The sequence below is a fragment of the Bacillus sp. RB3 genome (genome assembly GCF_030164735.1).
Classification (GTDB): domain Bacteria; phylum Bacillota; class Bacilli; order Bacillales; family Bacillaceae_G; genus Bacillus_A; species Bacillus_A cereus.
This window is the reverse complement of sequence record NZ_JASNGE010000003.1, coordinates 114259-171929: the sequence shown is the minus strand read 5'-3', so window position 1 is coordinate 171929 and position 57671 is coordinate 114259. Positions and strand designations below refer to the sequence as shown.

Here is a 57671-nt window from a genome sequence, read left to right as displayed (position 1 = left end):
CATTAAACATTTGAATTAATGCGTGAGGCATCGTCCCCATACCACTTTTGCCCCACCATTCATTCATCGCATGCGTCGCTTGTGCGCTCATACCTCCGATGTATGCTGCATAACCGTCACCAGCTTGTTGTGTATAATGATCGTCACGATCTCCCATGAAAATAACTGGTTTTTCTTTATCTACGCTACGCGCAGCTTGGACAACGTTATATACGTTTGTCGCAACCGATGTACGACGAGCTAAAATCCCATCAATGACACCTTCTAAAAATCCGAAATTTTCATAAGGACCATGAATTGTTAACACTGTTTCAAATGGACTAATTTTATCGCCATCTTTTAAAGAATTAATCTCAAGTTCCTCAGGATTTTTAGCGAATGTTTGTAGCAATGCAATTACTTCATCCGTTCCGCAAAGAACTGCATTTTCCTTTTGGAAAAATTGCATCGTTACAACACTTTTCGGGCGAAATTCTTCGATGATTTCTCTAGTCTTTAAAAAGTAAACGGCAGAGAACCACCCTTCTCCAACACGTTCGTCAAATTTAAATGTTTTATTTGTTAGTCTATTTATTTCACCTTTTAATTTTAATTCAATTTCTTTCATGTCGCTTTACTCCCTACTTTACTATCCAACATTTTCTCTTAGTATACAGCAAAACCGTTTACTATACATTCGTTTCCTGCATAGCGGCAAATTCATCCTCAGAAATAAGGACATCTCTCGGTTTCGTTCCTCTACCTTCAGAAATAATTCCTTGCGATTCCATCTCTTCAATGAGACGTGCCGCGCGATTATAACCGATGCGGAATTTTCGCTGTACAGAAGATGTGGACGCTCCCCCTTGTTCTACAACAAATTGACATGCATCAAGGAACAATTCGTCTTCCGACTCAGCTTGTTCTGTTTTCGCTAATAAATCCTCTTGCTTAAATAAATAATTCGGCTTCATTTGCTTTTTCACATGATCAACTGTTTTTTCAATCTCATCATCCGATACATATACACCTTGTACACGAACTGGCTTAGATGTACCGTTCCCTAAGAATAACATATCACCACGGCCAAGTAATTTCTCCGCGCCCCCAATATCAATAATCGTACGCGAATCAACTTGAGATGATACAGTAAACGCAATACGCGTTGGAATATTTGACTTAATTAAACCTGTAATAACATCTACAGATGGACGCTGCGTTGCTACTAATAAATGAATACCACAAGCACGTGCTTTTTGCGCAATACGACAAATCGCTTCCTCAACATCACCAGGTGCTACCATCATTAAATCGGCTAACTCGTCAATGACAATAACGATATAAGGTAATGTCTCTCCTGGAATTTCTCGCTCACTTACAATCGTATTGTAGCGAGTTAAATCACGAGCACCAGCATGCGCAAACAATTCATAACGGCGTTCCATTTCCTCAACTGCCCATTTTAATGCAGCTGTCGCTGCTTTTACATCCGTAATAACAGGTGCTACAAGATGTGGAACAGCATTGTATGGTGCAAGCTCAACCATCTTCGGATCAATTAACATTAACTTCACTTCATGTGGTTTCGCTTTATATAAAATACTCGTTAAAATCGCGTTAATACACACACTTTTACCTGAACCCGTTGCACCCGCAATAAGTCCGTGCGGCATTTTTCGAATATCCGTTACAATTGGATCCCCTGAAATATCAAGTCCAAGCGCAACAGTAAGCGGTGATTCACTCTTTGTGAATACAGGACTTCTTAAAATTTCGCGAAGAAATACTGGCTTACTTTCTTTATTTGGAACTTCAATTCCAATCGCACTCTTCCCTGGAATCGGTGCTTCAATACGAATATCTTTCGCAGCTAAGCTTAACTTAATATCATCACTTAAATTTGTAATTTTATTTACTTTCACACCTGGGTCTGGCTGCACCTCAAAACGAGTTACTGCTGGCCCTTGCGATACATTAATAACATGTGCTCCAACGTGAAAATTATTAAACGTTGTATCTAATAATTCTTTCTGCTCCTCTAACCATTCTGTATTATCTAACGCTGATTGCTGTGGAATCGACAACAGCGCTAATGGCGGAACAGTGTATGTCGGTGGTGTGTGCAATACATTTCGCATATCGTTCTCTCTTTGATTTACAACATATGCTTTCTCTTGTACTTCCGTACTTGAAATTGGCTTTTGTACTTGCTCTACCACTACTTGCTGTATTGGTTGTTCTTCCACTTGTGGCTCTGCTACTACTTGCTGCACTGGGTGCTCTTCCACTTGTGGTTCTGCTACTACTTGCTGCACTGGGCGTTCTTCCACTTGTGGTTCTGCTACCACCTGCTGCATTGGTTGCTCTTCCACTTGTGGTTCTGCTACCTCTTGCTGCACTGGGCGTTCTTCCACTTGTGGCTCTGCTACTACTTGCTGCATTGGTTGCTCTTCCACTTGTGGTTTTGCTACTACTTGCTGCACTGGGTGCTCTTCCACTTGTGGTTTTGCTACTACTTGCTGCACTGGGCGTTCTTCCACTTGTGGTTCTGTTACCTCTTGTTGCACTGGCTTATTCTCTACTCGTACATTAGCAGAAGGCTGCATTGCATTTGCTCTAGCTGCATGTCTTTCCATTAATCGTGTTCTATCTTGTTTCAACATAACAACATTAAATGGTACATGACGCTTTTTCTCACGTTTTGGTTCTTCTTTTTGTACAACTGGTTGCTCTTCTGCAACTGGCACTTCTTCTACAACTCGTTGCTCTTCTACGACCGGTGCTTCTTCTACAACTCGTTGCTCTTCTACGACCGGTGCTTCTTCTACAACTCGTTGCTCTTCTGCGACTGGTGTTTCCTCGGCAACTGGTTGTTCTTCTACGACTGGCGCTTCTTCTACAACTGATTGCTCTTCTACGACCGGTGCTTCTTCTACAACTTGTTGCTCTTCTGCGACTAGCGCTTCTTCTACAACTGGTTGTTCTTCTGCAATTAAAACATCCGCAAAGCTTTGAACATCTTTCTTCGTTTGTTCATCAGCCTCAGCAACATATATGAATTCACTCTTTTGTTCAATTGCTTCATCTTCTTGCTGAATTTCCTCAAGTGCTACAAATGTCTCTACTACAGGCGCGTTTATTTCTGCAATTACTTCAGCTTCTTCTGACTCTTCTGCTTCCGCAATTACTTCCACTTCTTCTGACTCTTCTACTTCCGCAATTACTTCCACTTCTTCTGACTCTTCTGCTTCCGCAATTACTTCTACTTCTTCTGACTCTTCTGCTTCCGCAATTACTTCTACTTCTTCTGACTCTTCTGTTTCTGTAATTACTTCCACTTCTTCTGACTCTTCTGTTTCTGTAATTACTTCCACTTCTTCTAGCTCTTCTGTTTCCGCAATTACTTCTACTTCTTCTAGCTCTTCTGTTTCTGTAATTACTTCTACTTCTTCTGACTCTTCTGCTTCCGCAATTACTTCAGCTTCTTCTGACTCTTCTGTTTCTGTAATTACTTCCACTTCTTCAGGTGCCTCTGTTTCCATAACTACTTCTTCAAACTCTTCCGTTTCTGCAATTACTTCTACTTTTGACACTTCTTCTGGTATTTCCACAATGATTGTTTCTTCAAGTTTTTCTTCTGCTTTGACAATCACTGATTCTTCTGGAGCTTGCTTTTCTACTTCAATAGTAGGTTGTTTTATTTCTGTATTACGTTTAATTTCTTCTGATAATATTGTATCCTCGTGCTCTACTTTAGAAGCTACTAATTCTTCTTGTAGATTGTTTTCGTTTAACACCACTACATCTTTTTCTAGCTTAGCACTTTCCATCTGCTCAGCTACTGTTTTATGAAGTAATTCATCCGCTGAAACTTCCTGCGGTGTACTCATTTCTTGAATCACTTCTTTTTCTTCTACTAAAGGCACTTGGCGTTCAATTTCATAACCGTTTTTCTCTAGCCATTGATCAACTACTGACTTTTCTTCCTTTTTATTCTCTTCATATTGTTGCTCTCCTTGCTGGTTAGCAGCTCTATGACTAGAAGAAGTTGGTGCTTGTCCTTCTGAGAAATCAGATAATGTATATCCTTTTTTCTCTAACCATGCATCAACGACTGATTTACCCTCTACAGATATTTCAAGGTCTTCTCTTTCTTTTACTTCCTCCTGCTTTTCTTCCTTTTTCTCTACTGAAGGACGATTATATCCATAAATTGGCGAAATCATTTCTGTTGGCCGAAATGGTCTACGGTTACTCTCTTGCGAAGGTGCAGATGCCTTTTTAACGACAGACTCCCGCACCGGTTCATATTGCACTTCCGGCTCTTCATATGTAGAAACTACCTTTTCCACATACGGTCGTCTGCTTCTTTCCACCTTTATTCCTCTTTGGGCAGTCGGTTCTTCATATGTTACTCCTTGAACAGGTTGTTCTTCGAAGCGATTTACTTCGCTTTCATCCTCTTCATCGAACCCATTATCCGGTACTAAAGGAAAACGGCATTTACCTGCATTCCTACTTGCCATTTGTGCTTCTCTTGCTTCAGTGTAGTGGTTTACACGAGGAATTTTCGGCTGACTTTCAATTTGCTTTGGTACTTCTTTATTCATCGCTGTTTGTTCTTCCTCTTTGTTAAACAGCTTTTTCATCCAATCTAACATGCTTACCACTCTTTCTACTAAATAGTAACATCCTTTATTGTATCAGCATTCGGCAAAAAGTGCAGGTAAAATTAAGCATGTCATATTTATCCACAATATTCTAATTTACGAGTGTTTCATATGAAAAAACGCAGCCTTTCATATAAGACTGCGCTTAAGCTTTACTCTTCTGATATGCATCTATGCTATCCGTTACACTTTGCAATAAAGAATTTACATATTGCGGGTCAGATAATTTTTTATCTTCTTCATGGTTTGACATAAACCCAAGTTCTAATAACACACCAGGAACCTTTGCCCAATTAAATCCAGAAAGATCATCCCGAAATTTAATTCCATTTACTTTTACTTGCTGGTTCTCCCTCATTTTATTTACAATCATTTGAGAGATTTGAAGACTTTCCGCATAAATCTCTTTCGTATACGGACTTCCTTCTGCCGGCGTCAATACAGCGAATCCACTTTGGTTTGGATTTTCAGAACCATCTGCATGAAGACGTAAAAATAAATTAGCCTTATGATTATTTGCGAATGTCGCCCTTTCTTTATTACTTATATCAACGTCTTGTGATGTTCTCGTCATTAATACTTGTATCCCTTTTGCTTCAAGCTTTTCTTTTAATAAAAAAGCCATTTCTAATACAAGTACAGCCTCTCTCTTTTTCGTCACAACACCTGTTGTACCGTCTGTCACTTTATATTTTTGTGTTGTTGCCCCTGGTCCAATCGGCTCTAAATTTAAATTCGCTTTTTGTTGATGCCCTGGATCAATAACGACGAGAAACTTCTCTTGTTTTTCATTACTCTCTATTTTTTGTTCATTATTTTGCACTGGTTGCTCAGTCGGCTGCACTGGCGTAGTTTCTTCTTTCTTTTCATCAGATGATACTTCCTCTTGCTTATGTTCTACTTGGTCATTCGTTTGAATTGCTTGCGATTCTTCGTTCTTTTCTTGTTCTTGCTTCTTTTCTACCGGTGCGTCTTCTTTGGTATCTTTGTTTTTCTCTTGTATAGAAGATGTAGTTTCTTTTTTCGGCTGCTCTTGTGAACAACCGGCCATATATATTCCAATGAATGCAATCATGCTCATTATTTTTATATACTTCATACTTCTCCCCCATCACTTTGCACCGGATTCAAAGTTTTTCTTATAATTGCCCTATAATCTCATCTATATTTCCAATATAAACTGGCTGCCATTTTTCTGTACCACGTTCTGCAGTATAAAGCGGATAAGCGGCATCATCTATATTTACGAAAACTGGATCGCCCATATCCGTTTCATATCCAATTGTAATCCATTCTTCTTTCCATTTTCCGTGTTCTTCACTTATTAATGAATTTTTATGTTTATCGTATCGGTAACCGATTTGTCCTTTTTCTAATTCACTTTCACTAAACAAATATATTTCATAAGTACCTAGCTCAACATCTTGCTGTTTTGAAGTTTCAATTCGTTTTAGAAGTTCTGCGATTTTTGGTTGCTGTTTCATACTTCTATCCCCTTCTACTTTTCTAAATTTTAACTAGATTGTTTATAAAATACAATATAGATTTTAAGAAAAAAGGTGACATCCTTATCATATTAACGATTTTTTAAATATATCTATCACAACTCTCAATATATCAACGATTTAACACGAAATTTCGATTTACCGACAAAGAATGACAAAAAAAGAGAGGCTGTCCAAAAGGACAACCTCTCTTTTCTTATATCAATTAAAATTTAAACTCTTGTCCAACTTCAAAGCTATCTTCTAATACAAGAATACCTTTTTCTTGTGGAGCATCTGGAAGCTCTAATTCACGTGCAGAGCAGATCATTCCAGAAGAAGGAACACCGCGAAGCTCAGCTGGCTTGATTAACATACCGCTTGGCATTACAGCGCCGATTTTTGCAACGACAACTTTTTGTCCTGCATCAACGTTTGGTGCACCACATACGATTTGTAATGTTTCTGTACCGATTTCTACTTTACAGATGTTTAACTTATCAGCATTTGGATGTTTTTCTTTTTCAGCTACATAGCCTACAACAAATTTCGGAGAAAGATCTGCTTCTACTGTTTCTTCAAAGCCATTCTTCGCTAAAATTTCGTTGATTTTCTCTACAAGCTCTTTGGTTAATGTAAGGTTGCCTGTTTCTTTTACTTCTAAGTAAGAAGATGCATTAAAGATGTTGAATCCTGCTGTCTCGTTGCTTTCACGATCGTATACGCGTGCAACATCTCCTTTGCGATCAAAAGTACGGTTCTCTAAAGTAATATCTTGTAAGGCAACAATTAAAGTGTCACCAATTCCTTCAAGGTTGTAAAAAACGTTCACTTCGTTCATCCTTTCTCTTTTCCATCTGTCTTCTTCCGATTTTTCGCTAAAATAAAGATTGGTTCAAATTCTCCATCTTCATATACGAATGAAAGTGATGTAATCGGAACATGCCCTTCGGCAAAAAATTTCATTGTCATTTGTGCAATAATATCATAACCGATTTCGTTGACGATATCAGCAATAATTAATACATCTTGGTGAGGAACAGCAACAACCATGTCACCAGAAATCTTTTCACGCATCGATTGTAGTAACGATTCGTTTAAAATACGAGTCGCGTCATACCCATCATTTGTGTTTAAAAAGTAGAATGTATTCCCCGCTACTGTGTCTTGTTTAAATTCATAACCTAATGAGCGTGCGTTGAATAATGCCATTTCACGCACTTGCTGTTCTGTAAGTTCTAATTTTTGTAATAGACGCTCGTCAATTAGTCGATACGTTTTATTCGAATCTAACGCATAGTAAATACGTGTTTCCGCCGTATGATCCGTCATAATAAACGGATTTCCTTCTTCTGCTTGTTTCGGGAAAGAAGTAGAGCGAATAACAGGTAAAATTTTCGCTCCGCTATTTTCTTCTTTATGCATCGCAATTAGCGCTTCTTGTACGTAATAAGCAACTTCTTCAATTGCCTTTTCTTTGTTCACTTCCCATTTTGCCACAACTCCTGGAAGCGATACGTTAATACCTTTTTTGGAGTCTTTTTGTTCAATACGTAAAACTTCTTTCTCACTATCATACTGAAAGTCCCATTCTGGGCGAGATAATTTCTTTATTAACTCATCTTTCATCTTTTTACTTGTCATCTTCATCTCTTTTTCCTCCCTTCCAAAAAAATAACCTCCCCCGCGAAGGTAGAGGTTGTTTTACAATTCAATTGGCAAATTGCCTTATTTTAAACCTTCAATGAACTCTTCGATTTGTTCTTGTGTTTTACGATCTTTGTTTACATAGCGACCAGTTTCTTCACCTTTATTGTACGCTACAAAGCTCGGAATGCCAAATACGTCTAATTTTACGCATAGATCAATAAACTCATCGCGATCTACATAGTAAAATGAGAAATCACTATATTTCTCTTCTACTTCTGGCATAAATGGGTCTACAAAGCGGCAGTCTGGGCACCATTCTGCTGAGAACATAAAGACTACATTCTCTTCATTTTTTAACTGTTGGAATTGCTCCATGCTTTCTAATGACTTCATCTATATTTCCTCCTCTAGCGGGTACATTTTTCATGTTATAATCTTTCTTTTATACTACCATACATCGCGCACGGTGCAAGGTTTATGCTTGCTTTTTGTCATACTTATATTGCCCAACTAACAACTTAACAACGTGTACAAATAATTCCGTACGGTCGACATAATCATCTGTAAAAATACCGATCGCACCTTCGTGACTACGAATATCTTTTCGCTGCACAAACTCTTCCATCACTTCGCTTAATTCCTTACCATCTTCAAGAGGTGCTAAAAAATCGTCTGGTAACGTAATACGCGCTCCTCCGGCCACAAATACTTTCCCATCACTTGTTGCTAGCGCGCCCCAGTTACACATAAATAAACCGTGCTCCGTTTTCATTACGCCGCCTTCTAGCCCAATCCCAATTGGAGCTTCTCCGTCCTCTAGCGCTCGCTTCGCTCTATTGATCGCTCCTTGCATCGTCTCTTCATCTGAGAAAGGCTGAGCTGATACTCCTGACGGAACAGAAAGAGATGTAATTTCAGCATCTTTCCAAACCTTCTCCACAGCGCCAACCTTCGTTTTATTCTTCGATCCAACTACTACTTTCATTTCGTTCACCTCTATAAAAATTCATCATTCTATTCTAATATCCGCTTCGGCACAAATTAAGTACCAACCACTACCACACACCATCAGGGAATTCCTTCTCCCCATAAAAGAAGGTCGCTTTCTACAATATTACTGGTCCTAAACACAAAAACAGGCTTCTTCTTTCTTCCTACCCGCGGTCTTAATACATCATTCGAGCACCCATTAGGCACTAACCGCCACCACTCATCGCTGGGTCATCTATTCAACCTAAAAAAAGAAGGGTTTTTCGCCCTTCTTCTCTACGCGTTATTCTTAATTGTCTCTAACGTCGTTTTATCTGTTGTTCTTACAAGCTTCGTAATTAATTCTTTCGCCGCTGCATAATCATCAACATGTAAAATTGAAGCATGTGTATGAACGTAGCGTGCACAAACACCAATTACTGCTGATGGGATACCAGAGTTACTTGTATGTACACGGCCCGCATCTGTACCACCTTGTGAAATAAAGTATTGGTACGGAATGTTGTTTGTTTCTGCTGTATCTAAAATGAATTCGCGTATTCCTCTATGTGTTACCATCGTGCGATCGTAAATACGAAGAAGAGCACCTTTTCCTAATTGACCGAACTGTGTTTTGTCACCAGATGCATCGTTTGCTGGACTTGCATCAAGCGCATAGAAAATGTCTGGTTGAATCATATTTGCAGCTGTTTGCGCTCCGCGGAGGCCTACTTCTTCTTGTACAGTAGCACCAGAATATAATGTATTTGGTAATGTTTCATCTTTTAATTCTTTTAACAATTCGATTGCAAGACCACATCCGTAACGGTTGTCCCAAGCTTTCGCCATAATTTTCTTCTCATTTGCCATCGGCGTGAATGGGCAAATCGGCACGATTTGTTGTCCTGGTTTTACACCAATTTCAATCGCATCTTCATAACTATCTGCACCTATATCAATTAACATATTTTTTATATCCATCGGTTTTGCACGTTGCGCGTCACTTAATAAATGAGGAGGAATAGAACCAACAACCCCAATAACAGGACCATTCTTCGTCATAACTTGTACACGCTGTGCTAATAAAACTTGGCTCCACCAGCCGCCTAACGTTTGAAAACGAAGCATTCCGTTTTTCGTAATTTGCGTAATCATGAAACCTACTTCATCCATATGACCTGCTACAAGAACACGCGGGCCAGTTTCGTCCCCTTTTTTCAGACCAAATACGCTACCTAAACCGTCTTGTACAATTTCATCCGCATATTTGCTTAATTCTTGTTTCATAAAACGGCGTACATCATGTTCAAAACCTGATGCACCTTGTAATTCTGTTAACGTACGAAATAATTGTAATGTCTCTTTATTCACGAAGTCCCCTTCTTTCAAACCTTAGTAGAATACCTCTTTTATTGTAACGAAATTTTCGAAATGTTTCTAGTTTCTTCTTTTTTGGCTGTATTTGCTTTATAATTATTATCGGTACACTATTTTTATTTTATAGAATTGAGGTGAATATATGAGCTGGAAAGGTTTAGTAGCAGGTCTTGGCGTTGGGTTCGCAGCTGGTTATCTCGTTGCAAACAAAGTACAAGAACAATCCCATATTTCTTCAGAAAAAGCATTGAAAATGGTGAAACAAGCATTAAGTCATAAAGGTGAAATTACTGGCTCTTGGGTACATATGGTTCCAGAGACATTTGAAAAATATGATGTCGCATATGAAGTTTATCGCGGCGGTCTTACAACAATGTTAAATGATATACAAGAACGATTTGAATTTTTAGTTGATGCTAAAACAGGTACTGTTTTAGAGGTTATAGCAGCATAAAAAGGAGGGTTCCCATTAGGTGAACCTCTTATTTTTTTGAAATTGCGGGTATTGATTAAAATTATATCAGCGATTTTCCGAATATATCGGCGCAACTCAATTTATATCAGCGATTTCCCAATTATATCGGCGCAACTCAATTTATATCAGCGTTTGTTTAAATATATCGACTTACCGACAAAACCCGACAATAAAAAAGAGGCTGCTCCAATAACTATGATGGAACAACCTCCTATTTTTATGCTTCTATACTCGTTTTCCGTTCTACTTTTTCTACGATATGCCCTTCCTCATTCCACTTCACAGCGCGATAATATGCGTCATGGTAAAACGTAAACCATGCCTCTTTTTCAGCACCATACTTCATCCACTTTTGCTTATTTTCAATCGAGGTCATCGGATAATCGTCGTATGCCATTACCCATAATACATTTTGATGTGCGTGCGTCGGTAATAGGTCTGCTAAATGAAGCAGCGTTTCCCCATGGCTTTCTAAAGCAATAACTGCATGTCCATCACTATGACCACCTGTATGCACCATTTTTATTTCATCTGTAATTTCTATTTCTTGCTGGAACGTAACAACTTGATCTACAATCGGCTCCCAATTTTCCTTCCAATATGTATTACGGGATCTAATATTTGGGTTCCTCATTTCATTCCACTCTGTTTCATTTACGTAAACTTTCGCGTTCGGAAACGCTGGTACAAGGTGATCACCTTCCCATTTTGTTAAACCAGATGCATGATCAAAATGAAGGTGCGTCATTAAAACATAGTGAATATCTTCTGGCTTTAATCCTAGTTTTTCTAATGATTCATAAACCGATGATTCTTCTGTTACACCTTGATTCCGCTTCATCTTCTCATTCAATTTACCGTTTCCTATTCCGGAATCAATGAGCATATTTCCGTCTTTCGTTTGCAAAAGTAACGGATCTGTTCGTAAATAAATATGATTTGTATCATTATGTTTATACTTACGTGACCAAAGTACTTTCGGCACAACACCAAACATCGCTCCCCCGTCTAAATGTGTATTCCCGCCTTTTAACCACGTTACTTTTATATCTCCAATTTGTAACTGTTCCATTACACATCCCCCTTTCAATTAATCTTAACATAAAATTCTGATTATTTTAGATGTAAAAAAACCTATGCATTACTGCATAGGCTCTGTACGATATTTTGCTTCAACTCGGTAAATACGATGACCTTTACTAGAGAATTTCTCTTCGTATTCAGTCATGATGTTACCTTCAAAGTCGCTGTTATGAAGATCTAAGCTTAAGTACGTTAGTAACATACCATACTCAGCCATACTCATAAGAGAATATTCAAATAGACCTTGGTTATCTGTTTTGAAATGAATTTCTCCGCCTTCTACTAACACTTCTTCGTAATTACGTAAAAATGTTTTATACGTTAAACGACGCTTCGTATGACGTTTCTTTGGCCATGGATCTGAGAAGTTTAAATAAACGCGATCAATTTCACCTGTCGCAAAGAAAACTGTTAAATCTTCAGCATCTTTATTAATTAACTTTAAGTTTGGTAATTCTTCTTCAATTAATTTATCAAGTGCATCTACAACAACACTTGTGAATTTTTCAATTCCAATATAATTAATATGTGGATTCGCTTTTGCCATATCATACATGAAGCGGCCACGACCTGTACCTACTTCAATGTGAATTGGTTGTTCGTTTCCAAATACTTCTTTCCAGCTACCAGCGCGCTCCTCTGGGTTTCCGATTACGATATGTGAATATTCATTAATTCGATCCATTGCATACGGTTTGTGTCTTAAACGCATAGATGTTTCCCTCTCTTTACATAGCTATTTTAAAGGAATAATTCCTTCTTTCTTTTTTAATCAATCTACCAAACAAAAAACCAAGTACGTACGAGCACTCGGTCCGTTTCTTTCAAGTATAAGATGTACCATTTTGATAAAAACTACATACAGCATTAAACATTCCATGACGAAACAGCTTTTTCTCTTACATTTGAAGAGAAAAACAATCGAAAGGATGATCCGTTCATGCCAATTAATCAACAACATCAATTAGAAGTGCTGAAAGATATTTTAGTCAACCACCAAAGTGATTGCTGCGGGACAGTTTCAGAATGCGAGCAATTAGAGCGCCTCATTCAATCGTTACTCGCAAACGATAATATAAGTAGTGACGCTAAAACAATGCTAAACGATGTATATTCTTATAGTCAATCGGGTAAATCTTCCTCTAATTTGGACAACCATATTTCCAATAATCAAGAACAACTTACTCAGTGGATTGCTGGAATGGACAATTTTTCTTAAGTATTATTCTGAAGCAAGTAGTTGCTGTAAATATTGATGCCAATATTCAGCTTCTGCTTGCTGTTTTTTTGTTGTATGCCATTGAATAGACAAAATCGTTTGTGCTATCACATACCATCTCATACGCCTAAGCAGCGATTCATCCATTTCAATATCATAATAACCGAGCCACTCACTCCACTCCTGGCGCGGAATGTACCAATATAATAACATACCGAGGTCTAGAGCTGGGTCAGCAATTACAGCTCCATCCCAATCAATTAAAAACAATTCATCTTCATCCGACAATAGCCAGTTGTTATGGTTTACATCACAATGGCATACAACGAATTCATTGTATTCAATAGCTTTTAATGAATCCATTAAATATTGAAGGCCTTGCTGAATTGTTTCATCATCCCTTATATCTCCTCTTAAAACGAGTTGCAGTTGTTGTAATAACTCTTGTGCGTGAAGCGGCTGCTTCCCAAGTCTTTGAATCATCTGTACAAGCGCTTTAGAGGAGTGTATTTTCTTCAAAAGTTTCGCAACACGTTCTAGTTTCATATCCTCTGGCTCTAGCTTCTGTCCCGGAAGCCATTTTTGAGCAGAAATTACATCACCATTCGTTACCCTTCTTGTCCAAAGTAATTTTGGAACAATTCCTTCTGCTGACAATACCGCTAAAAAGGGCGATGTATTCCGCTTTAAAAATAACTTCTGTTGTCCGTTTTGCGCAATATATGCATCGCCCGTTACTCCACCAGCCGGTACAAGACTCCACTCTTTTCCTAATAATTGTTCCAACCATTCCATATTCATTACCCGTTAACAAATCCTTATCTTTTATAGTTATGAAAAGAAAAACCGCAACATTTCTACACATGTTGTGGATTCATATATTTTACTGTAAATGCAAAGAAAAATTAGCCTAAGCCAAAAATCCTCTATTTTATTTTACAAAACCTGTCATAGAATGACAACTTATCAAAATCGTCACCTTTGTCAATTCTACATTTATTACATTCTCATCGTCAAGTAGCGATTTGTCACATTATCGTCAATATATACGTGCTAATTGGAGCGAGCCTAAGTTCCTTTCCTCTAAATGAAGAAATTGGCTCTATTTTCGCTTCGTTTTCGTTTACTAACACATGCCACGTTGCTTCTTTCGGAAGTTGCACAGTTTTAGCTTCTAAACCGCTATTAAATAAGACGATAATCTCTTTCCACGGCCCAAACGATTCTGCATGCTCTAGGTGATATGCAAGTACTTCTGTAGATGTTTGTAAGAAAGTCATATGTTTTTTTATAAGGTCTGCATTTTGTAATCGGAATGCCCCATGCTCTTTACGAATCGCAATTAAACCTTTTATATAGTTAACGGTTTCTATCTCTTTCTCTTTTTGATCCCAATCTAATTGATTGATCTCATCATTTGCATTATAACTATTTTCATTTCCTTTCTTCGTACGATAAAACTCTTGCCCTGCGTGTAAGAAAGGAATGCCTTGTGAAAGAATAACCATTGCGCTCGCTAATAGGTGACGTTTTTTCAAAATCGTTTCTGATTCTTCATTACTGCGCACTAGTTTATCCCACATCGTCATATTATCATGACATTCTACATAGTTAATGCTTTGCGCCGGCTCTAAAAACAGCCCTGTTTCTTTCATACTTAAAAGACTTCCTGCTGCAATATACTGCAAATGATTACAGTCTACATGCCCACCAAATGCAAAACCACGCTTATTTATATGAAATGTACTCCCTTTTATCCCATCACGAAATTGATCATTAAACTGCGCGATATGTGGCATTTTCTTCGCATTATTTAACGTTGCTTTTTCCTCAAGAGGAAGCGGTGTTTGTAAATCCCATCCTTCTCCTAATAACAAAGCATCTCGTTTTATGTTTCGCACTTCTTTCTCTATCATATTCATTGTATCAACATCTAAAATTCCCATTAAATCGAATCGGAATCCATCGACATTGTATTCAGTAAGCCAATATAAAATAGACTCTACAATGAATTTCCTCATCATTTTCCGTTCAGATGCTATATCATTTCCGACTCCCGTCCCATTAGAAGGCATACCATCTTCACCATGACGAAAATAGTATCCTGGAACAAGCTTCTCAAATGATGATAGCTCTCTTTCATAAACATGATTATATACAACATCTATAATCACCCTAATACCTTGTTCATGAAATGTTTCAATTAGTTGTTTGCACTCAACTATCCTGTTATACGGATCAGAGGGGTTTGTAGCATAATATCCTGTTGGTGCATTGTAATATAATGGATTGTACCCCCAATTATAGGCAGAAGAAGGATTCGCCTCATCCACACCACCGAAACAATATAAAGGCAATAATTCAACATGCGTAACGCCTAAATCTTTTATATGAGACAAACCTGTCAATGTCCCATTTCGTCCTGTTGTTCCTTCTTCCATTAGCCCTTTATACGTCCCTTTTTTACTCACTCCACTGTTCGGATGAATAGTAGCATCACGAATATGCAACTCATACAATATAGCATCTGTCATTGCTTGTAATGGTGGTAATTGCTCTCGTTTCGTTACAGTCGTCTTTTCTAAATCGATAACAATGCCATACTTTCCATTTACAGTCACTGACTTTGCGTAAGGATCCACCGCTTCGTTCCATATTAAATTAATACAAACAAGAAATGTATAGCGTGCTCCGTCTAAATCACCTTGTAATGTTTGAATCCAAACTCCGTTTTCTCCCCTGTACATTTCATGATCGGTATATTCTTTATCGCTCTTATAAATTCTTACTTTCGCAAGCCTTGCAGTTGGGGCCCATACTTTAAATGTCGTTTCTTGTTTTTGATACACAGCACCTAAATCTGTACCTTCGTAATAATACTTTTCATCGAAAATTTTTGTTCGAATAACAGCACCTATTTGTAAATCAGTTTCTTCATTCCGTTCATCTCGTACTGTATAATACTTCCCCACATCTAGCGGCTCTTCTATAAAGCACTCATACTTCGTTGCATCTGGAAGCGCAATAGTATGAGCAATCGGTAAATCTTTCACATTACTTCCTTCTTGCAAACGAAATGTCCGACTTGTTCCATACGCATGTGGGAGCAAAATTGTAATTTTATTCATTTCATCTAAATAGGCATCAAATGGACGTTTTACTTTCAACATAAAAAAATCACCATCATTCTCAAAGTTAAAATAAAGTGAAACTTTAATGAGCGAGAAAATTTTTCCATCCTCACTTATTATTAGCCTTCACCAATTAGGCGAGATAAAATGAGCTGCAAATGATAAGGCTTTTCTTATCAACAAGACTCTATACAGTAACTCCATTCTTCTCTATAGTATATTCACCTGCATAAAAAACGTTTTCAACATTCTATTTTTGTAATTTTATTTCAGCAATCGATTTATACTTCGGGGTTTCTTTCACGTGGGATTCGTATAAAGTAATTGTATCTGCTTGAAATGATATTTCAGGCACTTCTTTTATACTTTCTAAACGAAACTTTTCTTCTCCTATCCATTTACGAGCAACGGTAATATGCGGGTGATACGGGCGTATTTCTAGAGAAAATCCATTTTCTTCACAAATGGCATGTACTTGCTTTTGCAACTGAAACAAATCGTGATTCTCACTTACCTTCGCCCAAAAAATACGGGGCTGATCTTCCCTACCAAACGTTGAAAAACCTTGTAACGTGAACGATAGTTCTTTTGTTTCTGCAACTGTTTGTAATCCATTTTTTATTCCCTCTAATTGTTCCTCCGTTGCACTCCCTAAAAATGAAAGGGTAATATGATAGTCTTCTTTATGTACCCATGAACGAAATTGTAATTCCTCTTGCATGTCCTTTTTATAGTTATACAGCATTTCTTTTATATGATTCGGTAACGTAATTGCGACAAAATAATGCAGTTCCATGTACATCTTCTCCTTCTTTCTATTGTTGCTTTTCTTTCTTATCTCATTCAGGTAAAAAGAAGCCGCTCTCCAAAATAGAGAGCGGACATTATTTATATATCCATTACTTCGCTAATTCATGAATTGCTTGCGCGTAAATTGCTGTTGCTTTTAATAAGTCTTCAATTTCGATATACTCATCTTTTTGATGTGCAAGTTCTTCTTTTCCAGGGAATAGCGGGCCAAATGCCACACCAGCTTTTAATGAACGAGCATAAGTACCGCCGCCGATTGCTAATAGTTCTGCTTTTTCACCTGTTTGTTCTTCATACACACGTTGTAACGTACGGATTAATACGTGATCTTTATCGACGTGATGTGGGCGAGAATTAGAATAGTCAGCCACTTCAAAACCATGCGTACCAACATATTCTTTCAACTTCACAATTGTTTCTTCAAAGTTAGTTGTAACTGGGTAACGTACGTTTAGCCCTAAGTTACCACCGTTTTCTTTCGTATAAGAAATGCGACCGACATTCACTGTTAACGGACCGCTAATTTCATCTTTATAAGCAATAGTAGCTTTTTCACCAAAAATATCACCAGTAAATGTTTCTGTTGCAAATGTGGCAAATGCAGTTGCTTTTCCATTAAGTGAAACTGTAGTTAAGAAGTTTGCTAATAATAAACCTGCATTTTCTCCTTTTTCAGGAGTAGATCCGTGCGCTGAAATTCCTTCTATTTGCAACGTCACTGCATTTCCTTCTATAGTCGATTTCCCTATTTTTTTAGCATTTTGTAAATATTCTTCATATGCTACTGTAAGTGCATTTACATCTTCTCCTGTAATAACCGCTTCTGCAAAATCAGGAACCATATTTAAACGGCGCCCTGAATCAAATGAAACAAGTTCATATGTACCTTTTTTCTCTTCACTACCATTTTGCACAACTTGTATGTCAGAAATTCCTTTTTCTGCATTAATAATTGGAAAGTCTGCATCTGGTGCAAAACCGATTGTTGGCATTTCTTCATTTTTAAAGTAGTGATCTACACATTTCCAATTACTTTCCTCATCTGTTCCTATAATCATACGAACACGTTTGGAAAGAGGTAAGCCTAGTTCTTTCACAATTTTCATCGCATAATATGCTGCCATCGTTGGGCCTTTATCGTCAATTGCACCACGTGCAAAAATCTTTCCATCGCGAATATCCGCACTATATGCAGGAGTCGTCCAGCCATCTCCTTCTGGTACAACATCAACGTGACAAAGAATGCCTACTAACTCTTCTCCTTGTCCCATTTCAAGATGACCTGCATATCCTTCTAAATTTTTAGAAGCAAAACCTTCAGTTTCTCCTTTATGTAACATGAAAAATAAAGCTTTTTCTACACCTTCACCGAATGGTGCGCCCTCTTTCGCCGATTCTTCTTCCCATACACTTTTAATTTGTAAAAATTGTTGTGTATCACGAATTAAATCATCTTTTCGTTTCGCAACTTCTTCTGTCCAATTAATTGCTGACATCACGCATCCATCCTTCACTATATTGTTTCTTTCATCATAACAAACCGAAATCTCTTATGCCATACACGAAAACTAAATACCGAACAATTGTAATATTTCAGATATTTCTTATTAGTTTTTCTTTTATTTTTTTAAAAAAATTTGCAGGAATTTGGCGTTTTACGTAGAATTTTATGTGTTAGTTGACTGACCATATATACAATGTCAACTACCAATATTTTTCTATATGAATATTTGTTAAATTTCTGTAAAATTTAAGTAGATTAAAGCATGAATTTTATCATGTAGAGTACAATGGTAGTAACGACCTTCTTTCCTGAATGGGGTCAAAAAAACTAGTAGAGGAGTGGTTTTCTCTTGAAACCTACAACTACTCGTATGCTAACACGCATTAAATCAATTTATATGTACATCAATGAAAACGGAACGGTAACGACGAAAGACCTTGTAGATGAGTTCGGGATCACACCGCGAACGATACAACGTGATCTAAATGTGTTGCAGTTTAATGAACTCGTGTATAGCCCTTGCCGCGGTAAGTGGACAACAACAGGAAAGAAAGTGAGAATGACCTCATAATGAAAAATAATTGTATGTAAATAAATACATACCCCTTTCTAATAATTAGAAAGGGGTCTTTTCTGCGCCTATAAAGGTACTACTTTTCAGTATCTACTTGATATGTTTTTAACATTTCTACTTCTTCATCTGTTAACTCTCGGTATTGTCCAAGTTCTAGTTCTTCATCTAATACTAACGGACCCATCTCTGTTCTCTTTAGGTAGACTACTTTTTTCCCTACCGCTTCAAACATACGCTTCACTTGATGGAATTTCCCTTCCGTAATCACAAGCTCAATTTCAGAAATATCATCGCTTTTCAATATTGTAAGTGCACCTGGCTTTGTTTCATAGCCATCATCTAAAATAACACCTTTAGCAAACTCTTTTACATCCTCTTCTGTTACTACTCCTGCAACGTGTGCATAATATTTTTTCGGCACATGCTTTTTCGGAGATAATAATTGATGTGATAACTTCCCATCATTTGTTATCAATAAGAAACCTTCCGTATCGATATCAAGTCGTCCAACTGGGAACGGATCAAAGATTGCATCTTCTAATTCTAATAAATCTATTACTGTTTCATGATTATCATCTTCCGTCGCTGAAATAACACCTTGTGGTTTATGCATCATTAAGTAAACAAATTCTTTGTATTCCACAACTTCACCGTGAATCATAACTTCTTGCTCTTCTACATTTACATGAACTTTCGCATCTTTTACTGGCGTTCCATCAATTTTCACAACGCCGTCTTTCAATAATTTCTTTACTTCTTTTCTACTTCCATATCCCATATTTGCTAATAATTTATCTAATCTCACGTTTTTCACCTTCTTTATTTATCATAGAAAAGGGGACGTAATTACGCCCCTCTTGATTTCAACTTTATTTTAAATCTACTACCAAGTTTACGTTGAATTTTATCTAATGCTTCTCCGCCAAATACTCTTTCAAGTACTCCTGTGCGAATTGCTAACAATCCGTAAACAAGACCGCCAATACCTGCACAAATTGCAACTGTTATAAGGGCACCAATACGGCCATCAGGCGAAATCATGAAGGATAGAAGCCATTGTGATAGTTTTACAGCAACGACCATTATAAGTGTTAGTACTGCAATTTGGAATGTTCTTTTATATACAACACCGAATGAATAGTGTGCGTATTTTTTAATTTGTTGATTTGTGTACCAAACAGAAGCTAAGAAACCAACTGCTGTTGCTAGAATTGCTCCTACTGTACCGAAATAACGAATAAAGATTACGTTACATACAAATTTCAAAATAACGCCCATTATAAGCGCAATAATCGCATGCTTCTGCTGGTTAATACCTTGCAGGATTGCCGCTGTTACTGTAAATAAAGCGAATAACAACGCAACTGGTGCATACCACATTAATACTTGTCCACCTAGTGGATCTGAATCGTAAAACGCAGTATAAATTGGATATGCCAGTGAAGAAATACCGACAACTGCTGGCAATGTTAAAAACATATTCGCCTGGAATGTTTGTGTAATTTGTAATTTCAAATAACGGTATTGTTTTTCAGTAAATGATTTTGTAATTGCTGGTACAAGCGTTAAACTAAACGCTGTTGCAAGTGATACAGGAATCATAATTAACTTATGCGTCCACATTGTGAAAATACCGAGAGCTCGCTCTGCGATATCCCCTTGACCAATCGCCTGCATAATTGAGTTAAATGTCAATGTATCAATTTGTTGATATAAAGGAATTGTTAACCCAATTACAACGTAAGGAATCGCATATGCAAATAACTCTTTAAACAATTGAACGGTGCTTACTGTTGATTCTGGTACAGTTTGTTCAATTAAATATTGATCCAAATATTTTTTACGCTTTAGCCAGTACCAAATTAACACACCGAGTGCTCCAACCGCTGAAACGAACGCAGCAAATGTCGCTACTCCAACTGCTGTTGCAACTGTACCGCCAAGTACTTTAATAACGATAAAACTACCCGCTAATAAAAAGACGATACGAATAATTTGTTCAATAATTTGTGAAACGGTAGTTGGTCCCATAGACTGGTGACCTTGGAAATAACCACGAATTAAACTCGCTGCTGGTACAACAATAAGTGCGAAACTTACAAGACGAATGATCGTCGTAACTTCTCCTACATTATTGTGTATACTTTGTTTACCAAGCATCGCTTCTGCAAACAATGGCGCCGTCATGTACAGTACTAGGAACGAAAGAACTCCTGTTACTATCATCATAACCATTCCCGAGCGGAACATTCTCCGGCTCGTTTTATAATCGCCAAGCGCATTATATTTGGAAACAAATTTTGAAACAGCAAGTGGCACACCTGCCGTTGCGATACTTAAAAAGATCGTATATGGAATGTATCCATATGTATAGAGCGTTCCGCCTTCTGTTCCTACTAATGCATGAAACGGAAAGACGTAAATCATGCCTAAGAACTTTACTAAAAATGTCCCTAGCGTAACAATAAGCGTTCCGCGCAGAAATTTCGAATCGGACATACAAAAATCCTCCTACATCTACATAAAGTGAAACTATAATTAGTTGGAGACTTCTCTCCTACTCCTTATTAGTTGAACCATTCGAGCATTTACAGGCTAACAGACTCCCTATTTACTTCTCCTAAATCTTGAGGTTTTAGTCTTATCGCCTACAAATGGCAGGATAGTGCTGAACTCTAACTTTTGTATTGTACCACAATTCTCTCATTAAGCAGTACTTCACTCTATTTTTCTTTTAAGGGAAAACATGCTATTCTTTTAGGCAGGAAATGTAGAAAATGAGGTCGATATATTATGCATTATGATGTTATTGTCATCGGCGGCGGTCCTTCTGGGCTAATGGCTGCAATTGGTGCTGCAGAAGAAGGCGCAAATGTCTTACTTCTTGATAAAGGAAATAAACTTGGGCGTAAACTTGCAATTTCTGGTGGCGGACGCTGTAACGTAACGAACCGTCTACCACTTGATGAAATTGTTAAACATATACCAGGAAACGGTCGCTTCTTATACAGCGCTTTTTCTATTTTTAATAATGAAGATATTATTACATTCTTCGAAAATCTTGGTGTTAAATTGAAAGAAGAAGACCACGGTCGCATGTTCCCTGTGTCAAACAAAGCACAATCTGTTGTAGACGCACTTTTAACACGATTAAAAGACTTAGGTGTAAAAATTCGTACAAATACGCCTGTTGAAACGATTGAATATGAAAATGGTCAAACGAAAGCAGTTATACTGCAAACAGGTGAAGTGTTAGAAACAAATCACGTCGTTATCGCTGTTGGCGGAAAATCAGTTCCTCAAACTGGATCTACTGGAGACGGATATGCTTGGGCTGAAAAAGCGGGTCATACAATCACAGAATTATTCCCAACAGAAGTACCTATCCTTTCAAACGAGCCGTTTATACGTGACCGCTCATTACAAGGTCTTGCTTTACGTGATATAAACTTAAGTGTATTAAACCCGAAAGGAAAAGCTATCATTTCTCACAAAATGGACATGCTCTTCACTCATTTCGGCCTATCCGGACCCGCTGCTCTTCGCTGTAGTCAATTCGTCGTGAAAGCACTGAAAAAGTTTAAAACGAATACAATACAAATGAGTATTGATGCATTGCCAGAGGAAAATAGTGAGCAACTATTCCAGCGCATGCTGAAACAAATGAAAGAAGATCCGAAAAAAGGAATTAAAAACGTTTTAAAAGGTTATGTTCCTGAACGTTACTTCCTATTCTTATTAGAAAAAAATGAAATTGACGGTAGCGAACAAGCTGGACAAGTTTCTCACGAAAAGATTCGTGCACTTGTGAAAGACTTTAAAGAGTTTACTGTGAATGTAAATGGTACGCAGTCAATTGAAAAAGCATTCGTTACTGGCGGCGGTGTATCCGTGAAAGAAATTAACCCGAAAGAAATGTCTTCTAAATTTACGAACGGCTTATATTTCTGCGGAGAAGTTCTTGATATTCACGGTTATACTGGTGGCTATAATATTACATCAGCCCTTGTTACTGGTAGAATTGCCGGAACGACAGCTGGAGAAAACGCGAAAATGCAGTATTAAAAAAAGAAACAGGGATTCCTGTTTCTTTTTTTATAGGTACATGAAATTATATGAGCAATTCCACAAATATATCAGCGATTCCGCAACTTATATCAGCGATTCTGCAACTTATATCGGCGATTTTCCAAATTTATCGCCTTACCGACAAGAAGCGACAAATATCTGCTCCATGTAACTTTCCATTGCTTTTTTGTTGCTTTATTTACCTTAGTACCTTTATATTTTATATTGTTGAATATTTAAAAAAGGGTAAGGGGAAAACAAATGAGAAAAAAAGTCATGATGTCTTTAATGTTAATGACGTTTCTTTCTGCGGTAGAAGGAACGATTGTTAGTACAGCAATCCCTCGTATAACGAGTGATTTGTCAGGCGTCGAACTTGTTAGTTGGGTATATGCAATTTATATGCTTGCAACAGCTGTTTCGACTCCAATATACGGAAAGCTCGCTGATTTATTTGGCCGTAAAAAAGTTTTACTGATCGGAGCTACAATCTTTTTAGTCGGTTCTGCACTTTGCGGAGTCGTTACATCGATGGAACAATTAATCTTTTTCCGCGCGCTTCAAGGTATCGGTGCTGGTGCTGTTATGCCAATCACAATGACGATTATTGGAGACTTATATAGCGAAGCGAAAGACCGCGCGAAAGCACAAGGTTGGATGAGTGCCGTTTGGGGTGTATCCGGTGTTATCGGACCGTTAGTAGGTGGATTTTTAGTTGATTCCCTTTCTTGGCGCTATATTTTCTTCCTAAACGTTCCATTCGGAATTATCGCTTGCTTAATGATTGCAATTTACTACAAAGAATCTATTAAACCTGCTAAGCATCATATCGATTATCTTGGTGCAACAGTCTTCTCATTAAGTACAATCGCTCTACTATATGCATTATTAACAGGTAGCAGTAAGCAAAACTGGGGAGACATGACAATTATCGGCCTATTAATCTTTGCCGCTATTTCATTTATTATTTTCTTATTCATCGAGAAAAAATCTCCAGAACCATTAATTCCGCTAGCACTTTTCTCTAACCGTACATTATCTACGATAAATATATTAACTCTTATTGCTGGCGCAATGATTATTAGTATTACAATGTACCTTCCAATTTGGAGCCAAGGTGTATTAGGGAAAAATGCTACAGAAGCTGGACTTATTTTAATGCCAATCCCTGTTATGTGGACATTTGGCGCTATTTTCTCTGGTAACTTAGTAGGCAAATTAAAAACGAAACAAATCATTTTACTTGGAGCTAGCATTTTATCAGTCGCTACGTTCTTATTATTTACACTATCAACAAATTCACCATCGTTCCTTATTTATGTAGCAGTCGGATTATTCGGCTTAGGAATGGGGCTTGTGACACCGATTTACATGGTAACAATTCAAGCAGCCGTACCAGCTCATACACGCGGAACAGCCGTTGGTTTAAACACATTTATTAATACATTCAGTCAAACGTTAGGTGCTGCAATCTTTGGAACAATCTTTAATACGATGATTCATGCACGCGGCATTAAAAACCTTGATCTTGTATCTGGTGGACACGGCGGGACTACAGCAAGTGTAGCCACTGAATCACAATCCGCATTAGCTGCAAGTGTACACGTTATTTATATGAGCACTTTCGTATTAGCAGTATGTACATTAATTATCGGTTGGCTTTTATTAAAGCCAGCTACACAAACAAGTGAGCAACAATAAAAAGGATGACCATTTTGGTCATCCTTTTTTTATTCTTCATTCTCCACAATATGTTTCAGCATGGATAATTTATTATCCCAAAAACGTTCATAATATGAGAGCCACTGTTGTAATTCTTCTAATGGTTCTGGATGCAAACGATATATCTTCTCTCTTCCGCTTTTTCTTCCACTTACTAATTTTGCTTCCGAAAGAATATGAAGGTGCTTTACAACCGCAGTACGACTCATCGGAAAATGATCCGTTATTTTGGAAATCGGTAACTCTTTGTCACTTAATAACCGTATTACTTCTCGGCGGGTTGGATCAGCAATTGCTTGAAATACATCATATTTCGCTGCTGACGAGGACACTTAGCCTTCGACAACCTTTTTCAGTTTTTCATTTACAATTGCTACCCAACCACCGCTCATTCTATCGCGAATAATAGAGCTCTTCGCATTTGCTTTCGGAAGAATTTCATCAGGATGTTTCCAGCCGCCGTGAATTAACGTAAATTCTGTTTTGTTATCTCCTAAGTCTTTCAAATTAAATGAAACAACCCAGCCATCTGTATCCCATGAGAAAGATAAATGGTTTGGCTCATCAATTTCTAACACTTTACATGGTGATGGCCCAAATGGTGATTGCACATGAAATTCATGTCCTACCTCTAATACAAAATCATTTGGCATAAACCATGACGCAATCCCTTCTGCAGTTGATACTACACTCCATACCTTTTGAATAGACGCGTTAAAAACGATTGTTTGTTTAATATCATTTAATGTATTTTGTTGTTCCATTTTCATTCTCCTTTACTCGGCGTTACAACATAACACCTTTTGGTTATACTTCGATAATATAACACCTTTTAGTTTCATGTCAACGCCAATTCTTTTACTGTTGAGAAATTCTCAACATTTTTTCAACAGGACAAACACCCTCTTAGCATTCCCTCATAATATACTCACAAAGGCAATACAAAATAAAAACTTCTCTCAACATGAAACTCCATCATTCATATTGAAAGAAGCGCCTTACTTATATCATGCGTACTTCGTCTCTCCTCCTTCCCTCAAGGGACAATACGCGAGATATGACAAATCAGAAGGAATATGCCCACCATTTGAGTAGGTAGTTATTTCTCTTCTCCTCAACATTTCCTCAGGAGCGAAATGACTACCGACTCACTTTTTTCAAACAAAAATAAAAAGGGGATGAAAGCTATGTTCTATTGCATTAACTGCTCTGATATTCATCATGAAAAACATCCGAATGATAAAGTATTCAAAAACGGTTTTTATATTGATCCATTTTTAGGTGATCGTTATCACCTTGGTATGTGTAAAGATGCCCAAAATCATGAAACAGGGGAGCCTCTTTTAACGACAAAGAAATTAGGCACACCCCAATCTATTATGAACGTATTACCGACACATGTTGTCCCAACATAAAACATAAAAAAGAGCTGGGTGAGCCAGCTCTTTTTTATGCTTTATAAACGATCATTGCTGAAAAACAATAAATTTGGTTTTCATCGTCGTTAATGGAAACACCAACTTGATACTTAATATCTACAAAGTTGCTATCATCAATCTTTTTCAAAAACACATTCACAGCGTCTTCTAAGTCTTTTTCGTGACTTTCATCAAAAACTTTCACACGAATCATGTTAACACCATCCTAGATCGCAGCCCTCCGCCGCTTGATTATTGCCACGGTGCGTATCTATGATGCGATAAAACTTTCCATTCTCATATATATATCCGTCTTCTAACACATATTTTTTATCTTCAGTATAGACATAAAACTTACCTATCATAAATTTACTCGTATATAATTCCAAATAATTTGGTCTAAATTTAGCTACAACTTTATTTGTAATATCAATTTTTATTGTGCGCCCCACCTTCTCTCCCTCCTTTGCAAAGAACGGATTTAGGTATATTGTATTAGCGCTTTTACATTTTATGCTTAAAAATAAGTGGATATGCCTTCTTTCTCACCTGTACTATTTTTCTAAAAAAATCACTATAAAGTGAAACTTTAATCAACGGAGGGGTTTATTCATCCTCCACTGATTATCAGCCCGACCACCCACCTAACTTCTTTGCTTTCGCTGAATTTTGAGGTGGGGGTCTTATTGCCCGTTAATGCGGGATAAATAAGTTCAAAAAAAACATAAAAAAAGCACTTTATCTTATTGACTATAATATAAATATTATGTTATCATATAAAATTTGACATTTTTATATACGTATGCTATCATTAAAAGTGGTTACCACATATGGAGGTGGATGATTTGTTTCAAATTGGTGATAAAATCGTTTATCCAATGCACGGTGCAGGAATCATCGAAGCAATTGAAGAGAAAGAAATATTAGGTACTTCACGTCAATATTGTGTGATACGCATCATTAGTAAAGATATGCAAGTAATGCTTCCGATGGATCAATTAAAAAAATCAGGTATTCGTTATATCGTTGATCGAGGTACGTTAGATGATATACTTCTTGAATTTCAAAACGGGGAGTCAGACCCATCACTCTCATGGAAACAAAGATATACAATGAATATGGAAAAAATGAAAAATGGCAATTTACAAGATAGCGCAGAAGTGGTTCGGGATTTACTTCGCCGTAATAAAGAGAGAACATTAAATGCGAGCGAAAAACAAATGCTAGATAATGCACGAAAAATGATGATCAGCGAAGTCGCGCTCGTACAAAATGTTACTGAACATCAAGCAACAGAATTTCTTCAAGATACAATTAATCACTAAATTTAAAATAGCTGGCCGCTATTTTTTTTGTAAAAAAAGGACGAAGAGTTTTATCTCTTCGTCCTTTTATATTACCCACGCCCAGCTTGAAACGATGGATATAACGTCATTCCACCATCTGCAAATAGCGTAATTCCCGTTACGTAACTCGCCTCTGATGAAGCAAGCCAAGTTGCTACTGCTGCGATTTCTTCAGGTTTTCCAATATAGCCCATAGGTATCATACTTTCTACGTCAGCACGTTTTTTAGGATCAGCAAACTTTTCTGCATTGATTGGCGTATTAATTGCACCTGGTCCTATATTATTTACTCGAATACCTTTTGGCGCATATTCTAGCGCTAACGTTTCTGTCATCAGTTTAATGCCACCCTTACTTGCTGCATAGTGCACAAATAGTGGCCACGGAATTTTCTCATGAACACTAGACATATTAATGACAGACCCTTTAATATCATGTTCTACAAAATATTTAATCGCTTCACGACTTCCTAAAAAAGCACCTGTTAAATTTGTATTAATTACCCTATTCCAATCTTCAAGCGGCATTTCATGCGACGGTACCGCGTTTTCTATCCCTGCATTATTAATCATAACGTCAAGCGTACCAAACTCTTTCACAGCAGATTGAATGAGATTCACAACATCTGATTCGACGGTTACATCACCTTTTACAGCAATCGCTTCGCCGCCTACCTTTTTAATTTCTTCTAACACATCATTCGCTTCTGATTCTCGTGAGCGATAATTAATAACCACTTTCGCTTTTTCCTTAGCAAACCTTACTCCCATCGCTCTTCCGAGACCAGTTGCTGATCCTGTAATAACGACAACTTTCCCTGCTAAATCACTATACATTTCCATACCTCCTTTAACTTTTGGCTATACCTAACATAATTCCGGCTGCGATAATAAAAACGATACCGACAACGATACCCGTTAATTGACGTTTCGTTTTCTTTTCACCTAATATAAGGATCCCACCAAGCGTGGAAATAATAATTCCCATTTGCGATAGCGAGAAACTTGTTGCGACTCCAACACGCGGCTGTGAAATGAATAAAAACATATTTCCAGCTGCCCAAATTAATCCTGGAATAATATTGCGAATTGCATATTTATTAAATGGATGATGTTTAAAGGTAAGCAAAATCCCACCTAACACCATACCAACTGCTTGTGGCAACAAAGCCGACCAGCCATCTACGTTAAATAACCTAATTACTACTACGTAAACTAAATAACCGACTGTTGAAATTAATAAAATTACGATACCTCTTTTAAAGTTTGCTGCTTGCTCTGCATTCTTTTCTTCTTCACTTTGAAGCGATGTTAAAATAACACCGATAATAATACAAACGAGCGCTAAAATCCCAAGGACGACCGATATTGTCGTGGACCATTCATGAAATACGATAACGCCAAATAAAGTCGTCGCGACTAATTGAAGTCCTGTTGAAATTGGCATCGTCCTCGAAACACCCATTAAATCAATACTTTTCAATTGATTTGCCTGACCAAGCGCCCAAAATAAACCTGACACAACTCCAACTCCGATAACGGTAGGTGTTAATACTGGCTTCATAAAAATATAAACAACAATTGAGAAAATAAGTGCTCCAAACGTTGTTCCGAGCGTTTGACTATACGGGCCCCCGCCCAGTTTTACGTTAAATAGCACAATACTTCCCCAAAATATAGCTGGTAAAATCGCTAAAAATATATCCATCACTCATTACCTTTCTTTACTAAATGCCATAGATTATCACTCTAAGTCGTTAGAGTGAGCTTTTATTTTTTCTTTTTCCCGTTCACAAACTTTTTCTGCAATAACGTCAGAAACATTCTTTTCTCGCTCCACTTTCTTTATCTTTACGTGATCTAAATGATCTTCCAAAGTAAGCGTAACTTTATCGTTCGGCGGATTATGCGCTCCTTGAAATGTAAGAAATTGTAGCTTCACTTCGTATCTAGGAACAAATTCATCTTTCTTGCCGAGACGCTTTATATCTATAACTGAAGCACATTCATATTGATCTTCTGTCACTTGTCTAATAACTGAATAGTACCTATTTGATAATGCACTCTCTAAAAGCTGTTCTCTTGATTCTTTCGCGAAAGAATCGCTTGGAGAAGAGAAAAAGGCCACACATAGCATTGTGATAACTACACATATTTTTTTCATAGTTCCCTCCTTGTTCTATAGATTAGTGTTCTCAAAACTGCCATAAAAAAACGACTTTCCCTATGTAGGAAAGTCGTTTTAATGAATCCAATATTAACCACCGCTCACTGGTGGAATTAGTGCAACAACATCACCAGATTGGACCCTGTCATCTTCATTTGCGTATTCTTCATTAATCGCAACCATAATTGGCTCTGAAACTGGTACATTATATTCGTTCGCAACAACATCTTTTAACTGTGCAACCGTAATATTTTCTTTCTCTATTTGTAATTCACTTGTCCCTGCTTCTTCTTGCAAGTGCGCAAATAACAATACTCTAATCATACTTATAGCTCCTTCCCAGGCTCTCCCGCCGGATATGGTGTTTTTTCTAATTGATCACCAATCCATGAGTCACCATCTTCCCAAAACTCCTTTTTCCAAATCGGAACAATTTGTTTTATGCGTTCCATAATATATTCGTTCGCTTCATAAGCCGCTTTACGGTGTGGTGTTGAAACAGCAACAACAACCGCTATATCAGAAATTTGCAACGTACCGATGCGATGTGTAATCGCAACATATGTACCTGGCCATTTCTCTTTCACTTCCAAGCCAATTTTCTCTAGCATCTTTTCTGCCATCGTCTTATAAGCAACATACTCTAAGTATAATGTACGACGCCCTTTCGTAAACTCTCTAACCGTTCCAATAAATGTTGTAACAGCACCGCATTCACGTCGAATTACTTTCTTCGTTACTTCTTCAATTGAGATTTCTGTATCAATTACTTCATAATATGTATTTATCATTTCGCACTCCTAACCGTTTGTAAAAACCAGTCTATGTACAACTCTTCTTCTGTTATATGAAATACTTTATATTCTTCTCGTATATTTGCCGGAACATCATACCACGTAATAACCGCCACTATATTTTCTACTTTATGTAAAAGTTCAATGTCTTCCGCAGAACGAAGTAACACTACTTTCGAGTAATTCTCTTTTTTATAGCCTTCTATTAAAATTGTATCCACTTCAAAAAACTCATATAAGCGAATAATTTCTTGCAAGGACCATTTCTTTCTTAGTGAAGAAAGTGAAAGCAATCCAGCACCTTCTACACTACTTACGACAGCACCAGCTTTACGGTGTCTTTCGCTATCTTTTTGCGCTACTTCTGGAAAGCCTCCGTGCCCGTGATGTTTAATTGTAGCAACTTTCATTTTTCGTTCAGCTAATGCATGCACCACTTTCTCAACAAGTGTTGTTTTCCCGCTATTTTGATATCCTACTATTTGTAAGATTGAAGGGGCTTTGCCCATGGCCAATCACATCCCTCAGAGTGCTCTAACAATAATACGGATACTTTCATTCCGGTCTCAAATCCTCTCGTTCCTCCAGGTAACACGATAAAAGCATTCGCATCTGCAAGTGAAGATACCGCACTCGATTTATCTAAACCAACTGGCATCGCTTGTAACGCCCCGTCCACAATTGTTACGTTCGCTCTTACGAAACGAGTAAATGGATTTGGCTTTGGAAAATCTTTTTGTAAAATAGCATCCGCTCTATATACGTGAGGTTCCTTCGCATACAAATACGTTTTTATAATTGGATGCACAAATAATTCAAAGCCTACATAACAAGCAGACGGATTTCCTGATAAACCAAAGAGTAACTTTCCATCAACTTCAGCTACTGTCGTTACACTTCCGGGCCTCATGGCTATCTTATTAAAGAGTACATTTGCCTGTAACCTTTCATAAATAGCTGGTAAGTAGTCATAATCTCCTACTGATACACCGCCTGTTGTAATTAAAATGTCGACCTCATCCACCGCTGATTGAACAGCTGTAAAACATGCATCTAACTCATCCGCGAGTTGACCATAATAACGAACTTTCCCGCCAGCTTTCATAATTTGAGCTGCGATCATATACGAGTTACTATTTCTAATTTTCCCCGGTTCTAATGGCTCATGTACTTCTAATAATTCACTTCCTGTCGTTACAATACCGACAACAGGCTGTTTTACAACTTTCACAGTGCTATATCCAAACGTTGCTAATAAGGCGGCAACACCTGGATTAATTGCAACGCCTTTCTGAACGAGAACTTGATTTTGTTTTATATCTTCTCCTTTAAACGACACATTGTCACCGTTATTAAAAGGGCGTTTTAACTTCATATATGTTTTCCCGTTCTTCTCAAACCCTTCTGTCAGCTCTAGCATTACGACTGCATTGCAATCTTTTGGAATAGCTGCTCCTGTCATAATACGAACCACCTGAAAAGATCCTACTTCTTCTGTAAAAACAGAACCTGCCCCGATTTCTCCTATTACTTCAAATTCAACTGGATTCTCTTGAGTTGCTTCTTTCGTATCTTCTGCTCGAATGGCGAAACCATCGTAAGGGGAACGATCAAAATGAGGAACGTCATGATCTGAGACAACATCTTCCCCGAGAATTCTCCCGTAACTTTCCGTAATAGAAATTTCTTCTACTTCACCATGCTTTGCATATTTCATTACCCGTTCTACTGCCTCAGCAACTTGAATTGGAATTCGTTTTTCTACCATCGTTTCTCACCTCATATTTGCAATTTTTTTTATCTCGATTAAACTTTATATATTCAATAGAAATTACTTCAAGGAGGAATTCCATGTCTTCATTTACACACTTTAATGACCAAGGACGCGCGAAGATGGTTGATATAAGTGACAAAAAAGCAACCGTTCGAACAGCAATTGCGTGCTCTAGCATTGTCGTTACGAAAGAAATTTACGATAAAATCTCTCACAATGAAATTGGGAAAGGTGACGTATTAGCAGTTGCGCAAATCGCAGGCATTATGGCTGCGAAACGTACTTCTGATATTATCCCAATGTGCCATCCTTTACTATTAAAAGGTGTTGACGTTTCTTTCGATTGGAAACAATCAGAAGAACAATATCGTTTACTCATTGAAGTAAAAGTTAAAACAGAAGGTAGCACCGGTGTTGAAATGGAAGCTTTAACAGCTGCTTCGGCTACCGCTCTTACTGTGTATGATATGTGTAAAGCTGTCGATAAAGGTATGATTATCGGCGAAACGTACTTACTTGAAAAAACAGGCGGAAAAAGTGGAGATTATACGAGAAATTCATAATCCTTTCTCCGTTGAACCTAAAGGATTCCCTTTAGGTTCAACCTATATATCTTGCATATAAACTTTTCGCTACATTTATATCATTCGTCCCATGAATGAAAGCTCTGCCATCTGTAAATAAAACAAAACGATATTCTTCTACCGGAAACGACAATAAATAAGGTGTCGCCTTTATCTCTACGCTTCTTTGTAAGCGCTTTTTAATTTCTTCCAAATTAAAATTCTTCCGCACACCTGGACGAATTTGCACTGTATTTCGCCCACATAACACTTCTGTTTTCGTTTGTGCTTCAAATGTTAAACTCGGATATGTACGTAACCTTCCGCAAGATAAACAAGTATCTTTTTTCTGCCTATTCACTTTAAATGCCATCTGTTGATTATTCCAAAGATCAAATGATAACATCGTTTCACGAAGCGCTCCGTAGTCTTCTACTAATATTTTCAGCGCTTCCGTAGTTTGATGCGCAACTACTAATTGTACTGCCGGTTGTATAATACCAGCTGTGTCACATGTTGCTCCGCTCGCCGGATGCTCCATTAAACAGCGAAAACACGGTGTTTTCCCTGGTAAAATTGTATACGTTACTCCGTAGCTTCCAACGCACCCACCATATATCCACGGAATATTATACTTTTGTGAAATATCATTAATGAGAAGACGCGTTTCAAAATTATCTGTCGCATCTAATATTAAATCTACATCATTCACTAATTCTTCCATTTCTTGCACCGTTACATCTGTCACAACCGGAGTTATTTCCACCTCAGAATTAATCGCTCTTAAATGCTCTGCTGCCGCTACCGCCTTCGGTTTATACTGCTTTGCATCTTCTTCTGTATATAGTTGTTGTCTTTGTAAATTACTCCATTCTACATAATCACGATCAGCAATCGTTACTTTTCCAACACCCGCTCTAACAATCGCTTCTGCATTTGCCGCACCGAGAGCACCAGCACCAATAATAAGCACATGCTTCTCTCTTATTTTTCTCTGCCCTTCTTCTCCAACACCAGAAAATAATATTTGTCTTGAATATCGCTCCTGCATGCGATAGCCCCCTTTCTTATCCTCCTATATAAGACATTTCGATTTTCGGACGATTTTTTGCACTTTCTTCTGTTCGTTCATCCGAATACCTATCTTTTCTATTCATCCATACATCTTGTATAACACTTAATAACTCCTCATCCGAAAGATTTCCTCTAAGAAGTTCTCTTACATCCAAACCCTCTGTCGCAAATAAGCACGTATAAAACTTTCCATCTGCCGAAATTCTCGCCCTCGTACAAGAGACACAAAATGACTCAGAAACAGATGTAATAAAACCAACTTCAACATTTGTTCCAACGTACCGATATCGCTTCGCAACTTCACCAAAGTAATGCGCTTCAGCTGGCTCAAGCGGATACACCTTATGAATCATCTCAATCAATTCTCGTTTTGTAACGACTTGATCAAAATTCCACCCATTTGTACTACCAACATCCATAAACTCAATAAACCGAAGCGTGATTCCTTGCTCTTTAAAATACGCAGCCATCGGTAGTACTTGATGATCGTTCATCCCTTTTTTCACAACCATATTTACCTTTACTTCCAAGCCCGCCTCTTTAGCTGCTATAATTCCCTTAATTACCGGTTTCGTATTAATATTTCGACCATTAATATTCTTAAATATGTCATCATCTATCGCATCTAAACTAACATTCACTCTATGTAATCCAGCTTCTTTTAATGCCTTCGCTTGTTTCGTTAAATGAATAGCATTTGTCGTTAACCCTATATCTATTAGCCCATCAATTTTCACAAGACGTGCAATAAGTTTTGTTAAATCTTTACGAAGCAGTGGCTCACCGCCAGTAAGTCTAATTTTCCGTACACCGATGCTAACAAATAATTTTGCCAAACGCTCAATTTCATCAAAAGTTAGTAAAAACTCGTCTTTCAAAAAAGCATATTCTGGCCCAAATATTTCCGCTGGCATACAATATGTACATCTAAAATTGCAACGATCAATGACAGATATACGTAAATCTTGAAGTGGGCGTCCAAAAAAATCTTTAACCATCTCCTGCATCGCCACCCTCCCTTTCTGCCAAATTTCTTTCTTTTCATTCTATTATAATATATTTTCGAACTGCGATGTTTTTGCTCAAGCGAATAAAGTGAAACTTTAAATAATTAGAGGGGATTCACTCCCCCCTGGTTAACGAGGTTTACTTACAAATACAAAGATAAAAAAACCTTGAAACATAAAAGCTTCAAGGTTCTCTGCTTATTAACTTAATCTAATAATAGTCAGGGTAGCCCCTGGCGTTGCTGTAGATAATGTAGCTATTGCAACTACTCCAAATAACTGTAAGCTAACAGCAGCTCCAGCAGGCAAGTTAGCAATTATTGTTGCACTAAATGAACCAGTAGCAACTGTCGGAGCATTTATCGTTCCCGCAAGCGGACTGCCATTTACAGTTATACGAGAACTTACAACTAATCCTGCCGTTAAATTAATTGTATAAGCTATATAATAATTTCCTGCATTCGCAACTGTAAATACAGTATTTCCACCACTAACGGTTATTCCTGGACCAATATTTTGATTGTTCGGTAATGGTACATTCGTACCACCTAATAAAACGGAAATAGCGGTTCCTGATGTATTATTCGCAAATGCATACGTTGCAGTTGTACTAACTCCAGTCGCCCCGGTCGCTCCAGTGGCTCCAGCTCCGGTTGGACCTGTATCTCCAGTTGGACCTTGTGAACCGGTTGCTCCTGTAGCCCCCGTTGGACCTTGGATTCCTTGCGGGCCTTGAATTCCTTGGGGACCTGTCGCTCCGGTTGCACCTGTAGCTCCCGTTGGACCTTGAATTCCTTGCGGGCCTTGGATTCCTTGGGGACCTTGAATTCCTTGGGGCCCTGTCGCTCCGGTTGCTCCTGTAGCTCCCGTTGGGCCTTGAATTCCTTGCGGGCCTTGAATTCCTTGCGGGCCTTGTGGGCCGGTCGGTCCTATATCACCTTGCGGACCTTGGATTCCTTGTGGGCCTTGTGCCCCGGTTGCCCCTGTCGCTCCTTGGATTCCTTGAGGACCTTGTGGACCTTGAATTCCTTGGGGGCCGGTTGGACCTATGTCGCCTTGTGGGCCTTGAATTCCTTGGGGACCTTGTGCTCCGGTTGCCCCCGTTACTCCTTGGATTCCTTGTGGACCTTGAATACCCTGTGGACCGGTTGGACCTATCTCTCCTTGAACACCTTGGATTCCTTGCGGGCCCTGTAAACCCGTCACTCCGGTTGCTCCCGTTGCTCCTGTCGCTCCTGTCACTCCAGTTGAGCCTGTCGCCCCGGTATCTCCTGTTACTCCTGTCGCACCTGTTGCTCCTGTCGGACCAGGTGGTCCACCTGATGGACCTGTCACTCCTGCCGGACCTGATGGCCCCGTTGGGCCGGTCGGTCCTGCTGGTCCTCCTGACGGGCCAGTCACCCCTGTTGGACCGGTTACTCCTGTTGGACCGGTAGTTCCTTCTCCCGTCGCTCCGGTTGCCCCCGTATCTCCTGTTGCTCCCGTCGGACCTTGTATCCCTTGAATCCCTTGTGGGCCTTGCACTCCTTGTGCACCTGTTGCTCCTTGAATCCCTTGTATTCCTTGCACTCCTTGTGCGCCCATCGGACCGGTTGGACCAATCGCCCCTTGTATACCTTGCACTCCTTGGGGGCCCTCTGGACCCGTTGCTCCTATTTCCCCTTGTATCCCTTGAATTCCAGTTGCTCCTTGTGCTCCAGTTGCTCCCGTTATCCCTTGCACACCTTGTATTCCCTGTATTCCTTGTGGACCTTGTGGGCCTGTTGCTCCTACCGGTCCTTGAATGCCTTGTATCCCCTGAGGACCCTCTGGACCCGTTGCTCCAACTGGCCCTTGAACACCTTGTATTCCTTGCGGGCCCTGAAGTCCCTCTGGGCCTTCTGGACCTGTTGGACCTATCTCTCCTTGTATCCCTTGGATTCCAGTTGGACCTTGTGGCCCAGTCGGACCTATGTCACCTTGCGGACCTTGGATTCCCTGTGGACCTTGTGCTCCTGTTCCCCCTGTCGCTCCTTGGATTCCTTGAGAACCTTGTGGGCCTTGAATTCCTTGTGGGCCGGTTGGACCTATGTCGCCTTGTGGGCCTTGAATCCCTTGCGGACCTTGATCTCCAGTGGCCCCCGTTACTCCTTGAATCCCTTGGGGACCTTGAACACCTTGGGGACCCGTCGGACCTATCTCTCCCTGCACACCTTGGATTCCTTGCGGACCTTGCAAACCCGTCACTCCGGTTGCTCCCGTTTCTCCTGTCGCTCCTGTCACTCCAGTTGAGCCTGTCGCCCCAGTATCTCCTGTTACTCCTGTCGCCCCGGTTGCTCCTGTCGGGCCAGGTGGTCCACCAGATGGACCTGTTACTCCCGCCGGACCTGATGGCCCCGTTGGGCCGGTCGGTCCTGCTGGTCCTCCAGATGGGCCTGTTACCCCTGTTGGACCGGTTACTCCTGTTGGACCTGTAGTGCCTTCCCCTGTCGCCCCAGTTGCTCCCGTATCTCCTGTTGCCCCCGTCGGACCTTGGATTCCTTGAATTCCCTGTGGACCTTGCACTCCTTGTGCGCCCGTCGCTCCTTGAATTCCTTGTACTCCTTGCACACCTTGGGGACCCATCGGACCTGTTGGACCAATCTCCCCTTGAGCACCTTGCACTCCTTGGGGACCCTCTGGACCCGTTGCTCCTATTTCCCCTTGTATCCCTTGAATTCCAGTTGCTCCTTGTACTCCAGTTGCTCCCGTTATCCCTTGCACACCTTGTATTCCCTGAATTCCTTGTGGACCTTGTGGGCCTGTTGCTCCTACCGATCCTTGAATACCTTGTATCCCCTGAGGACCCTCTGGACCCGTTGCTCCAACTGGCCCTGGCACACCTTGTATTCCTTGCGGGCCCTGAAGTCCCTCTGGGCCTTCTGGACCTGTTGGTCCTATATCACCCATCGGACCTTGTATCCCTTGAACTCCCTGTGGGCCTGTTGCTCCTGATGGCCCTGGTACTCCTTGTATTCCTTGTGGACCTTGATCTCCTGTTGCTCCTGTGGCCCCTTGAGGCCCTATAGCCCCCTGTATACCTTGTGGACCTTGATCCCCTGTTGCTCCCGTTGCCCCTTGAATACCTTGAACCCCTTGTATTCCTTGTTCACCAGTTACTCCCGTCGGACCAGGAATACCTTGAATACCCTGCGGACCTTCTGGACCTGTTGGACCAATTGGCCCTTGAATCCCTTGGATTCCTTGCAAGCCCTGTGCTCCCGTGCTTCCAGTCGGACCTGTACTTCCCGTTGCTCCTGTTATCCCTGTACTTCCTGTAGCTCCAGTATTCCCAGTTGCTCCAGTCGCACCTGTACTTCCACTCGGTCCACCGCCCGGACCTGTCGCACCAGTCGGCCCCGTCGGACCAGGAGGTCCTCCAGATGGTCCAGTTATCCCAGTTGGACCTGTTATTCCAGTCGGGCCTGTTATCCCCTGACCAGTTGCTCCGGTTGCACCTGTATTTCCACTCGGTCCTTGTGTTCCTTGTATCCCTTGTGCTCCTTGTATTCCTTGTGGACCAGTTACACCCGGTAACCCTTGGACGCCTTGAATCCCTTGAGGTCCCTCAGGTCCCGTCGCTCCAATTGGCCCCTGTACTCCCTGTATCCCTTGTATACCTTGTGCCCCAGTCGCTCCCGTTGGACCAATCGGACCTTGTAACCCTTGCACCCCTTGAGGTCCTGTCGCTCCAGTTTCTCCTTGTGGTCCTCTCAATCCTTGTGGGCCCTGCTGTCCTTCTGGTCCAGTTGCACCTATTGGCCCAACTGATCCTTGTATCCCTTGCACACCTTGAGGTCCTGTCGGGCCCATCTCCCCCATCGGACCTTGTAATCCTCTTGGTCCTTGAGGTCCTGTTGGGCCTTGTGGACCGGTTGGACCAGTAATCCCTATACCTGTAAACCCAGTTGGAACAGGGGGGAAAGTAGGCCCAATAAGTTCGGGTGGAATTCTAAAATTAGAGCTTAACAAATTTTGCTTCCGATTATTATCACGATTCTTCACACTTTCACCGCCTACAAACCGTCTTTTTCATAATAAATAAGCCTCTTCTTAATCTATTTACAAAAATAATTTCCAAGACTATTTTTATTTTAAATAATAAAAACTCCCTTAATTTCTTAAGGGAGTCCTGCAATTGAATCCATATTATCTGTATTAGGGACAGCTTGCGCTATACTCGATGTATTTACATTTTGCCCCATATTTGCTCCTGTTACAGTACCAGCAGGAGTGCCCCTTGTATACGTCGTCGTCACCGAATCTCCCGGCTGTAAACAAAGCTTCGTCTCCGTCCCTATTACTGTAACAACATCAATCCAAGTACACCCCATTGAACCACTATATGATTTCGAAGCAGTAAATGAAGTGTCGCTCAAATTATCACCGGTAAATATATTTCCAGTGTTATTCACAATAACAAACTCTTTTATATGAGCAGGCATAATTACACTCTACCTTTCCTCTATGAACCTAACGTACGTGTACTCGTTGCCAAAGGCGGAAGAAATACTGATGTTCTAATGACCGCTTCTGGCTGCCTTTTTCCATTTAAAAAAATAGCCGCACTCGATCCTCCAGCACCTGCATATACTTTTGCTACAGCTAAAGGTGAGAGATCATAACAGTCACCGACATTAACAGCTCCTGTATTATTAATAATTTTTACTTTACGCAAATTAATCCCCATTTACCCCTCCTCCTTTTTTATACTGTATGCAAAAGAAAAAAACTTGAAACAGACTCGTTTCAAGTTTTTTACAATTAACTATTTCGTTTCACCTTCATATTGAAGCATACCGCCAACCATGTTCACTGTTTTAAACCCTTGTTCATTTAAATAATGACATACATTTTCACTGCGCATTCCTGAACGACAAATAAAGATATATTCATTCTCTTTATTAAAGAAATCTACTTTATGTGGGATATCGCCCATTTTAATATGTACAGCTTCTGGAATCTTTCCTGCCGCTACTTCTTCATCTTCTCTTACATCTACTAAAAATAACGTTTCTCCATTTTCTAAACGCTCTTGTACCTCTTCTGTAGTGATTGTTTTAACTTCTGTCATATGTAGTTCCTCCTTATATACAATAAAACTTTTAGTTTCTTTTTCACAAACATTCTCTACCAATTTTAGCATGCAAAAGAAAGAACGCAAAGAATCGAAAAGCTATTTCTCAATTTTCTCGTAAAACTTATTCTTTACAAACATAACTAGCACATTGTATCCTCAATATACTTGTTTTATGAAAGGAGTCGATTAAAATGACACTTTTTCTTTTCATTATGGGCATTGTGTTCTTACTCGCTGCAATTATTGCTCTTAGTATGAAAAATAATAGAAAAATAAAATCCCCACAAGAAATGTCATTCTTATTTCTATTGCTTAGCATAGCGTTTTTCGGTATAGCAATAGCTACATATATTTTCCGTCTACAAATCATGTAAAAAAAGGTGCCTACTACAAACATCGCACCTTTTCCCCATCATTTGTCTTCTAAACAAAACTAGATACTTTCCGATTTAAAAATTCATAAACTTTCTTTTCAAATAAATGAATATCAAATGCTCCCGCCATATGCCCATTTATACTTTCTATCTCATACACTTCCGCATACTTCCCTTGTTTTTGCAAAATATCTACCATTTTATAATTATAACGAGACGGCTGAAGCAAATCTTGTTTACACGGAATCATAAGTACATTCGCTTCTATGTTAGAAAGAGATTCTTCTAGTGAAGAAAACCCATGTGCAATATCATGCAATAAAACTGCCTTCGCAGTATACATCCATGAATTTGCATCTACTAGCTCTATACTTGTATATGTCGCTTTATTTATCTCTTTTTCAAATGATGTTAGTGTAGAAAACTTTTCATAAGGTTCTACCTCTATACTATTACGAGGAAATGCCATTTCATAAAAATGCTCATCAAACGCGTTCATAAACATCATTCTATTTGCTAAATGAAGCCCCTTTATCGGCTGCTCTTCTCCATATTTTCCATCTTTCCAATTTGGATCGAGTTGAATTGCCTCAATCGCATTTTGCGCTACGTTTACTGACGTAATAATTGGGTTTTGTGGGTTCGTAATAACGCCAATCATCCGCTCTACCATATGTGGATAGTGAACCGCCCATTGTTGTGCAATCATCCCCCCCGCCGACGGTCCGATTACAGCGTGTAACCTTGAAATTCCCATACCTTTTATTAACTCATATTGCACACAAGCTACATCAAGAAATGTAAAAATCGGAAAATCCATAGCATATTCTTCTCCAGTTTCTGGATTAATTGATTTCGGTCCTGTTGTAATTACATATGGATTCCTCACCTGCACATTACAAAGATTATCCGTACATATAACAAAATACTTATTTGTATCAATTGCTTTTCCAGGTCCAATTAGCCCATCCCACCAACCAGACTCCTCATCATGAACTGTATATTTTCCTGCCGCATGACTTGTTGCACTAAAATAATGACAAACCAAAATCACATTTGACCTTTCTCTATTTAAAGTGCCATATGTCTCGTATCCCATTTGAACAGGAATTTCTCTGCCATTTTCAAACGTAAACCCTTTTAAAACAAACTTCTCCTTTTTTACAATTTGCACAGACTCTCCCTCTCCCCGTTATAGTATGAACTGCTTACTAAAGTTTTTTTTCTATGCAAACTAATCTCCTTCTTCTTTTCATAAATAAATGAATAATATACAAAATTAGCCACAAAATAGCACTATATTACAAGATTAAAGAGGGCGTACATATGATTTGGAATTGGTTACGTAAGAAAAAAAAATCAAATAAACCAGAAGCAAACGAAACAGATAATCAGGAGCAGCATTCTAACAATCAAGAGGATGATAACAAAGAACAGACTAGAAGTATGAAACATAATAAAGGTAAAAATAACGAGCAAAAAGATTCGTCTCAGGATAAGCAACAGAGCGCTAAACAAGAGGATTCCTCTCAGGATAAGCAACAAAGTGCTAAACAAGGTGATTCTTCTCAGGATAAGCAACAAAACGCTAAACAAGGTGATTCTTCTCAGGATAAGCAACAAAACGCTAAACAAGGTGATTCTTCTCAGGATAAGCAACAAAACGCTAAACAAGATGATTCGTCTCAGGATAAGCAGCAAAGTGCTAAACAAGATGACCCTTCTCAGGATAAGCAACAAAACGCTAAACAGGATGATCCCTCTCAAGATAAGCAGCAAAGTGCTAAACAAGATGACCCTTCTCAGGATAAGCAACAAAACGCTAAACAGGATGATTCCTCTCAAGATAGGCAACAAAGTGCTAAACAAGGTGATTCGTTTCAGGATAAGCAACAAAGCGCTAAACAGGATGATTCCTCTCAAGATAGGCAACAAAGTGCTAAACAAGATGATTCGTCTCAAGATAAGCAACAAAGCGCTAAACAGGATGATTCCTCTCAAGATAGGCAACAAAGTGCTAAACAAGATGATTCGTCTCAAGATAAACAACAAAGTGCTAAACAAGGTGATTCGTTTCAAGATAAACAGCAAAACGCTAAGCAAGATGAACCTTCTCAAAGTAAGCAACAAAGCTCTGGAGGTAATAGTATTTATGACTTTACAAAACCAGAAAAAGATCGTATTCATTCTTTACAAAATTTAATAGAGAAGCTGAAAAAGTCTAGTGATTTTGTAAATTATCATACATCCGACGATGAAACGATGCCTTATTGGATTTCTTACTATCGCCCTTCACTTGATGGAGAAAAATTACAAAAGTATTTAATGCCCACTCTTTTAGAACGACCTAACGCATCACTAGAAGAGCTTAAGGAACATATCCCGATGAGCGGCATTACAATTACGAACGACTTACAAAAAATTGAGGATATGGTTTTAAAGGGGCATGCGATTATTCAATTGAATCAGCAAGATCAAAAATGTATGCTTGCAAACATTGCAATTGATAATTATCGTGCACCAACCCCTCCTTTAAACGAATCAACTGTTATTGGTCCGCAAGAAGGTTTCGTAGAGGATATTGATACAAACATTAATTTAGTTCGAAAACGTCTTCCTGTTTTAGATTTACAAACAAAAGAAATGATTATCGGCGAGTTTTCCAAAACAAAAGTTGTCATGATGTACTTAGACAACCTTGCTGAAAAAGATAATGTAGATTTTCTAGAAGAGTCATTACGCGCTCTTGAATATGATCAAATTAATGATAGTGCTTATTTACAAGAATTAATGGGTGAAAAATCGATTTTCCCTCTCTATATCAATACAGAACGTACTGATAGAGTTACAAAAGCGCTTATTGATGGGAAAATTGCTATTTTTGTTGATGGTTCTCCGAGTGTTTTACTAACACCTGTATCCTATTTCGATTTTTTCATTTCACCAGAAGACTATAACGTCTCCTGGATGTACGCTACATTTTCAAGGATTTTAAGATTAATTGCCGTTCTATTTTCAATTTGCGCTACACCGTTATACGTTGCAGTTTTAAATTATCATTATGAACTTATTCCGAGTGATTTACTTGAAACTTTAATTTTATCAAGAGCACAAGTACCGTTCCCGCCTTTAATTGAAGCTCTCTTTTTAGAACTTGCAATTGATTTATTAAGAGAAGCCGGCGCAAGGTTACCGATGAAAGTTGGTCAAACGCTCGGTATCGTAGGGGGTATCGTAATCGGGCAAGCATCTGTACAAGCAGGTTTAACGAGTAATATTTTATTAATTATCGTTGCCTTATCAGCACTCGCTTCCTTTATTACACCTATTTATAAAATGGGTAATGCGGTTCGATTACTACGTTTCCCGTTTCTCATATTTGCAGAAATAGGAGGACTTTTCGGTATTTCACTTGGATTTATCTTTTTATTCACCCATCTATTTAGACTTACTTCTTTACGCAAGCCGTACGCTTTGTTTTATCCAACAAGACAACAATCTGTTAAAGATTCTTGGATCCGTTTTCCTTTAACAATGATTGATACAAGAGATGTACAAGCAAGGCCACAACATGTAAAAAAAGCAGCGAAAGGAATTTCAACAAAACATAGATCGGATTTTGATGATTAAGAAATGAGGTGCATTGATGAGTAAAGTTCAAGAAAAATATCAAATATCTCCTGTCTTTGTTTTCTTCTTAATTCACGGTGCACAGTTTGGTGCTGGCGTTCTCGGCTTCGCTCGAATCATCGCAAAGGCCGCTGGATACGACGGATGGATAGGAGTTATAATCACAGGAATTTTCATCCATATTCTTATATGGATGATGTATGTCTTATTAAAAGAAACAAATGGGAATTTAGTTGATTTACATCGGCAAACATTTGGAAAATGGCTAGGAAATGGCATTAGCATCATCTTTATGGCTTATTTTTTAATCGTTAGTATTTCAGTCATCCGAACATATGTTGAAATCATTCAAGTATGGATGTTTCCTACCGCTTCCACCTTTATGTTAACACTCTTTTTGTGCTTAGTTAGCTATTACATTATCTCTTCTGGATTTCGTGTCATTACTGGCATTTGTGTCATCTCTGTTGGTGGTACATTAGGATATTTATTTCTAAGCTTATTCGTTTTGAAATATTCACATTGGGATAATTTACTACCTATATTCACACATTCTTTTTCAGACATTTTAAAATCCGCTCAACTGTCAATCTACAGTATGACCGGTTTTGAGATTTACCTCATGGTATATCCATTTGTGAAAAAGCCTATGCAATCTCATAAATACGCTCAGCTTGGAGCACTATTTTCAAATCTTCTATATTTATTTAGCACCCTTTTAGCCTTTGCATTTTTTAGTGAAAAACAATTGTTAAAAACGATATGGGCACAACTTTCTATGACCCAAGTCATTCAATTACCATTTATAGAAAGACTCGAATATATTGCAATTTCAGGCTACGCACTCGTTATTATTTCAAGTTTTATCCTCCCTTTATGGGCGTCAATGAGAGCAACTCATGAAATATTCCGTGTAAAACAAAGGGGTGTTTTAATCGCTTTTATCTTTATCACTCTCATTGTTTCACAACTTTTAACAAACAGACAAGATATTAATAACTTTATTAGCAATGTATCAAAGGTTAGTTTTTGGCTCATTTATGTATACATCCCAATCCTATTTATTATTGTGTGGGTGAAAAGAAAATGGAAAAAATCAAAAGCACAAGCAAATTAATACTTATTTCTTGTATAACATTCTTCAGTCTAACTGGATGTTTACAAAAAAATATTATCGACGATGTACAGCTGATTCAAGGAACAGTTTTTGATGCAGCAAAAGATAATAAAGTAAAAGTAACATTCGTTTGTCCCATTCAGAAAAAAGGAAATAAAGTTCAAGTTTTTGAAGGAAGCGCAAATGCGGTAAAACAAGTAAAAGCAAACACATCTTTAGAGTCTTCTCAACCATTTGCTAGCGGACAAATGCGTGTCGCTCTATATACGATAAGACTTGCAAAAAAAGGAATGTCTACTTCATTCGATACATTACTTCGAGATGTAAACATAGGGAACGCTTTATATGTTGGTTTATTAGAGGGGAATGGTACTGAACTTTTAAAAGGCAAATATTCGACTTCATACAACGTTGCAATTTATATAAAAAAATTGCTAGAACATAACATGGAAACTGGTCCTTTACCAACGGATAATCTGCATGTAGGAGCATTCCGTTATTATCAAGAAGGGCAAGACTACTACATTCCAATTCTAAAAAAGCATGGTGATAAAATAAAAATCACTGGAATTGGCCTTTTTAAAAAAGATAAATATATCGGTAAAATTGCGGAAAAAGATATGTTTATATTTAAAGGACTATTAGAAAAACATAAATTAGATTCACATGAATTTAAAACAGATTCTGCGTACGTAATGATTAATAATATTCGTTCTGTTCCAACTTACGATATAAAAATTAAAAATGGGAAGCCTTCCTTTTTCATTCACGTTCGTCTTGATGCACGTATTCAAGAACTATCGAAACAAATTAACTTAGAAAATAAAAAGAATACAAAAAATATTGAAAAAGATGTCCAAAAACAATTAGATAAACAAGCTGCTAAGTTAATTAAGCAACTTAAATCTTTAGGCGTCGATCCTCTCGGGCTAGGTGCAAAGTATAAACAACATTATCGCCCATTCAAATTAGAAGAATGGAGACAAATGTATAAAGATGTTCCGGTTCATATAAAATACACCGTAAATATTACAAATTCTGGTGTTATTGAATGAGAAATGATTGAACTCCTCTCTCCAGCATGATACAACGGAGAGAGGAGTTTTTTATTATCAAATAGAGAGAGAAGATATTTATGGGGGAGCTTATGTCTAAAAAATTAGTAAAGCCTATTTTAAATGGTATTTTATTTCTCGGCGTCTTTTTATTTGCTCATACATACTTAAAAAATGTTTCCTTCACACGTTACTTACTTGTCGTTATACCAATGTTACTCGTCGGTATTTTTGGCATCGATCTTATTTCATCGCTTTTAATAAAAAAAGAAGAATAACGAGCGAACATCTTATTTCGATAAGATGTTCTTTTCATTTCATAATCACCTTATGTTACAATAAACTTCGGCATAACGTAAGAAAGGATGAAACAACATGACAAACGAAAAAGGTTTAGATAAAGGATACGAACTTGTTGCGAAAATGCATGAAGTATTCGGACATCCTGTGACAAATACTCCAACAAAATTAACAGAAGAGCGTGCAAAAATCCGTGCAAGTTTTATGCAGGAAGAACTAGAAGAATTTCTGGAGGCAACGACTGTTGAAGATCAATACGATGCACTGATTGACCTTATTTACTTTGCATTCGGAACGTTTGCAGAAATGGGCGTACGTCCAGATAAAGGATTCGAAATTGTAAACAACGCCAACATGGCAAAACTATTCCCTGATGGGAAGCCTCGATTCCGTGAAGGCGACGGTAAGATTCTAAAGCCAGAAGGCTGGCAAGCACCGGAACCACAACTTCGTGCTGAAATTGAACGTCAGCGTCAAGAAGCTGAAAAAAACTGCTAGGATTTCCTAGCAGTTTTTTATTATGGCTTTTTTTCTGCCAATCATTAATGACCCACGTGCCCTGCGTGTCCTGCTGCTCCACTAATACTTGCTGCCCCTGCTCCTCCTGCTCCAATTCCACCTGTCCAAGGAGAAGATTGTTGTTGTTGTTGATATTGCTGATATTGTTGGTGCTGTTGGTGCTGTTGACCTTGGTGTCCATGATGTTGACCTTGGTGTCCATGATGTTGGCCTTGATGACCTTGGTGATGGTGGTGACCTTGGTGTCCATGATGTTGGCCTTGGTGGTGATGTCCATGGTGACCATGTTGGCCTTGGTGAGTTTGATAAAGAACAGCTTGCGGATGAATGTGGTGGTGACCGTGGTGATGTACTTGTTGCCCCTGATGACCATGTTGACCTTGATGATGGTGATGACCATGATGGCCGTGTTGACCTTGATGGTGGTGATGACCATGATGGCCGTGTTGACCTTGATGGTGGTGATGTCCATGATGGCCGTGTTGACCTTGATGGTGGTGATGACCATGATGGCCGTGTTGACCTTGATGGTGGTGATGTCCATGATGGCCGTGAACTACTTGCGGATATCCACCTACTCCTCCTGCTACAACACCTACTCCCGGTACAGGAAATCCTGTCTGTACTCCTCCAACGAAAGATGGAAATGCAGTTGGTACGCCTACTGGTACTCCTCCCGCTGCTCCGCCAACAAATGTTGGGATTCCAGTTTGCACTCCGGCTACCGATGATGGAAATCCTCCTGTTAATGTTGGAATTCCAGTTTGTACACCCGCTACTGATGTAGAAAACCCTCCAGGTGTTCCGCCCATCCAGCTCGGAATTCCACCGTATCCTTGTTGTCCTCCTCCCATTAACATCATTTGTTCATAACTATCCGATCCACTCCCGAAGAAACCATGTGGTGCATTATTGTCCATCCCTTTCATTCCTTTCACCTCTTCTACTCAATTTAGCCTACCTTTTTTATCATATTTCCTATAGAAGAATAGGTGTTTGTCTGCACTAGAATTCCGCTTCTTTTTCTTCATTCATGATAAAATTAATTAACTGAATATTTTTTCTAGGAGGTATTTATATTGAAGAATGTAACAAAGGCTTCTATCAATGATTTAGATTCAATCATCCATATAGATATTGACGTAATTGGAAACGATAGTAGACGAAATTATATTAAGCACACTATCCGTAAAGGCAGATGCATCATTGTAACAGAAGAAAATTCTATCTCTGGCTTTCTAACATACGATACAAATTTCTTTGGTTGTACTTTCCTCTCATTAATCATTGTTTCACCAACTAAAAGAAGGCAAGGCTATGCAAGCTCGTTAATCTCATATATGTTAAGTCATTCTCCTACTCAAAAAATATTTTCTTCAACGAACGAATCGAATGAAAGTATGCAGAAAGTATTTAACTCGAATGGTTTTATACGTAGCGGAATAGTTGAAAACTTAGATGAAGGTGACCCTGAGATTATTTTCTATACAAAAAAGCTCAGAACATAAACGCTCTGAGCTTTTTCAAATCATTTAGTTTGCAACAACGTTAACAAGTTTTCCAGGAACAACAATTACTTTACGAACTGTTTTCCCTTCAATTTGGTCTTGAATTGCTTCAAGTGCAAGTTGTTCCATTTCTTCTTTTGATGCGTCTTTACTCATTGTTAGTTTTGCGCGAACTTTACCCATAACTTGAACAACGATTTCAACTTCATCTTCTACAAGTTTAGACTCATCAAATGTTGGCCAGCTTGCATATGTGATTGTTTCATTGTATCCCAGTTTGCTCCATAGCTCTTCCCCGATATGAGGTGCAACTGGTGCAATCATTTTTACGAAACCTTCTACATATTCTCTTGGAAGTGTTTCAGCTTTGTATGCATCGTTGATGAATACCATCATTTGAGAAATCGCTGTGTTGAAGCGAAGCTCTGCATAGTCTTCTGTTACTTTCTTCACTGTTTGGTGGTAAGCTTTTTCAAGCTCTTTATTTGGTGCGTCAGTAATTTTCTCACTTAATTCACCGTTATCTTGAACGAATAGACGCCATACGCGGTCTAGGAAACGACGAGCTCCGTCAAGACCATTTTCAGACCAAGCGATTGAAGCATCTAATGGGCCCATGAACATTTCGTATAGACGAAGTGTATCTGCACCGTGACTTGCTACGATATCATCAGGGTTTACAACGTTACCTTTTGATTTACTCATTTTCTCGTTGTTTTCACCTAGAATCATACCTTGGTTGAATAATTGTTGGAATGGCTCTTTCGTTGGAACTACACCGATATCGTATAATACTTTATGCCAGAAACGAGCATATAGTAAGTGAAGTACAGCGTGCTCCGCTCCTCCGATATAAATATCAACTGGAAGCCATTGTTTTACTTTTTCAGGATCTACAAGTGCTTCGCTATTGTTTGGATCGATGTAACGTAGGTAATACCAACAGCTACCAGCCCATTGCGGCATTGTGTTCGTTTCACGACGACCTTTTTTACCAGTCTCAGGATCTACAACATTTACCCACTCGTCAATGTTAGCAAGTGGTGATTCACCTGTACCTGAAGGACGGATGTTTTCTGTTTTCGGAAGAACTAATGGTAATTCCTCTTCTTTCACAGCTGTCATTGTACCATCTTCCCAGTGAATTACTGGAATTGGCTCACCCCAGTAACGTTGACGGCTGAATAACCAGTCACGTAGACGGTACGTTACTTTTTGATTTCCTGCGCTCGTTACTTCAAGCCATTCAATCATTTTTGCGATTGCTTCTTCTTTATTTAAACCATCAAGGAATGCTGAGTTTACGTGTGCACCATCACCTGTGTACACTTCTTTCGTAATATCTCCGCCTTTTACAACTTCCTTCATTGGAAGATTAAATACTGATGCGAATTCATAGTCACGCTCATCATGAGCTGGAACTGCCATTACAGCACCTGTTCCGTAAGTTGCAAGAACGTAATCAGCAATCCAGATTGGTAATTTCTCACCGTTTACTGGGTTAACTGCGTAAGCACCAGTGAATACACCAGTTTTTTCTTTCGCAAGTTCTGTACGCTCTAGATCACTCTTCATTTTTACAGCGTTAATGTAAGCTTCTACCGCTTCTTTTTGTTCTGCTGTTGTAATTTCTGCAACAAGTGCATGTTCTGGAGCTAGTACACAGTATGTTGCACCAAATAATGTATCAGGGCGTGTTGTGAAAACTGTGAATTTCTCGTCTGTACCATCGATGTTGAAGTGTACTTCTGCACCTTCAGAACGGCCAATCCAGTTACGTTGCATATCTTTTAAGCTTTCTGGCCAATCAAGCTCATCTAGATCTTCTAATAGACGATCTCCGTAAGCTGTAATTTTTAACATCCACTGTCTCATCGGACGACGCTCAACTGGATGTCCACCACGCTCACTCTTACCGTCAATTATTTCTTCGTTTGCAAGTACTGTACCAAGTGCTGGGCACCAGTTTACAGGTACTTCATCAACGTAAGCTAAGCCTTTTTCAAATAGTTTTAGGAAGATCCATTGCGTCCACTTATAGTAGTTTGGATCTGTTGTATTTACTTCACGGTCCCAATCGTAAGAGAAACCTAATGATTTAATTTGGTTACGGAACGTATTAATATTATGCTCTGTAAATTCAGCTGGGCTGTTTCCAGTATCAAGTGCATATTGCTCTGCTGGAAGACCAAATGCATCCCATCCCATTGGATGAAGAACGTTATATCCTTGCATACGCTTCATACGAGATAAAATATCTGTCGCTGTATAACCTTCTGGATGTCCTACGTGTAAGCCTGCACCTGATGGATATGGGAACATATCTAGTGCATAAAATTTTGGTTTTTCTGTCTCATCTGGCGTACGGAATGTTTTATTCTCTTCCCAGTACCCTTGCCACTTCTTCTCAATTTCTTGATGATTAAAGCTCATGAGATACCCTCCTTAAAATTCTATTTATTTTCACCGCCCAAAATACAAAAAACCTCTCATCCCTAGAAAGGGACGAGAGGTTATAGATTCCCGCGGTACCACCCTAAATTAATGTACAAATATACATTCGCTTAGATCCGTAACGTGGATTAACGGCAATTGCTACTATTAGTTTCACAACTGCAACTCAAAGGCGAGTTCATAACGAAACGTGGATTGACTTGCACCGACCGTCAACTCTCTAAACCCGCTTCTATTACTACTACTCCTTCTCACTGTTATTACACATATAAGTTAAGTGAACTATCCTTCACTTAGTATCTCTTAAGAGCTTACTTAAAGCGAGGACTTCTCGGTTAATCGTTACTCTTAATAACTAACGAATTCATCTTAAGACAGCCGAGCTATCTCCCTTGTTCTAAAGGTTGTTTTATTTAAATATATTCTAAAACATGTTACATGTTCCGTCAAACTAAACTGCAATTTTTTCTTCAACTGTTTCTTCTACTTTTACTCGTTTATCATAAATGCTCGTTGCTATAAGCGCTACTACAAGCATTACCATGATTGCTATAAACAATACTTCCATATTGTATAAATCCACAATTGCTCCGCCAACGACCGGCCCGAACATTTTCCCTACAGTCGCCGCACTATTTACAACCCCTTGATAAAACCCTAATTTATCTTTTGGTGCAAGTATATTTGCAATCGTTGGAACCGCAGGCCATACAAATAACTCACCTATTGTTAATGTTACCATCGCAACGAGGAACATCGTAAATTGCTGCGCTTGGCTTAACACAATGAATGACGCCGCAAAAATGAAAATCCCAATCATAATTTGCTGTTTTAAAGAACGCTTCATCCAGCGAATTAGCATACTAACAAGTGGCTGTGCACAAACAATCATTGCTCCGTTTATCGTCCATAATAAACTATAGTGACGAAGGCTAATATTCAATTCTTGCATATGTGTTGCAATCGCTCCTTGCCACTGTACGTATGTAACCCAGCATAAAGCATATGCTACACACACGATAAGAAGTGCTTTAAATCCAGGTGTAAGTGACCAACCTTTTTTCATTTCCACTTCTTTTTGTACTCCTGGCTCCTTCTTGTCTTCCATACCACGGAATCCAATAAAAGCAATTAAGAAGAAAACAAAGTATAAAATAAAGTTCGCTAAGAAAATATAATCAAAACGATACGATGCAACTAATCCACCACATGCTGTTCCAATCGCAATACCAACATTTTGTCCAACGTACATCGCATTAAATGCCCGTCTTCCGCCTTCTGGCCAAACCGTACCAACCATCGCATACATCGATGGGAAGACCATTCCAGAACCGAAGCCGATTAACGCTAGCCATACAACATATAACGGCCAACCGTGGAAGAACACAAGACCTAAAATTGATACAAGTGTAATCACTATCCCTACTAAAGTTGATTTATAACCGCCCCATTTATCAAATAAAACACCGCCGAGCAAGTTTCCGATTACACCAGTAAGCGAGTTGATCATTAATACCATTCCGGCCACAGATAAAGATTTTCCCAAGTGATCATGTAAATAAATTGTATTAAAAGGCCATAAAAAAGAAGCACCCGTGACATTAATAATCATCCCAGCTACTAATAGCCATACTTTCCTTGGCATAGCTTCCCCTCCTATTCTATTTTTTTCGTTCATATATATAACAGTAAAATTGTAGTCGTTTTTAAATAGGAAGGCAACTGATTAATAGTTGATGAAATTCAGATAATAGTTCGTCGGTAAATGAATTTATATTGGTTGCTTCTTGGATTATATCAGCGATTATCAGAATATATCGGCGCAACTACAAATATATCAGCGATTATTAAAATATATCGACTTACCGACAAAAAACGACAACAGTAACAATATATAAAAGGGTAGACTGCATGAAATTTTCATGCAGTCTACCCTTATTTGTACTATCCAACTTCCTTTTCTCGCTTCACACGTTCTTTAGCACTCCATTTAAACACCTTATCTAGTAGCGAGTATATTCTCCCAGATTCTTTCGTTAACAAAGGTCCTAACGATGCTAATATTAAAACATACAAAGCTGAGAACGGTTTAATCGCTGCCATTAAGCCACCCGCAATTCCAATATTCGCGACGATAATAGAAAATTCTCCGCGTGATACAAGTGTTAAACCGATATTCGTAGAAGCCTTATGCGATAACCCAGCTTTACGCCCCGCAACCATTCCAGCAGTAAAATTACCGATAAGAGTAATGAAAACTGCTCCTAATGCCAACCACACTGCTCCGCCAAGTGAAAATGGGTCTATACTTAAACCGAAGCTGAAAAAGAATATAGCTCCAAAGAAATCACGAAACGGAACGACAAGCTGTTCAATTCGATCACTATGCTCTGTTTCAGAAAAAACGAGTCCTAGTAATAATGCTCCAATTGCCTCTGCAACATGAATCGTTTCTGAAAATCCTGCTACAAAGAACAAAATAGCGAATATTACAATAATAAAAATTTCATTGGACGAAATATCTAACATTTTATTTAAAAACCGTGTAGCTTTTCTAGCAACTACAAAGAATAGTAGCATATAACCTACTGCGATTAAAATAGATGTAAGAGCACCTACAAATGATGTTGCCCCTCCAAGTACTAATCCTGAAACGACTGATAAATATACCGCTAAAAAAATATCATCAAACATAATGATTCCTAAAATTAGCTCCGTCTCTTTATTACCAGATCTTCTTAAATCAACAATTACTTTCGCAACAATTGCACTCGATGAAATTGTTATGATCCCAGCAATAATTAATGTTTCTAATAAGGGGAAACCCATTATATATCCGTAAAGTAAACCTAATATAAAATTAAGCGATATATGAACAGTTCCCCCAAAAGCAATTGATTTTCCTGATTTAATTAATTTTTTAATTGAGAATTCTAAACCTAAGTAAAATAGGAGGAATATGACGCCAACACGGCCGAGGAAGGAAATAACTTCTCCACTTTCAATAAATCTTAAATCGATAAGCCCTAAATCTGGGGCATGAGGCCCCACTAGCATACCGAGTATAATAAGAAACGGAATAATCGAGAACTTTAACTTTGCAGCGAGAATAGCTGCAAAAGCGACTAATACTAACGCAGTTCCAACTTCAAAGATTAAAGTATCCATCGATTATGAATCCCCTCCTACTGAAAGCAACTCATTAATAATTCTTTTCACTTCATGTCTTTCACCTGATAATACGAGCATATCGCCAGCTTCAATGATAGAATCTGGGCCTGGATTAAAGAACTTCTTCATATTCTTTTTCAAAATGGCAATAATCGTTACGTTATATGTGTTTCGAACATGTAAACTACCAATTGTTTTTTGTACAACTGGTGCATTATTTTCCACCTTAAACCACTCAATTGATAATCCCTCAAAAGCCATTTCAATCGTATCTAAAGCTTGTGGCCTATATACCATTCCGCCCAATATAGCTGCAATTTGTCTCGCTTCAGAATCACGAAGAGAGACGCTTGAAATACTCTCTTCATGATCAGCATCAAAATGGTACATTTCTCTTCGGCCATCATCATGAATAACGATAACCATCTTTTCATTACCTTTTGTAATCACTTCAAACTTACATCCAATACCCGGCAGTTCACTCTCTCTAATATTCATATTTTCCGCCTCCTAATTTTTTAGTTACGGCTTTTATAAATCGACATCAATCTCCGTTTTAAAGCTCTCATCCTTTGAGATACCTAAATACTTTAGTGTCTCTGATGGAGTCGCGTGATGAAAATGTTTTTGCAATAGTGCAATCGCTATCCCTCTTTTGTACGCATGAAATCCGAACGTTTTTCGCATTGAATTCGTTCCGATTTTACCAACAACTCCAACTGCTTCTGCAGCATTATGAATTACACGATACGCTTGTTGGCGCGTAATTGAATTTGGCGTTTTATTAGATTGGAATACGTAATTTTCTCTTTTAACGCCAATAGATTGTACGTAATCTAAAAGCGCTTCTTTTACTTTTGTATTTAAATAAATATCTTGTTTAAATTTTTCATCTTTCACAGGAAGAGCATAAAACTCTTTAACAGTCCCGTCTTCATTTAATACATCTTCAAATTTCATGCTAAGTAGTTCTGTAATTTTTAATCCTGTGTTAATTCCAATAACAAATAAAAGATAATCTCGCTGGGAGTGCTCTTTTAAATATTTTTTCATAGCCTCAATTTGGCTTATATCTTTTAATGCCTCTACAACTTCCATACATGTATTCTCCTCATCTTATGAACGGTAATTTTCTCATTATGTTGTCCATTTTACCTTATCATGCTATGAGATTTCCATGTGTTATCCATTATTTTCACAATATACTCAGGTGGTTCTGAAAACTTTCAATGTGGAAACTTACGATTGTATAAATACGTTGCGGTAAAAAAATGTGGGAATAAAAGTTCAGCTTCTTTCTACAGATTGGATTCCTCCTTTCCTTATACAGCTACTTCTACTTTTATATTAGGTTACTTACTTACATTATATTATACATTTCAGTAACATTAAAGTGTTTTTTCTGAAAATAATAAAAACCGAGCGTTTTTGCTCGGTTTTTATTATTAATCTTCTTTCGGAAGAACAATTCCTTTATACAATTGAACTGTAATGAAGTAATAAATCGCATAAATAACTACGAAAATTACGATTGGTATCCAAATACGGAAGTACGGATCGATTAAAATAAATCCGAAAATATTCATACCAACTAATACGTGAGCGATACCCACAATTGCTGGGAATAAGAATACTAAGAATAGCTCTTTATAAATCGATTTCGTTAATAACTCACGGCGCACACCGATTTTACGAAGCATTTGATAACGCGTAATATCTTTTGATGCACCAGAAAGAATTTTAAACATAAGACAGCTTGCCATCATTGCTAAGAACGCAATTCCAAGGAAGAATCCCATAAATACTGTTCCACTCGCAATGCCATAGAACCCACTATAAGCTTGATATTTACTATCCATTTGTTCAGCTTTTACATTTTTATATTTATCTAGCTGCAACTCGTCAAGTTTTTTCCATTCTTTTTTATATGTTAAAAAATCATCTGTTTTTCCGATAAATGCTATACCTTCTTTACCATTTATCCCATCATACATTTTTTGATCTACAATTTTAATTGCATGATCATTGTATAAATAATATGGATGGATTGTACTAAAAGCATCTGTCCATTCCGCTGAAAGTTCTTTAGTATTCGCATCTTTTTGATTCATCTCTCTAGAAACTGCACCTACCGGTAGTTCCTCTGAAACTTTTTTCGTATTTACTAAATCCTTCATAGACTTCATCTTTGCCATATCTTTTACGAAAGGACGATTTTTCTCTAAATCTTCTTTTACATAGTAAACGTATTTATCATCAACTTTGTAACGATATTCGCTTTTCTCTTTAAATGTAATACCATCTAAAATTTTCTTTTCTTCAGCTGTTGGATTATGAACTACTGAATCATATATTACTAAACCATCTACCATTTTTATAACGTTATTTTTAAATGCCATACCACCTGAAATTGCACCAGCTCCAAGTGCAACTAACATTGCCACTGTTGCAAGTACTTTTGTTAAACTATTAATTCGGAAGTTTAATTGTGCAAATGTAAAAGCATTAAGTCCTTTTTCACTACGCTTTTTATTACTTTTTAACTTTTTAATAATGACTGGAAGAAGTGAGCCAAATAGCATGTAAGTACCAGCTGTCGTTGTAATTAATGCAATAAGGATTCCCATCTCTTTTAGTTTTTCCATATAGATCATAGATGCATAACCTATACCTAATAAAATAACAGCAAGGAATGCCACTACAACTGTCTTTTTACCTTTTACTGCAACACGCTCTGTTTGTGCATCTGCATGTACTAGTTGCAATACAGAAATACGTGACAATTTAATACTGTTCATAATTGCTGATAATACAAATAGTGCAAAGAAGAAGATGCAAGTAACAGTCATAGATGGTAGATAAAATGCTTTATACCCTTCACCAGCAAATTCAAGCTGTTTCATTAATAACTGTCCAATACCTTCTGCAAGTCCTACTCCAACTGCAATCCCGATTGCAAGAGACGCAGCACCTAATACGATTGTTTCAATAAACATAAGTAATGTAACTTTATGTTTTTTCGCACCTAACATCATATACATACCGAACTCTTTTTGACGAAGAGATAATAAGAAAGAGTTTGCATATAAAATGTAGAAGAACGTTATAATTGCTAATAAAAATGATCCTGCTTGGAATACGAATCCAATAGATTTAATCACTGAATTAGATTCTAAAAATGCTTTATTCAGTGCTAACGTTTGGAACATGTAAAAAATTGAAATCGACATGACAAGACCGACAAGTAAGACGATATAATCTTTCAGCTTACTTTTCAGCCCCGACATGGAAAGTTTAAATAACATACTGGAACCTCCTTTCTTACGCCTTTTGTGTACCTAAATCTGCAAGTACATCTAAAATTTCTTTGTAGAACTCTTCACGCGTACCACCGCGATGAATTTCTTTATATAGCTCACCATCTTGAATGAATAAAATACGCTGACAGTAACTTGCACTATATGGATCATGCGTAACCATCATAATCGATACGCCTTGATCTTTATTTAAGTTTGTCATCGCATCAAGTAAACTCGTTGCATTTTTAGAATCAAGCGCTCCTGTTGGCTCGTCCCCTAAAATAATTGC

Annotated in this window: 58 protein-coding genes and 1 other annotated feature (2 of these 59 only partly in view); of the genes, 15 read left to right on the top strand and 43 right to left on the bottom strand. The window is 38.3% G+C overall.

The window, feature by feature from the left end:
• From QO049_RS06265 to QO049_RS06225, 9 genes are all read right to left on the bottom strand, one after another.
• A protein-coding gene (locus QO049_RS06265) for a nicotinate phosphoribosyltransferase (protein WP_000658370.1) crosses the window boundary here: on the bottom strand, positions 1-607 show its 5' portion. It extends 512 nt beyond the left edge of the window; 607 of the gene's 1119 nt are visible here — the first part of the coding sequence; its start codon is at positions 605-607; its stop codon lies beyond the left edge, outside the window.
• Positions 608-668: 61 nt separating this feature from the next.
• Positions 669-4640: a DNA translocase FtsK gene (locus tag QO049_RS06260; RefSeq protein WP_284489210.1), complete on the bottom strand. Its 3972-nt coding sequence runs from the start codon at positions 4638-4640 to the stop codon at positions 669-671.
• Between the two features lie 154 nt (positions 4641-4794).
• The gene (locus QO049_RS06255; RefSeq protein ID WP_000874039.1) at positions 4795-5748 is read right to left on the bottom strand and encodes an N-acetylmuramoyl-L-alanine amidase; all 954 of its coding nucleotides are present in this window, start codon (positions 5746-5748) and stop codon (positions 4795-4797) included.
• Between the two features lie 40 nt (positions 5749-5788).
• Positions 5789-6133, bottom strand: coding sequence for a hypothetical protein (locus tag QO049_RS06250; RefSeq protein WP_000813342.1), 345 nt, complete (start codon positions 6131-6133; stop codon positions 5789-5791).
• 226 nt (positions 6134-6359) lie between these two features.
• Positions 6360-6974 carry a YtpR family tRNA-binding protein gene (gene ytpR, locus QO049_RS06245; RefSeq protein ID WP_001006761.1) on the bottom strand — a complete coding sequence of 205 codons (615 nt, stop codon included), beginning with the start codon at positions 6972-6974 and terminating at the stop codon, positions 6360-6362.
• Entirely contained in the window at positions 6971-7783 is an 813-nt protein-coding gene (locus QO049_RS06240) for a DUF1444 domain-containing protein (protein ID WP_000784588.1), read from the bottom strand. The genes ytpR and QO049_RS06240 overlap by 4 nt, the downstream gene beginning before the upstream one ends.
• 78 nt (positions 7784-7861) lie before the next feature.
• Positions 7862-8176, bottom strand: a complete 315-nt coding sequence (locus tag QO049_RS06235) for a thioredoxin family protein (RefSeq protein WP_000838193.1) — start codon at positions 8174-8176, stop codon at positions 7862-7864.
• A gap of 82 nt (positions 8177-8258) precedes the next feature.
• Positions 8259-8768: a DUF84 family protein gene (locus QO049_RS06230; protein WP_000869937.1), complete on the bottom strand. Its 510-nt coding sequence runs from the start codon at positions 8766-8768 to the stop codon at positions 8259-8261.
• 281 nt (positions 8769-9049) lie between these two features.
• A complete protein-coding gene (locus tag QO049_RS06225; RefSeq protein ID WP_001031507.1) occupies positions 9050-10123 on the bottom strand; it encodes a M42 family metallopeptidase in 1074 nt (357 codons plus the stop codon).
• Between the two features lie 148 nt (positions 10124-10271).
• On the opposite strand from QO049_RS06225, the gene QO049_RS06220 reads away from it, so the two are divergent.
• A complete protein-coding gene (locus tag QO049_RS06220) occupies positions 10272-10583 on the top strand; it encodes a PepSY domain-containing protein (protein ID WP_000118543.1) in 312 nt (103 codons plus the stop codon).
• A gap of 238 nt (positions 10584-10821) precedes the next feature.
• On the opposite strand, the gene QO049_RS06215 is transcribed toward QO049_RS06220, so the two are convergent.
• Together QO049_RS06215 and trmB are read right to left on the bottom strand one after the other, a co-directional pair.
• Positions 10822-11676: a YtnP family quorum-quenching lactonase gene (locus QO049_RS06215; RefSeq protein ID WP_284489209.1), complete on the bottom strand. Its 855-nt coding sequence runs from the start codon at positions 11674-11676 to the stop codon at positions 10822-10824.
• A 69-nt stretch (positions 11677-11745) separates the two neighbouring features.
• Positions 11746-12399, bottom strand: coding sequence for a tRNA (guanosine(46)-N7)-methyltransferase TrmB (gene trmB / locus QO049_RS06210; RefSeq protein ID WP_284489208.1), 654 nt, complete (start codon positions 12397-12399; stop codon positions 11746-11748).
• Positions 12400-12627: 228 nt separating this feature from the next.
• Here trmB and QO049_RS06205 point away from each other — a divergent pair, with 228 nt between their 5' ends.
• Positions 12628-12906 carry a YtzH-like family protein gene (locus QO049_RS06205; RefSeq protein ID WP_001122235.1) on the top strand — a complete coding sequence of 93 codons (279 nt, stop codon included), beginning with the start codon at positions 12628-12630 and terminating at the stop codon, positions 12904-12906.
• A gap of 3 nt (positions 12907-12909) precedes the next feature.
• Here the strand turns inward: QO049_RS06205 and QO049_RS06200 are convergent, their stop codons facing one another.
• The 4 genes from QO049_RS06200 to pepV form a co-directional block, all read right to left on the bottom strand.
• On the bottom strand, positions 12910-13707 hold the full coding sequence (locus QO049_RS06200; protein ID WP_001986674.1) for a phosphotransferase family protein: 798 nt from the start codon (positions 13705-13707) through the stop codon (positions 12910-12912).
• 227 nt (positions 13708-13934) lie between these two features.
• Entirely contained in the window at positions 13935-16076 is a 2142-nt protein-coding gene (gene pulA / locus QO049_RS06195) for a type I pullulanase (protein ID WP_098283173.1), read from the bottom strand.
• A gap of 211 nt (positions 16077-16287) precedes the next feature.
• On the bottom strand, positions 16288-16833 hold the full coding sequence (gene thpR / locus QO049_RS06190; RefSeq protein WP_000418996.1) for an RNA 2',3'-cyclic phosphodiesterase: 546 nt from the start codon (positions 16831-16833) through the stop codon (positions 16288-16290).
• Between the two features lie 103 nt (positions 16834-16936).
• Entirely contained in the window at positions 16937-18343 is a 1407-nt protein-coding gene (gene pepV, locus QO049_RS06185; protein ID WP_284489207.1) for a dipeptidase PepV, read from the bottom strand.
• A gap of 357 nt (positions 18344-18700) precedes the next feature.
• Here pepV and QO049_RS06180 point away from each other — a divergent pair, with 357 nt between their 5' ends.
• The gene (locus QO049_RS06180) at positions 18701-18922 is read left to right on the top strand and encodes a DeoR family transcriptional regulator (RefSeq protein WP_000805512.1); all 222 of its coding nucleotides are present in this window, start codon (positions 18701-18703) and stop codon (positions 18920-18922) included.
• 79 nt (positions 18923-19001) lie between these two features.
• Here the strand turns inward: QO049_RS06180 and QO049_RS06175 are convergent, their stop codons facing one another.
• Positions 19002-19730, bottom strand: a complete 729-nt coding sequence (locus QO049_RS06175) for a pseudouridine synthase (RefSeq protein ID WP_001234947.1) — start codon at positions 19728-19730, stop codon at positions 19002-19004.
• A gap of 41 nt (positions 19731-19771) precedes the next feature.
• Positions 19772-21424: a putative polysaccharide biosynthesis protein gene (locus QO049_RS06170; protein WP_001284029.1), complete on the bottom strand. Its 1653-nt coding sequence runs from the start codon at positions 21422-21424 to the stop codon at positions 19772-19774.
• Positions 21425-21718: 294 nt separating this feature from the next.
• On the opposite strand from QO049_RS06170, the gene QO049_RS06165 reads away from it, so the two are divergent.
• Both QO049_RS06165 and QO049_RS06160 read left to right on the top strand, forming a co-directional pair.
• Entirely contained in the window at positions 21719-22990 is a 1272-nt protein-coding gene (locus QO049_RS06165; RefSeq protein ID WP_000558859.1) for a BaiN/RdsA family NAD(P)/FAD-dependent oxidoreductase, read from the top strand.
• A gap of 264 nt (positions 22991-23254) precedes the next feature.
• Positions 23255-24694 carry an MDR family MFS transporter gene (locus tag QO049_RS06160; RefSeq protein ID WP_001228022.1) on the top strand — a complete coding sequence of 480 codons (1440 nt, stop codon included), beginning with the start codon at positions 23255-23257 and terminating at the stop codon, positions 24692-24694.
• 29 nt (positions 24695-24723) lie between these two features.
• Here the strand turns inward: QO049_RS06160 and QO049_RS06155 are convergent, their stop codons facing one another.
• Positions 24724-25047 (bottom strand): ArsR/SmtB family transcription factor, encoded by a 324-nt coding sequence (locus QO049_RS06155; protein ID WP_171856421.1) that lies wholly within the window; start codon positions 25045-25047, stop codon positions 24724-24726.
• Positions 25048-25479 (bottom strand): SRPBCC family protein, encoded by a 432-nt coding sequence (locus QO049_RS06150; protein WP_000437769.1) that lies wholly within the window; start codon positions 25477-25479, stop codon positions 25048-25050. It abuts the gene before it with no gap.
• 423 nt (positions 25480-25902) lie between these two features.
• Between QO049_RS06150 and QO049_RS06145 the strand changes: the two genes are divergently transcribed.
• Positions 25903-26130, top strand: a complete 228-nt coding sequence (locus QO049_RS06145) for a DUF3973 domain-containing protein (RefSeq protein WP_000498988.1) — start codon at positions 25903-25905, stop codon at positions 26128-26130.
• Positions 26131-26164: 34 nt separating this feature from the next.
• Here the strand turns inward: QO049_RS06145 and QO049_RS06140 are convergent, their stop codons facing one another.
• Both QO049_RS06140 and QO049_RS06135 read right to left on the bottom strand, forming a co-directional pair.
• Positions 26165-26347, bottom strand: coding sequence for a sporulation protein Cse60 (locus QO049_RS06140; RefSeq protein ID WP_000621751.1), 183 nt, complete (start codon positions 26345-26347; stop codon positions 26165-26167).
• Position 26348: 1 nt separating this feature from the next.
• Positions 26349-26585: a DUF2553 family protein gene (locus QO049_RS06135; RefSeq protein WP_000533804.1), complete on the bottom strand. Its 237-nt coding sequence runs from the start codon at positions 26583-26585 to the stop codon at positions 26349-26351.
• A gap of 378 nt (positions 26586-26963) precedes the next feature.
• Between QO049_RS06135 and QO049_RS06130 the strand changes: the two genes are divergently transcribed.
• Positions 26964-27458, top strand: coding sequence for a CarD family transcriptional regulator (locus QO049_RS06130; protein WP_000451444.1), 495 nt, complete (start codon positions 26964-26966; stop codon positions 27456-27458).
• 71 nt (positions 27459-27529) lie between these two features.
• Here the strand turns inward: QO049_RS06130 and QO049_RS06125 are convergent, their stop codons facing one another.
• The 7 genes from QO049_RS06125 to moeA form a co-directional block, all read right to left on the bottom strand.
• On the bottom strand, positions 27530-28315 hold the full coding sequence (locus QO049_RS06125) for a glucose 1-dehydrogenase (protein WP_000286673.1): 786 nt from the start codon (positions 28313-28315) through the stop codon (positions 27530-27532).
• A gap of 13 nt (positions 28316-28328) precedes the next feature.
• Positions 28329-29186, bottom strand: a complete 858-nt coding sequence (gene glcU / locus QO049_RS06120; protein ID WP_000350861.1) for a glucose uptake protein GlcU — start codon at positions 29184-29186, stop codon at positions 28329-28331.
• A 36-nt stretch (positions 29187-29222) separates the two neighbouring features.
• Positions 29223-29642, bottom strand: a complete 420-nt coding sequence (locus QO049_RS06115; RefSeq protein WP_000717679.1) for a DUF3888 domain-containing protein — start codon at positions 29640-29642, stop codon at positions 29223-29225.
• Between the two features lie 93 nt (positions 29643-29735).
• Positions 29736-29969 (bottom strand): molybdopterin converting factor subunit 1, encoded by a 234-nt coding sequence (moaD, locus tag QO049_RS06110; protein ID WP_000621778.1) that lies wholly within the window; start codon positions 29967-29969, stop codon positions 29736-29738.
• Positions 29970-29971: 2 nt separating this feature from the next.
• Positions 29972-30436, bottom strand: a complete 465-nt coding sequence (moaE, locus tag QO049_RS06105) for a molybdopterin synthase catalytic subunit MoaE (protein ID WP_000611226.1) — start codon at positions 30434-30436, stop codon at positions 29972-29974.
• Complete coding sequence (mobB, locus tag QO049_RS06100) at positions 30433-30948, bottom strand: molybdopterin-guanine dinucleotide biosynthesis protein B (RefSeq protein WP_000513645.1); 516 nt, start codon at positions 30946-30948, stop codon at positions 30433-30435. Before mobB ends, moaE begins: the two co-directional genes overlap by 4 nt.
• The gene (moeA, locus tag QO049_RS06095) at positions 30918-32207 is read right to left on the bottom strand and encodes a molybdopterin molybdotransferase MoeA (RefSeq protein ID WP_000229696.1); all 1290 of its coding nucleotides are present in this window, start codon (positions 32205-32207) and stop codon (positions 30918-30920) included. The genes mobB and moeA overlap by 31 nt, the downstream gene beginning before the upstream one ends.
• 83 nt (positions 32208-32290) lie before the next feature.
• On the opposite strand from moeA, the gene moaC reads away from it, so the two are divergent.
• Positions 32291-32776 (top strand): cyclic pyranopterin monophosphate synthase MoaC, encoded by a 486-nt coding sequence (gene moaC / locus QO049_RS06090; protein ID WP_000094146.1) that lies wholly within the window; start codon positions 32291-32293, stop codon positions 32774-32776.
• Between the two features lie 37 nt (positions 32777-32813).
• On the opposite strand, the gene QO049_RS06085 is transcribed toward moaC, so the two are convergent.
• The 6 genes from QO049_RS06085 to QO049_RS06060 all read right to left on the bottom strand — a co-directional run bounded on the left by QO049_RS06085 (position 32814) and on the right by QO049_RS06060 (position 39949).
• The gene (locus QO049_RS06085; protein WP_001158106.1) at positions 32814-33827 is read right to left on the bottom strand and encodes a molybdopterin-synthase adenylyltransferase MoeB; all 1014 of its coding nucleotides are present in this window, start codon (positions 33825-33827) and stop codon (positions 32814-32816) included.
• 16 nt (positions 33828-33843) lie between these two features.
• Positions 33844-34857 (bottom strand): GTP 3',8-cyclase MoaA, encoded by a 1014-nt coding sequence (gene moaA, locus QO049_RS06080; RefSeq protein ID WP_001157117.1) that lies wholly within the window; start codon positions 34855-34857, stop codon positions 33844-33846.
• A gap of 201 nt (positions 34858-35058) precedes the next feature.
• Positions 35059-38880 (bottom strand): BclA-related collagen-like exosporium protein, encoded by a 3822-nt coding sequence (locus QO049_RS06075; protein ID WP_284489206.1) that lies wholly within the window; start codon positions 38878-38880, stop codon positions 35059-35061.
• Positions 38881-38996: 116 nt separating this feature from the next.
• The gene (locus QO049_RS06070; RefSeq protein ID WP_001110848.1) at positions 38997-39320 is read right to left on the bottom strand and encodes a hypothetical protein; all 324 of its coding nucleotides are present in this window, start codon (positions 39318-39320) and stop codon (positions 38997-38999) included.
• A gap of 20 nt (positions 39321-39340) precedes the next feature.
• The gene (locus QO049_RS06065; RefSeq protein ID WP_000512465.1) at positions 39341-39565 is read right to left on the bottom strand and encodes a spore germination protein; all 225 of its coding nucleotides are present in this window, start codon (positions 39563-39565) and stop codon (positions 39341-39343) included.
• Between the two features lie 78 nt (positions 39566-39643).
• Positions 39644-39949 (bottom strand): rhodanese-like domain-containing protein, encoded by a 306-nt coding sequence (locus QO049_RS06060; RefSeq protein WP_000141207.1) that lies wholly within the window; start codon positions 39947-39949, stop codon positions 39644-39646.
• A gap of 197 nt (positions 39950-40146) precedes the next feature.
• On the opposite strand from QO049_RS06060, the gene QO049_RS06055 reads away from it, so the two are divergent.
• On the top strand, positions 40147-40329 hold the full coding sequence (locus QO049_RS06055; RefSeq protein ID WP_000171888.1) for a hypothetical protein: 183 nt from the start codon (positions 40147-40149) through the stop codon (positions 40327-40329).
• A gap of 49 nt (positions 40330-40378) precedes the next feature.
• On the opposite strand, the gene QO049_RS06050 is transcribed toward QO049_RS06055, so the two are convergent.
• Positions 40379-41503 (bottom strand): homoserine O-acetyltransferase family protein, encoded by a 1125-nt coding sequence (locus QO049_RS06050; protein WP_097995472.1) that lies wholly within the window; start codon positions 41501-41503, stop codon positions 40379-40381.
• 152 nt (positions 41504-41655) lie between these two features.
• Here QO049_RS06050 and QO049_RS06045 point away from each other — a divergent pair, with 152 nt between their 5' ends.
• From QO049_RS06045 to QO049_RS06025, 5 genes are all read left to right on the top strand, one after another.
• Positions 41656-43959: a spore germination protein gene (locus tag QO049_RS06045; protein WP_284489205.1), complete on the top strand. Its 2304-nt coding sequence runs from the start codon at positions 41656-41658 to the stop codon at positions 43957-43959.
• A 16-nt stretch (positions 43960-43975) separates the two neighbouring features.
• Positions 43976-45076 (top strand): spore germination protein, encoded by a 1101-nt coding sequence (locus QO049_RS06040; RefSeq protein ID WP_053514562.1) that lies wholly within the window; start codon positions 43976-43978, stop codon positions 45074-45076.
• Entirely contained in the window at positions 45046-46131 is a 1086-nt protein-coding gene (gene gerHC / locus QO049_RS06035) for a spore germination protein GerHC (protein WP_053514563.1), read from the top strand. Before QO049_RS06040 ends, gerHC begins: the two co-directional genes overlap by 31 nt.
• A 92-nt stretch (positions 46132-46223) precedes the next feature.
• Positions 46224-46409, top strand: a complete 186-nt coding sequence (locus QO049_RS06030; RefSeq protein WP_000038781.1) for a hypothetical protein — start codon at positions 46224-46226, stop codon at positions 46407-46409.
• A 97-nt stretch (positions 46410-46506) separates the two neighbouring features.
• Entirely contained in the window at positions 46507-46929 is a 423-nt protein-coding gene (locus QO049_RS06025) for a pyrophosphohydrolase domain-containing protein (RefSeq protein ID WP_000180554.1), read from the top strand.
• A gap of 44 nt (positions 46930-46973) precedes the next feature.
• Here the strand turns inward: QO049_RS06025 and QO049_RS06020 are convergent, their stop codons facing one another.
• Positions 46974-47879 carry a hypothetical protein gene (locus QO049_RS06020; RefSeq protein WP_284489204.1) on the bottom strand — a complete coding sequence of 302 codons (906 nt, stop codon included), beginning with the start codon at positions 47877-47879 and terminating at the stop codon, positions 46974-46976.
• Between the two features lie 150 nt (positions 47880-48029).
• Here QO049_RS06020 and QO049_RS06015 point away from each other — a divergent pair, with 150 nt between their 5' ends.
• Positions 48030-48458, top strand: coding sequence for a GNAT family N-acetyltransferase (locus tag QO049_RS06015; protein WP_284489203.1), 429 nt, complete (start codon positions 48030-48032; stop codon positions 48456-48458).
• 24 nt (positions 48459-48482) lie between these two features.
• Here the strand turns inward: QO049_RS06015 and leuS are convergent, their stop codons facing one another.
• The 7 genes from leuS to QO049_RS05980 all read right to left on the bottom strand — a co-directional run.
• Positions 48483-50891: a leucine--tRNA ligase gene (gene leuS / locus QO049_RS06010; protein WP_000009466.1), complete on the bottom strand. Its 2409-nt coding sequence runs from the start codon at positions 50889-50891 to the stop codon at positions 48483-48485.
• 65 nt (positions 50892-50956) lie between these two features.
• Positions 50957-51176: a binding site (T-box leader), on the bottom strand.
• Between the two features lie 187 nt (positions 51177-51363).
• Complete coding sequence (locus QO049_RS06005) at positions 51364-52557, bottom strand: MDR family MFS transporter (protein ID WP_001137554.1); 1194 nt, start codon at positions 52555-52557, stop codon at positions 51364-51366.
• Between the two features lie 299 nt (positions 52558-52856).
• Entirely contained in the window at positions 52857-54080 is a 1224-nt protein-coding gene (locus QO049_RS06000; RefSeq protein WP_000380174.1) for a cation:proton antiporter, read from the bottom strand.
• A 3-nt stretch (positions 54081-54083) separates the two neighbouring features.
• The gene (locus QO049_RS05995) at positions 54084-54581 is read right to left on the bottom strand and encodes a cation:proton antiporter regulatory subunit (RefSeq protein WP_001026053.1); all 498 of its coding nucleotides are present in this window, start codon (positions 54579-54581) and stop codon (positions 54084-54086) included.
• 33 nt (positions 54582-54614) lie between these two features.
• Entirely contained in the window at positions 54615-55181 is a 567-nt protein-coding gene (locus QO049_RS05990) for a tyrosine-type recombinase/integrase (RefSeq protein ID WP_000454205.1), read from the bottom strand.
• A gap of 347 nt (positions 55182-55528) precedes the next feature.
• On the bottom strand, positions 55529-57388 hold the full coding sequence (locus QO049_RS05985) for an FtsX-like permease family protein (protein ID WP_000897799.1): 1860 nt from the start codon (positions 57386-57388) through the stop codon (positions 55529-55531).
• A gap of 16 nt (positions 57389-57404) precedes the next feature.
• Positions 57405-57671, bottom strand: partial view of an ABC transporter ATP-binding protein gene (locus QO049_RS05980; protein ID WP_000165837.1) — the 3' end only. The gene runs 495 nt beyond the window's last position; the window shows 267 of its 762 coding nt (coding positions 496-762); the start codon falls outside the window, past its right edge — the gene reads right to left on this strand; it ends in the stop codon at positions 57405-57407.

What these genes read in the sequence shown, in the direction of transcription:
- QO049_RS06260 (WP_284489210.1), bottom strand. Translation starts at nt 4,640, where the DNA reads ATGTTAGATTGGATGAAAAAGCTGTTTAACAAAGAGGAAGAACAAACA.
- QO049_RS06255 (WP_000874039.1), bottom strand. Translation starts at nt 5,748, where the DNA reads ATGAAGTATATAAAAATAATGAGCATGATTGCATTCATTGGAATATAT.
- QO049_RS06250 (WP_000813342.1), bottom strand. Translation starts at nt 6,133, where the DNA reads ATGAAACAGCAACCAAAAATCGCAGAACTTCTAAAACGAATTGAAACT.
- ytpR (WP_001006761.1), bottom strand. Translation starts at nt 6,974, where the DNA reads ATGAACGAAGTGAACGTTTTTTACAACCTTGAAGGAATTGGTGACACT.
- QO049_RS06240 (WP_000784588.1), bottom strand. Translation starts at nt 7,783, where the DNA reads ATGAAGATGACAAGTAAAAAGATGAAAGATGAGTTAATAAAGAAATTA.
- QO049_RS06235 (WP_000838193.1), bottom strand. Translation starts at nt 8,176, where the DNA reads ATGAAGTCATTAGAAAGCATGGAGCAATTCCAACAGTTAAAAAATGAA.
- QO049_RS06230 (WP_000869937.1), bottom strand. Translation starts at nt 8,768, where the DNA reads ATGAAAGTAGTAGTTGGATCGAAGAATAAAACGAAGGTTGGCGCTGTG.
- QO049_RS06220 (WP_000118543.1), top strand. Translation starts at nt 10,272, where the DNA reads ATGAGCTGGAAAGGTTTAGTAGCAGGTCTTGGCGTTGGGTTCGCAGCT.
- QO049_RS06215 (WP_284489209.1), bottom strand. Translation starts at nt 11,676, where the DNA reads ATGGAACAGTTACAAATTGGAGATATAAAAGTAACGTGGTTAAAAGGC.
- trmB (WP_284489208.1), bottom strand. Translation starts at nt 12,399, where the DNA reads ATGCGTTTAAGACACAAACCGTATGCAATGGATCGAATTAATGAATAT.
- QO049_RS06205 (WP_001122235.1), top strand. Translation starts at nt 12,628, where the DNA reads ATGCCAATTAATCAACAACATCAATTAGAAGTGCTGAAAGATATTTTA.
- QO049_RS06200 (WP_001986674.1), bottom strand. Translation starts at nt 13,707, where the DNA reads ATGAATATGGAATGGTTGGAACAATTATTAGGAAAAGAGTGGAGTCTT.
- pulA (WP_098283173.1), bottom strand. Translation starts at nt 16,076, where the DNA reads ATGTTGAAAGTAAAACGTCCATTTGATGCCTATTTAGATGAAATGAAT.
- thpR (WP_000418996.1), bottom strand. Translation starts at nt 16,833, where the DNA reads ATGGAACTGCATTATTTTGTCGCAATTACGTTACCGAATCATATAAAA.
- pepV (WP_284489207.1), bottom strand. Translation starts at nt 18,343, where the DNA reads ATGTCAGCAATTAATTGGACAGAAGAAGTTGCGAAACGAAAAGATGAT.
- QO049_RS06170 (WP_001284029.1), bottom strand. Translation starts at nt 21,424, where the DNA reads ATGTCCGATTCGAAATTTCTGCGCGGAACGCTTATTGTTACGCTAGGG.
- QO049_RS06165 (WP_000558859.1), top strand. Translation starts at nt 21,719, where the DNA reads ATGCATTATGATGTTATTGTCATCGGCGGCGGTCCTTCTGGGCTAATG.
- QO049_RS06160 (WP_001228022.1), top strand. Translation starts at nt 23,255, where the DNA reads ATGAGAAAAAAAGTCATGATGTCTTTAATGTTAATGACGTTTCTTTCT.
- QO049_RS06150 (WP_000437769.1), bottom strand. Translation starts at nt 25,479, where the DNA reads ATGGAACAACAAAATACATTAAATGATATTAAACAAACAATCGTTTTT.
- QO049_RS06145 (WP_000498988.1), top strand. Translation starts at nt 25,903, where the DNA reads ATGTTCTATTGCATTAACTGCTCTGATATTCATCATGAAAAACATCCG.
- QO049_RS06140 (WP_000621751.1), bottom strand. Translation starts at nt 26,347, where the DNA reads ATGATTCGTGTGAAAGTTTTTGATGAAAGTCACGAAAAAGACTTAGAA.
- QO049_RS06130 (WP_000451444.1), top strand. Translation starts at nt 26,964, where the DNA reads ATGGAGGTGGATGATTTGTTTCAAATTGGTGATAAAATCGTTTATCCA.
- QO049_RS06125 (WP_000286673.1), bottom strand. Translation starts at nt 28,315, where the DNA reads ATGTATAGTGATTTAGCAGGGAAAGTTGTCGTTATTACAGGATCAGCA.
- glcU (WP_000350861.1), bottom strand. Translation starts at nt 29,186, where the DNA reads ATGGATATATTTTTAGCGATTTTACCAGCTATATTTTGGGGAAGTATT.
- QO049_RS06115 (WP_000717679.1), bottom strand. Translation starts at nt 29,642, where the DNA reads ATGAAAAAAATATGTGTAGTTATCACAATGCTATGTGTGGCCTTTTTC.
- moaD (WP_000621778.1), bottom strand. Translation starts at nt 29,969, where the DNA reads ATGATTAGAGTATTGTTATTTGCGCACTTGCAAGAAGAAGCAGGGACA.
- moaE (WP_000611226.1), bottom strand. Translation starts at nt 30,436, where the DNA reads ATGATAAATACATATTATGAAGTAATTGATACAGAAATCTCAATTGAA.
- mobB (WP_000513645.1), bottom strand. Translation starts at nt 30,948, where the DNA reads ATGGGCAAAGCCCCTTCAATCTTACAAATAGTAGGATATCAAAATAGC.
- moeA (WP_000229696.1), bottom strand. Translation starts at nt 32,207, where the DNA reads ATGGTAGAAAAACGAATTCCAATTCAAGTTGCTGAGGCAGTAGAACGG.
- moaC (WP_000094146.1), top strand. Translation starts at nt 32,291, where the DNA reads ATGTCTTCATTTACACACTTTAATGACCAAGGACGCGCGAAGATGGTT.
- QO049_RS06085 (WP_001158106.1), bottom strand. Translation starts at nt 33,827, where the DNA reads ATGCAGGAGCGATATTCAAGACAAATATTATTTTCTGGTGTTGGAGAA.
- moaA (WP_001157117.1), bottom strand. Translation starts at nt 34,857, where the DNA reads ATGCAGGAGATGGTTAAAGATTTTTTTGGACGCCCACTTCAAGATTTA.
- QO049_RS06070 (WP_001110848.1), bottom strand. Translation starts at nt 39,320, where the DNA reads ATGCCTGCTCATATAAAAGAGTTTGTTATTGTGAATAACACTGGAAAT.
- QO049_RS06065 (WP_000512465.1), bottom strand. Translation starts at nt 39,565, where the DNA reads ATGGGGATTAATTTGCGTAAAGTAAAAATTATTAATAATACAGGAGCT.
- QO049_RS06060 (WP_000141207.1), bottom strand. Translation starts at nt 39,949, where the DNA reads ATGACAGAAGTTAAAACAATCACTACAGAAGAGGTACAAGAGCGTTTA.
- QO049_RS06055 (WP_000171888.1), top strand. Translation starts at nt 40,147, where the DNA reads ATGACACTTTTTCTTTTCATTATGGGCATTGTGTTCTTACTCGCTGCA.
- QO049_RS06045 (WP_284489205.1), top strand. Translation starts at nt 41,656, where the DNA reads ATGATTTGGAATTGGTTACGTAAGAAAAAAAAATCAAATAAACCAGAA.
- QO049_RS06040 (WP_053514562.1), top strand. Translation starts at nt 43,976, where the DNA reads ATGAGTAAAGTTCAAGAAAAATATCAAATATCTCCTGTCTTTGTTTTC.
- gerHC (WP_053514563.1), top strand. Translation starts at nt 45,046, where the DNA reads ATGGAAAAAATCAAAAGCACAAGCAAATTAATACTTATTTCTTGTATA.
- QO049_RS06030 (WP_000038781.1), top strand. Translation starts at nt 46,224, where the DNA reads ATGTCTAAAAAATTAGTAAAGCCTATTTTAAATGGTATTTTATTTCTC.
- QO049_RS06025 (WP_000180554.1), top strand. Translation starts at nt 46,507, where the DNA reads ATGACAAACGAAAAAGGTTTAGATAAAGGATACGAACTTGTTGCGAAA.
- QO049_RS06020 (WP_284489204.1), bottom strand. Translation starts at nt 47,879, where the DNA reads ATGAAAGGGATGGACAATAATGCACCACATGGTTTCTTCGGGAGTGGA.
- leuS (WP_000009466.1), bottom strand. Translation starts at nt 50,891, where the DNA reads ATGAGCTTTAATCATCAAGAAATTGAGAAGAAGTGGCAAGGGTACTGG.
- QO049_RS06005 (WP_001137554.1), bottom strand. Translation starts at nt 52,557, where the DNA reads ATGCCAAGGAAAGTATGGCTATTAGTAGCTGGGATGATTATTAATGTC.
- QO049_RS06000 (WP_000380174.1), bottom strand. Translation starts at nt 54,080, where the DNA reads ATGGATACTTTAATCTTTGAAGTTGGAACTGCGTTAGTATTAGTCGCT.
- QO049_RS05995 (WP_001026053.1), bottom strand. Translation starts at nt 54,581, where the DNA reads ATGAATATTAGAGAGAGTGAACTGCCGGGTATTGGATGTAAGTTTGAA.
- QO049_RS05990 (WP_000454205.1), bottom strand. Translation starts at nt 55,181, where the DNA reads ATGGAAGTTGTAGAGGCATTAAAAGATATAAGCCAAATTGAGGCTATG.
- QO049_RS05985 (WP_000897799.1), bottom strand. Translation starts at nt 57,388, where the DNA reads ATGTTATTTAAACTTTCCATGTCGGGGCTGAAAAGTAAGCTGAAAGAT.